Here is a 57,671-nt window from a genome sequence, read left to right as displayed (position 1 = left end):
AATTGCGGATGCAGCCCTCGCGCCTTCTGATACCATTGAGCTATGCGGCAACGCTTGGCGGTATGTGTACGCTGATAGGAAACTCGTCGAACCTGGTGATTTCCGGACTTTATGCAGACTATACGGGCAAGTCAATGTCGCTTTTCGCTCCTTTGATTCCAGGACTGTTCTGCACGGCTATCGGAATCCTGTTGGTATTGCTTTTCCGGAAGATGATACCGAATCGCCCTTCGCCCGAGACGTCGTTTGAGTCAACAAGCGACTATACGGTCGAACTGCTCGTGCCGACGGAGAACGATGCTGTCGGGCTGACTGTCGATGAGGCTGGCTTGCGCAATGTTCCTGGCGGTTCGTTGATAGAGATTGTGCGGTTTGACAAAGAGATTATCACACCAGTTCCCAAGGATGAGTTCATCATCGGTGGCGACCGGCTCATATACTCAGGACAGATAGGCGAGCTGCTTGAACTCAAACGCACACACGGACTTGTGGCAGCCGACCATCACGTCTATAGTGTCAGTGAAATAGATGATCGGCGTACGCTGCGTACTGCTTATGTCGGTTTTGGCAGTGACTTGATAGGTACGCGGATGAGTGAGAATAGTTTTGAGCATCGCACGGATTTGGTGCTCGTTGCCGTTGCCCGTCAGGGAAAACGTGTTGACCAGCAGCCCCGTGAGGTGAAGTTGGAAGCCGGCGATACCTTGCTGTTTGAATGTCCGCCGAAGGACGACCGTGAGATAGAGGTTCTGACAAAGGGGAGCCTTACCTTCTTCGATTCGCACTTCGTGCCGCAGTTGGGGCGTAAGACGGTCATTGCGTCGCTGATAGCCTTGGGCATGTTCCTTCTATCATGGTTCCACGTGCTGCCGCTCATGGCGACAACGATGCTTGCTGCCGGTGCCATGCTGATATTCAAGTGTTGTCGCATGCAGAAAGTCATTCAATATGTGGAATGGAACTTGCTGCTTGTCTTAGGTACGACGGTGGTGCTGAGTGCTGCCATCGTGAAGACGGGCGTTGCAGAGACCCTTGCCAACAGCCTGTTGGAAATCAGCGGCCATAACCCTTATGTCATCATGGCACTGATGTGTATCTTGGCTTCTGTCGTGAGTGAATTTGTGAGCGATGTGGGTGCCTGCGGTATCTTTTTCCCGATAGTCTATCAGCAGGCAACTATATTGGGTTGCAACCCCATGCCGTTTGTCATCTCGCTGATGATAGCTGTCACCACGGCTTTCGCGTCGCCTATCGGTTCAGCCACTCACATGTTGATATACGGCCCTGGAGGCTTCCGGTTCCATGACTTCACGAAGATAGGTCTGTGGATACACCTGGTGCTCCTCGTTGCCAATTTGTTTATTGTTAATATGATTTTCCCTCTTTACGAATAGAAAGTATAATAATAAAAAATAGAAAAAGATTATGACGATTGAAATTAAAGAACAAGACGGTGGCATCATTGCTGTTTTTGACGGACGTTTCGACACTCCTGCAGCTGTTCAGGCACAGCAAGATATGGCACCATTGATGGAAAATGCCGACAAGGAAATAACCCTTGATTGCACGAAGTTGGAATATGTCAGCAGCTCGGGTTTGCGTTTGTTCCTCACGTTGCGGAAAGAAACCTCCGCAAAGGGTGGAAAAGTGGTGATAAAGAATATCAATGAGGAAATCAAGAAGGTCTTCATGATGACTGGTTTCTTCAACCTTTTCGATATCAGATAGCATCAGATGCTCTGCCGTGAGCAGGCGCTCCTTTTTTGAAAGAACGAGGTAGGAGAAGTTATCTTCTGCTTTTGACGTGGTGGATGTCTCCCATGGTGTCTTGCACGACAAACGTGTGTTCACGGTCTTCAACAAAAGGGAATCTCAGGAACTGCTCAAAAGTGTTGATGGCGATGCCGTCGATGCTGATGACGATGTCGCCTTGACGGAAGCCGTTCCGATAATGTTCGCTACCTTCCCGGATGAGTCCCACGACTGCGCGGTTGTTCTTCGGAACGAAAGCAATGTCGGTCTGGCTGTTGCTTACCATCATTTTGTCGCCATCGGAGTAGGGGATAAAGCGAATCTCCTTTTTCCGTGGGAGAATGATGATGGTGCCATAGTTGAGCAGCTCAGCCCCGATGCGCGAATTGCCTTCTGTGGTCAGCGTGTGGTAGTCAAGAAACGAGAACCCGCCCATATTGACAGCATCCAACCAAAGAAACGACATCTCGCTCAATTGTTCGGTTCCGAAATAGCCTATCGCACGGCTTCCATGCCCGACTCCCTCAATCTGACTGCTGAAATCCGGGAACTTCCTGGAAAACACTTGTAGGCTTCTGCGTGCCATGACGTAGAGCCGACGGCTGCCCGTGTCAAACCGCGCCTCGTCCGTGCAGTTCGGATACGGACTCAGTTTGACGTTCGGCACGAATCGGAGGAGGCGGTATTTTAAGGAATATCCGCGTTCGTTGAGAAACAGGTCGCGGCGGTCGGTCAGAATCATCACTCCCTCGCGGGCATCAATCTTTGCAGACAGTCCTTTGTTGAAAAGGTCGAAGCCAATCACTCCGTCGAATTTTGTTCCGACAAGTCGCTCCAGCAGTGAGCCGACATAGCCCCGGAGTGTCAGGTTTCCTAACCGGATGTCAGGAAACTGAACCGCCTTGACCGTGTCGCTCTGCCCGTTGGCATCGTAAGCCACCTGATTGCCCATGATTCGTATGTAGGGGATTGTCCCGTTTCTGTGGAGTATGCCTTGGCTGGAGCCTGTGTCGAGACAAAACCGGCGCTCCTTGCCATCCACCAGCGCGCGGATGTATATCTGATTGTCCTCAAACTCGATGGGGATGGTATCCACAAAGTTGTGCGCCGACACACTGAACCTCGTGTTGTATCGGTACATCTGTGCATGTGTCATCATGCCCGCACACACAAAAAGCAAGATGAAGACAAAGCGCCTCATGGCGACAAAGATAGTGAAAAATCTGCTGAAGCGAGTAAAAAGGCGGGCATTTTTCTTTCGCTGCCGACATGGTGTTGATTAAAGAAGAAGCCCGAAATCCGTTGCGGATTTCGGGCTTCTTGCGTATCTGTGAGTGCTCTTTATGATTATCCGAGCAGTTTTTTCGTCAGTTTGTCGAGCATGTCAACGGTCATGGTGCTGAGGTCATATTGCGGTTTCCAGTCCCACTCGTTGCGTGCGCATGAGTCGTCCATGCAGTCGGGCCAGCTGTCGGCAATGCCCTGTTTGAGCGGATCGACGTCATACACCATCTTGAAGTCGGGTTTGTGCTTCTTGATTTCCGCATAGATGGTCTCAGGGTCAAAGCTCATGGCTGCCACGTTGAAGCCGTTGCGGTGGATGAGACGCGTCGGGTCAGCCTCCATCAGTGTGATGGCAGCGTTGAGAGCGTCGGGCATGTACATCATGTCCATCAGCGTGCCTTGCTTGATGGGGCAGGTGAACTGCTCACCGAGCACGGCGTAATAGTAGATGTCCACGGCATAGTCGGTCGTTCCGCCGCCCGGAGGAGTGATGTAGGAGATGATGCCCGGGAAGCGCACCGAGCGTGTATCCACGCCATATTTCTTGAAATAGTAGTCGCTCAGCAACTCAGTTGTCACCTTGCTCACGCCATAAATCGTTCCGGGGCGCTGCACCGTGTCTTGCGGGGTCATGGTGTGCGGTGTGGAGAGTCCGAACGAACCGATGCTACTTGGTGTGAACACGGCGCACTTGTTTTCGCGAGCCACCTCGAGAATGTTCCACAAGCCGTCGATTCCGATTTTCCATGCAAGGCGAGGCTTACCTTCTGCCACGACTGAAAGCAGTGCGGCGAGGTTGTAGATGGTGTCGATGTTGTATTCCTTCACTACCTTGGCAATGCCTTCCGGGTCGGTCACGTCGGCAATAGCCGAAGGACCGCTCTCGAGCAGCTCACCCTTAGGCTCTGCACCGATGATGTATCCAGCCACAACGTGTTCGTTACCATAACGTTTTCTGAGTTCCATAGTCAGCTCCGAACCAATCTGTCCGGTTGAGCCGATGACCAAAATGTTTTTCATTATCTGTGTGTTTTTAGGTTTCTGCCTGCAAAGTTAGTGCAAGTTGAGCGAAGAACAAAATAAATTCTTTATTTTTTCTTCCGAGACGCTGCCTGACTTGGGTTGACTTGGATATGGTCTGTTGTGTAGCTCGCAGATTTTATTCCGTAGCCATATTTGGAATCTGTCATTTCTCCCTTCGTGCGCTATACATTATTATATATATGCGGGCGGATACATCGATCCGTCCCTACAATGCGCCGTGTTTGAATTATGATAAGGGTTGTCTGCCTCCCGTAGGGGCGGATCGATGTATCCGCCCGAAAAGTTTCTCTAACCAAATTCACTGAATTTGGTGATCAATTCAAGTTGATTTGGTGACCAAATCAACTTGAATTGATTTTTGAGAGTTGAACTTCATTCATTTTACAAACTAAGTTTCGTTCCCAGTATTCCCACTGCTCTGAGCCTCTTCCGTTCTGCTGTTGGATTGCAAATCCAGGCGAATGAAGGGCAGAGCGAGGGTGGGGCGGACGCAAAAGCCTCCCCCAGTGGGGAGGAGGTTTGGAGGGCGCTCTTCCGTTTTTTTATTTAAAAAAGAGCAGAAAAAGTGTAAAGAAAGTATAAAAGTGTAAAGTTTTTAGTTAATAACCCAAAAATTTTACAAATGCAACACTTGTGTTTCGGGAATAATTATATTTTTGTGCCGCAAACAGTGACATCACTTGGCGGCGCTGACGTGTCTGGAAGGTCGGGGAGTGTGTTCTTGTTTGTCAGGATTTGCGATTCGCTTGTTTCCCTTTCGGATTATAAGTCCTGATCGTTTTTTACTGCCGGGTGACATGTCCGACAGGACAAAGGTAAAAGAAACTGATGAAATAAAAGAAACAAATAAGGTAAAAGATAACAAAAATATTAAAAGATTAAAAGTAAAAGTGTTTAGCATTAAGGGTATTATGTTTCGAGTGTCGCACTTTATTGTGCGACATGTTGCAAGGTGTTGGCGGCTTCTTTTCTCGAGAAGCCACCCGCTTTGTGCTTGCAGGGCGCAACGGCTTGGCTGTCGGCATTCGTCTGACGGTGCCGTGCGCGTAGCGTTGTTACCCCCCCCCCCATTCATGTAAGCAGCAGATTATCAAAGACATATAGAGATGTGCTTGACTTCCGCAGGGAGGTCTTGTGCATCTCTTTTTGTATTTGTTCGTTCCATGCAATATGGATGAGTTAAATTGATTGTACATTATTAAAATATAAAAAGGATTATAAAATGAAAGTAAAAATGAAAAAATTAGTGTGTTCAGCAGTAGCGTGTACCTGTGCCTTTCTGCTGTTCCCGATGTTTGCATCGGCGCAGTCGCAGGGTGGCTTGCAGACAGATACTTACGGTTCAATTACAGGAACCGCAGGAACAAAGTATCTTTGGGTGAATGCAGCGAACTTCCCCGATGACGATTTTCGAAGTTATTTGCTATCCGCACATGCATCAACAGCAGCCGGCGGAAGTTATGTCATACCTGAAAGCATAACCAATGTGGATATAAAAAACTGTTGTGGATACTCCGTGGGAAAAACTCTGAGAAGCACTTGGAATTATATTAACGTATCCGACTTATCTCCAGAAGACCAAACCACTGTAAATGCCTTCTTTAATGACCAAACAATTCGAGACGGTCTCTGGCAACAGGCTGCTGACGACGGATATGGTCCTGGTGATGGTGAATTCTCTTTCACAACCGGAGTGAGGAAAATTGAAAAAGACATTGTCTCATCCGTGGATGTAGTAAACGGTGAGCATCATATCTACAGGACACAAACAGTAGAGTATGAAGCAATCCTTACGCTTGATATGGATGAAGCTGAGGCCTGGAGTGAAATCCTTACATTTGGTGGGGCGGGAAATGAAGAGTTATACGCATCCCACCATATATTTACTAAGGGCAATGTTTCCGACCTGACGGGCATTAGTTATTTTACTAATCTGCGTCGTCTGAAATGCAGCATGGAAAAACTGAGCGGAGAGTTGGACTTGACGGGATTAACGAAGCTTGACAGTCTGGATTGTAGCTACAACCGGCTGACCGACTTGAAGGTAAATCTCGTTGCCCACGCTTGGTGGGATAAAATACAAGGAAGTTATGATCAGAGTAAGGACATCGCTCATCAGCGCGTTTTCTTGGATTGCAGCAACAATTTCCTGTCCAACCTGAACAATGTTGTTGTGACACCTTCGGCAGTTGGGCAAATGGTCAATATTGAAGGGAGCTATGCAAATAATCGTATTTTGGCTTTTCCGCTGGGACATCATCCATATTACGATACGGGTAATGGCATATTTGCCTTCTATAAGTACCCTGGTAATGGTATTTATCTTTTTAGCCGCTTTTACGTGAATTCAGACGTGCAAATGACAGACACTCAAAGGACAATGTTTGAAGGACTTAGTGCACTTGACAATATGAATAATCTTTATTTCCATAGATACCCCAAAAACATAAATCTGGCATATGATTATCAGCTGAGAGAGAATGGGCTGCCCGTGATGTATTCAAATTCTCTTCAGAAAATTGATGTCAATTTGTCTGTAATAGACAAGATGCGAAGCAGAGTGGGAGTTGCTGTGCCAGACAATTTATATGATGAAGAAAATCGTTTTGAGGACGTGGTACTATTAGATAACGCCTATCCGGAAAAAGTTAAGCAAGGGGAAAACAGCTATTACGTTTACAGCGAAAGCAGTTCTTCGGCTGACCTTGACTATTGTCACGCAAAAGCATCAGTCTCGTATCGTCTTTTCAATGGCTATGCGTCGTGGATAGGGATAGCAGATCTTGATGGTAATTGGGCAGGTCACCCTTCAGAACCCAGAGTATCATCCGATTTTAATCTTTCGGAATTGAACATCAACAAGTATGCTGATTGGTTTGATTCTAATGTCAATACATATTTTGATAGCAGCCAGCATGGTTTTCCTTACCTGTATTTAGGATACCCAGCTTGCGACCTTACTCAGGTGGGCGATTCTTATGACCACAATGTCACCCTTACCGCCGACCACTATGTGATGTATGTCAATCCGTTGAGCGAAGATACAGAAGGCAAGTGCAACGGCACAGCCGTTTTCGACTACGATGCCATCATTCCCGAAGGCTTGGAGGCGTTTATCGTCACGGGCTACACCGATGGTGGAGAGAGCAGCCGCTTCAAGACCGGTCAGCTACAACTGGTGAAAGTGGGCGACGGCGACGGAGCCGACGGCTACAAACGCGTGATACCTGCGAACAATCCCGTCTGCCTGCGCACGAAGCAGACCGTGAGCGAAGGACAGGCTGCCGACAAGATGTCAACAACAGGACTCTATCCCTTCCTCAACAACAACGAACGGACCAACTATCCCTGCCCCGACCCCAATGATGCGCAGTACGAACCGTTGGAGACGATACCCGCATCGCTGTTTGCGGATAATATCCTGCGCGGCATGCTCGACACCTCCGGACAGAGCTATACAGCTGGCACCGTGCTCACACTGGGACGCTATATGGATAACGGAGAGAAGAAAATAGGCTTCTGGACTTACAACGGCGCAAAACTCAACATGCACCGTGTATATATTCTGAAAAGTGACCTGAATATGTCGTCGGATGCGAAAGGTTGTACGCTGGGTTATGATGACGGTGCGGTGATAACAGCTATCGGAGGCGTGAACAAGGATCATGAAACCTACGACAATACATGGTACACCCTGCAGGGCATACGTCTGTCAGGAAAGCCGACGCAAAGCGGTGTCTATATACACAACGGACAAAAAGTTGTCGTGAAAAATGGTGAAACGATTATGCCATCTGCATTACTGAACACGCCGGCTGCTGTTTATACGGACAATTTCTAACCAAAAAAATATATAACTATGGAGCAAGATAAAAAGACATATGTAACACCCGATATTGAAGTCGTCTGCGTGGAAATATTTCATCCGATTACTGCCAGTGAAGAGTGGACGGGAGATCAGTTCGGCAAAAGTACGGATTTCGAAGATATAGAGGATGAGGGTTTCAGCCGCATGGATGTGTGGAGCGGCTTCGACGATGACTTTGATAAAGATATATTGTAGTCTCCGCCAACAGACGGGAATGCCTGTCGGAATCGGAAATCGTCTTAATGGATAAATGAAGCATTAGTGATGTATAAGAAATGGGAACGGAGTAGGGGAGAAATCCTCTATGCCTTCCCCTTCAAATACGAGATAAAACCGGTATAAATGTTTTTTCATTACTCTCTCTATATACTCATGTTTTTTGAGATGATTGTGGCAGGACGGCTGTCGTGAGGCAGCCTCTCACAAAAGGTTTAATTAAGCAAACGGTAAAGAGGGTGCTTTTTCGCTACCTGTTGTGAAACGGTGGAGGTTTTTTAAACAAAGAAATCTCCCAACCCAACGGAAGGCGAGGGAATGAACATAGAGTATCAAACAGCGTTTGAGAACTCAGTGTAAATATTTTAGTTTAAACATCAGCTAAATAAAACAAAGAAAGGAAAAGTTTATGGATATAAAGACAGAGAAATTGATGAACGTTTCTTTGTTCGAGGGGTATGGGCGTGAGGAAATCGCCCAACTGCTACAACAAATGCCTTACAGGCTTCGTAAGAAAAGTAAAGGTGAGCACATCGCATATGAGGATGATGAACTTACCGATCTGCTGGTACTTGTGGAAGGGAAGGTGCACACAACCATGGTACATAATGACGGCAGTGAGGTGGTCGTTGACGTGATTGACTGTCCGTTCATTCTGGCACCCGCCAGCGTGTATGCTTCCGATCATCATTATCCGGTGAACATCATTGCCGAAACCGATTGCCTGCTGATGTATATCAATGGCACGGAATTTTCGGATATGATGCACACTCACAAGCAAATCATGATGAACTTCATCATCATACAGAGTGAACGCATACATTTTCTTAGCAAACGCTTGAGAGAATTTGCATTGCTGTCGCTCAAGGAACGGGTACTCTATCACATGCTAAAAGATGATGAACCGATAAAGAATGTTGAACTCTTGGCGCGCCGACTGAGCGTGTCGCGTTCGTCACTCTCCCGTGTCCTCTCCGAACTGAAAGATGAAGGGATTGTCGAAAGAACCTTGAATGGGATAGAGCTGCGGAAGGAGGAATGAGCCTAAAGCCCTATTCCCCTTCCGTTGTTGGGGATTTGCAATCCCCAACAGAACGAGGAACGGGAACGGTCAGAACAGGTACTTTTGTCTGGTGCAAGGGAAAGGGTAAGAAAAGATGTTAAAGGATTTAGATTTGATAAACAAACTCATGTCTGTTCCTGTCTTCGAGGGCGGAATTCATGTGACGCTATGTGCCCGTGGATTCCCCGCACTCCCCACAAGATAAGTATATTTTCATTGCTTTATAATATTTCTGTGGGCAAAAGAGATGCCGTGAGGCATTTCGCCCACTCATAAAACTCTGGAGGGAGAAAAACTTTTTCGCCGTCTGTTGTGAAACAGACATCTTCTCCCGCAAGATAACTTTATTTACATCATTTTATTATTATCTAGTTTTTTACGAGTCTCCGGCGTTGCGAAACGCTGGAGATTTTTTGTTTTTAATATGAATCAGGGGGTATACGTATTATTATATACGCGGGCGGATACATTGATCCGCCCCTACGCCATGAGGTTCGGATGGCACTTTGTAGGGGCGGATTGATGTATCCGCCGAACGGCTTATTCATTCACTTGCGTAAATTCTTTCCCATATTGAACGATGGCATTAGCTGTGAACTGGAGGTCTTCCGTGGACTCATCCTCCCACGTCACTTTGATTTTCGAGCCCTTCACCTTATAGGTCCCTTTCTTCGAATAAGACGATTCCCTGGCGGGAATGACGTCAACGGTGCCGTCGCTGTTTCGGTACATTGCCGGATGGGCTGGGAGGTAGGAATGGAAAGTGAATGTCACGTCCTTTTTCGTCGTAAATTCAAAGGTCATCGTGATGGTTTGAGTGCCGGCATCAGCCACAAACATCTCCGTCTTATGTTCCCATTTGGTGTTTTTTAGCTTAGGTCTTTTCCCGTCAGTCATCGCGAAAGAGAGACAGGCAATCGCCATGACAGCTAAAGCGACAGTCGCAAAAAGAATTTTCTTTTTCATAGTCAAAAATGGTGTTGTTGTGCATCACAAAGATAAGAAAAAGAATCTAATCACCCAAATTTGTGAGGAAGGAATATGTGGAAGAAAGTTTTTTTGCGAGCGTAAAGGTTGCTTATATATAATAATGTGTACCGGGAAATCAACTTTTTCACAATAACATTTCTTTAATATGATATTTTTTGTACCTTTGCATCAATGATGGAAGCCATCTGTCTTTATCGGAAAAGATGATGAGAAACCTTAAAATCAATCATAAATCAATTTAAGTTATGTACGGAAAAATGAAAGAACATCTCGCACAGACCTTGCAGGAAATCAAGGATGCGGGACTTTACAAGGAAGAACGCCTGATTGAAAGTCAGCAGCAGGCTGCCATTCAGGTAAAAGGTAAGGAGGTCTTGAACTTTTGTGCGAACAACTATCTCGGGCTTTCCAATCATCCGCGCCTCATTGAGGGAGCGAAGAAGATGATGGATCGTCGCGGATATGGTATGTCGTCTGTCCGTTTCATCTGCGGAACACAGGATATTCACAAGGAGCTCGAAGCGGCTATCAGTGATTATTTCAAGACGGAAGACACGATTCTCTATGCTGCATGTTTCGATGCCAACGGTGGTGTGTTTGAACCGTTGTTCACGGAAGAGGATGCCATCATCAGCGACGCGCTGAATCATGCGTCTATCATTGACGGTGTGCGCCTGTGTAAGGCAAAGCGTTACCGTTATGCAAATGCCGATATGGGCGAACTGGAGAAATGTCTGCAGGAGGCTCAGGCACAGCGTTTCCGCATCATCGTGACCGACGGCGTGTTCTCGATGGACGGCAATGTGGCACCGATGGATAAGATTTGCGACCTGGCAGAGAAGTACGATGCCCTCGTGATGGTGGACGAAAGCCACTCGGCAGGTGTTGTCGGTGCGACGGGTCACGGTGTGAGTGAGTTCTACAACACTTACGGACGCGTGGATATCTATACCGGTACGCTCGGAAAGTCGTTCGGCGGTGCCCTCGGCGGATTCACTACCGGTCGCAAGGAGATTATCGACCTGCTGCGTCAGCGCTCCCGTCCCTATCTCTTCTCCAACTCTCTGGCTCCCGCCATTATCGGTGCCAGCCTCGAGGTGTTCAAGATGCTGAAAGAGAGCAATGAGATTCACGACCGCTTGGTGGAGAACGTGAACTATTTCCGCGACAAGATGATGGCTGCAGGCTTCGATATCAAGCCGACGCAGAGTGCCATCTGTGCCGTGATGCTCTACGATGCCAAGCTTTCTCAGGTGTATGCTGCGAAGATGCAGGAAGAGGGAATCTACGTGACGGGCTTCTACTACCCCGTGGTTCCGAAAGACCAGGCGCGTATCCGTGTGCAGATCAGTGCCGGACACAATCGCGAACAGCTTGACCGTTGCATCAATGCCTTTATCAAAGTGGGTAAAGAACTCGGTGTACTGAAATAGTTTTTGAGAAACTTCATGTTGGCGGGTTGGCAAGTCGGGGCTGCAGAAGTCCTCTTTGTTGACTCGCCAATTTTATAAAAAGGAAAGAAACTGCCGGATGAAATACGTCGAAGTCATTCTCCCCCTTCCACTCGAAGGCGTTTTTACGTACATCGTTCCGCCGATGTTGGCAGAACGGTTGCTGCCAGGTATGCGCGTGCTGGTTCCACTCGGTCGCAGCAAACATTATACTGGTGTGGCGGTGCGGATGCATGAGGAGGCTCCCGGTTTCGACTGTAAAGAGATAGAGAGTGTGCTTGACGAGCAGCCAGTCCTGTTGCCCGAGCAGTTGAAGCTTTGGGAGTGGGTGGCTGATTATTATCTCTCTCCGCTCGGCGATGTGTATAAAGCCGCCCTTCCTGCAGGCTTGAAGGCAGAGGACGGCTATCGACCGAAAACGGAGACGAGAGTGCGCTTGTCACCGGATGTCTACACAGCATCAGCCGTCAGCCAGATAACGGAATCGCTGAAACAAACGCCCGCACAACTGAAACTGTTCCAAAGTTTTCTCAACATGGCACGACAGCGTTGCTCCAGCGAAGATTTCCATGCTTGGCTGCCCTCTTTCTCGCTGACCCGTGAGGAGCTTTTGAACGAGAGTCGGAGCACGATGGCCACCTATAGAAACCTCGTCAAGCGAAAACTCCTGCAACCTTTTGAGCATGAGGTGGGAAGACTCAACAAAGGAGGAGAACCGCATTTCAATCAGATTAAGTCTCTGAGCGAGGCACAGCAGCAGGCGTATGACGAAATTGTTTCGCTGCATCGGAAGAAGAATGTGGTGCTTTTGCATGGCGTGACATCATCGGGAAAGACGGAAATCTACATCCATCTCATTCGGAAAGCCATTGATGAGGGTCGGCAAGTGCTCTATCTCTTGCCGGAAATAGCCCTGACCGTGCAGATGATGGCGCGTCTTCGCAAGGTGTTTGGCAACCGGCTTGGCATCTATCACTCCAAATACAGCGATGCCGAGCGTGTGGAAATATGGCAGAAACAGCTTTCCGACGATCCTTATGACGTGATTCTTGGTGCCCGTTCGGCTGTTTTCCTGCCGTTCCGGAAACTTGGACTCGTGATTGTTGACGAGGAACACGAGACCTCTTTCAAGCAACAGGACCCGGCACCGCGCTACCATGCCCGTTCGGCTGCCATCGTCCTTGCCGCCATGTATCAGAAGGCAAAGGTGGTCTTGGGAACGGCGACGCCATCGCTTGAAAGCTTTTATAATGCCCAATCGGGGAAATATGGAATGGTAACGCTCACTACGCGCTATCAGGACATACGGTTGCCGGAGATACATGTGGTGGACATGAAAGACCGCTATCACCGCAAGTTGACGGTGGGAGCGTTCTCGAACGACTTGCTGGAGGCTGTTCGCGAGGCATTGTCGGCAGGCGAACAGGTCATTTTGTTTCAGAACCGGCGTGGTTTTGCGCCGATGGTCACCTGCAAGGATTGCGGATGGGTACCAAAATGTCAGAATTGCGATGTGTCGCTGACCTATCATAAGCGCCTGAATGCACTCACGTGCCACTATTGCGGGCACACCTATTTTGTACCGGAGAAGTGTCCTTCATGCGGCAGTCAGGAAATTCGGCAGCGCGGAATCGGTACCGAGAAGATTGAAGAACAAATCGGTCAGCTCTTTCCTGAGGCACGCATAGCCCGAATGGATTTGGATACGACCCGCACACGTAGTGCCTATGAGCGTATCATCAGCGACTTTTCCGCAGGGAAGACCAATCTGTTGATAGGTACTCAGATGATTTCGAAGGGCTTGGATTTCGACCACGTGTCGGTTGTAGGTATCATGAATGCAGACAGTATGCTCAATTATCCTGACTTCCGGGCATACGAATATGCGTTTATGATGATGACGCAGGTAAGCGGACGGGCAGGACGGAAAGGACGGCGTGGGCGTGTGATTCTGCAGACACAGCAAAAAGAACTTCCCGTCGTCAGCCATATTGTCAACAACGATTATCTGTCGTGCTATAAAGAAATATTGGAAGAACGGAAAATGTTTCGCTACCCACCGTTCTTCCGTTTGATTTATGCTTTCGTGCGGCATCGCCACGAGAGTGTGGTAGAGCGGGCAGCGCAGACGCTTGCCGAACAGCTTCGCTCGTGGTTCGGAAATCGTGTGTTAGGTCCCGACAAGCCTTCGGTTGCGAAAGTGAAGACCATGCATATCCGAAAGATTGTGCTTAAAATCGAAAATGGTTTTGACCTCGCTGTCGCTCGTCGCTGTCTCTGGCAGGCACAGGCTGCGTTGGAAGGCGACAAGCGTTGGAGCACAGTGCAGATTTATTTCGATGTAGATCCGCAATAATCCCAAAACATGATTGGTTAGAAATAAACCCAAATCGGTCATTAGAACGCAATAAGATATTTTAGTGCTGATGTCCTGCTCTTCGTGTCATAGTATCATTTGCTTCGGCATCTGCCTCCAACCTTCCTCTCACCGTAGCCTGCTACGCCATCGAGAAAGATTGAAGACATCTGCACAAAGCAAACAATACTCTGAATGCAAAGTCTAATGACCGATTTGGGATAAAAAGAGCGAAGAAAAACTTCTCCGCTCTCCGTTTTGTTCTTGTTTTCAATATATCAGAAGTCAATATCAAGTCCTATTCCAAACACCTTGTTGGTTCTTGTGAACTCGTCGGTGCAGGTCGTTGCGATACTGTTTCCTGCCAGTTCGAAAGTCTTTTCCTCCGTTTTCTTGAAGTGGTCGTATGTCGTCCAGAAGTAGGCAATGTTGAGCTGCATGTTCTTTGCCACCTTGATGCCGGCACCAAATCCGATGGAATAGCTGCTGGTGACAAAACTCATGTCGCTGAGGTAGCCTCCATTGCCCAGTCCGTAGTTTGTCTTCTGTCCGCCGATACTCACTTGTATGACATCGTTGATGTCGTATTCCACTCCCGCCAGATATTCTTGCGTGTTGCCTGAGAGGAGGCGTTGCTTGTCGTTTGCCATACGCGCATCTTTGTCGAAGAAGTAGTGATAACCGATACTTGCGCGCAGTTGTGGGAGAAATTCGTATTGTGCACCGATGGTGAACAGTCCCGGCAGGTCGCTCGGTGTGTTCACGCCGTGGGCGAAAAGTCCGGTGTCGTCGCGCTTGGTATCGTTTTGGATATGGAATTTCGTCGTGAACTCATAGCGCGCTCCGATGTTCAGTTTGTTCCATTTCTAGTCAATACCGATGACAGGTGCGATGCACCATCCCGTCTGTGTACATTCCAGATACTTGTCAGCCATCATGGTGCGTGCTCCCGAGACGGTTTGTCCCATTTGTGTGTATTGTGCAATCTGCTGTTCGTATCTCGCCTTCACAGCAGGGTCGGTAGCAGCAGCTGCCGCCTGCCTGAGAAGGGCGATACCTTCGGCAATCTCCGTTTCCTTGATACCGAGGTAGTCATACATGTTTTCGTGATTGTTTCCGATATTCGCAGAGATGTTGGTGATGTTTCCTTCGTATTTGTTGAGTACGTAGTTGAAACGCAATCCTCCATAGACAGCGAGGTTGGAATTGATTTTATAGGTAGCACCCAGCTGGAATCCGAAAATATATTGCTGCCCGTGCAGATAGCTGCTTACCGAGTAGGCTGGAGTTTCGGCGGACATGCCCAATTGATGGAGTGCCATAGGGATGAGTGCTATTGTGCGTTCGAACGAGCCGAGACCGTCGTTGAAGGTTGCCTTTCCTCCTCCTCCAACCATGGCAAAACTTGCCTGGAAGCCCCACTTGTTGGTGTTGTATGCAGCCTGGACGGATGGGATAATCGGTGCAGAAGCCTCTCCTTTGAATTTCTTGATGCCCTTCTCGTCGCCGCCATTCAGCATGAATGGCTTGTGGAAAGGTGTTCCCTCCAATCCGTGTACCTCCATTCCGCTCCAAATGGTACGTGTCTGGAATGCACTCTGGTTGTTGAGCGAGAGGTGGAATCCGTTGCTCAGGAAAGCAACGCCTGCCGGGTTACTGTAAACACCGTCTATGCCTATCGTTCCTTCACGGGCAAACATACGGTTAAAGTGAATACTCTGGTTCGTGTTTGTAAGAAGACCACCTGCAAACAACGTGGTCGATGTCATGAAAAATAAAGCTATACAGCTTAGGGTAACTCGATTCATTCTATAATGATATTTTAAAAATTGTTTGCAAAGTTAATCTTTGTTGGTTGTAATCTCTTACAAATGCTTACATTTTTAAGGATTATTAATAAATCGGCATCAACCTTCCGAAAGATTGATGCCGATTATATCGGGGGTTATTCTTCTTTTCTCTCTGGATAGCGAATGCGTGTGTGGTAGATAGATTTCAGGCGTTCAATCAGTATTTGCTTGGCAGTGTTGATGTCGTGGAACGTGATGGGGCAATCTGTGAAGAATCCATCCTTCACTTGTCCGTCGATAATCTTGTTGACGAGCGTCGCAATATTTTCTTCTGAATACTCTTCCAGTGAGCGTGAGGCAGCCTCTACGGCATCAGCCATCATCAGGATGGCTTGTTCGCGAGTGGAGGGGTTGGGTCCGGGATAGTTGAAATCTTGCAGGTCAACCTCTTCATCGGGGTGCGCTTGCTGGTATTTGATATAGAAGTATTTCGTTTGTCCAGCCCCATGGTGGGTCAGGATAAAATCCTTAATCACCCGGGGAAGGTGATACTGTTCAGCCAGTTTGATTCCCTCCGTCACGTGGTCGATGATGATGCGCGCACTTTCTTTCTCCGATAAGCCCTCGTGTGGATTCAGTCCTGCCTGATTTTCCGTGAAGAATACGGGATTTTCCATCTTTCCGATGTCGTGATAAAGGGCTCCTGTACGCACAAGCAGACTCTTTGCTCCAATCTTATTGGCAATTTCTGCGGCAAGATTTCCCACCATGATGGCGTGCTGGAACGTGCCGGGTGCCACCTCGCTCAACCGACGTAGAAGGTCTTTGTTCGTGTCACTCAGTTCGAAGAGGGTCACACTCGATGTGAAACCAAACAGTTTCTCAATCAACAACATCAGCGGGTAGGCAATCAGAAGCGTGATGCCGCTGAATACGAAATGCAGATAGATGTTTCTGTCTTCGGGGATGAGCTGATTGGTTTGAATCAGTTGCAGCGCATAATAGGTCAACATCTCCGCCAGTGTAACGAAGAGCACCGTGTACATAAGCTGTGAACGGCGTGACAGCTCGCGCAGCGTGAAGATGGCTACTAGTCCGGCTACCAGTTCTACGATGATAAACTCATACTGGTATTTCACTGCTACGGCACACAGCAATACCATGACTGTGTGTGCCATGAATGCCGTTCGCGAGTCCAGAAAGATGCGGATAAAGATAGGAAGCAACGCAAGTGGCAAGATATATACGCTGAAGAAGATGTATCGCATCAGCAGCGAGACGATGACGGGAAACAGTGTGATGAGCGTATATACCATCAACAGACTGCCAGTCTTCTCAAAATAGTCCTTCCTGAAGAGTGAGAGGTAGGTCGTAAACAGGGTCAATAGGATGATGACGATGAGCGACTGTCCCCACAACCGGTTGTCAGACTCGCCCGTGCTTGCCTTTCTGTTCACCATCTCGCGCTCCAATGATGTCAAGACGCGTGCAATCTCCGGGGTGACAATCTCTCCTTTGTCGATGATTTTCTGTCCAGCCATGACCATGTCGTCTGTCTCAATGATGCTGTTGAGCAGTTCGTCGCGCTCGGCATCGTTGCGCCGCTTGTCATAAACAAGGTTGGGCTTGATGAAATTGTTCAGGTCGTAGCCTTGGACCACCTGTCGCTGTCCTGCAATCAGTTGGTTTCTGAAAAGCCGTTCATAAGCCGTTTTTGTACTGAATACAGCGGTGATAGGTACGACGCTGACATCTTTCCCGTCAATCAGGCGAATTGTGTTTGCCGTGTCAGCAGCCAGTCGGGCATATTCCGTTTGTCCCATGACACCCGCCTCGTATATCTTGTGAAGCTCTTGTATGATGACATATTTGAATCCTCCCTCCAGCAGCGATGAACTCTCGGTGCCAAACATTGACGCAAAATCGTCTAACGAACGTTTCTCGATGCTTGTGTCGATGCGGTAATACGGAGAAAAATTGTTGACAATGCTATCTCGCTCAGCAGCGATGGCTTCGTCTGACTTGTAAACGGGGAACTGGAATTTGGCGATTACGGCACTCTGCATCCACGGCTTGCCGACATCGAAATGAATCTGCGACCGCTCATTCCGTGGCAGTACGCTGATGATGACTGTTGCGGCAATGATGACCAGCAATGCCCTCGTTGCCATATCCCTCCAAAAAAAACTTCTTTTACGAGTAAATCCTAACATTTTTAGATATAAATCTGAATTACTTTGCGAAAGTACAAAAAAAATACGGCAAACTGCGAAAAAAATCGTAATTTTGCAGCAAAATTTTGAAAAAATGGCAGAAAGAAGAGTGAGGGTGCGCTTTGCACCGAGTCCCACGGGACCTTTACATATCGGCGGTGTGCGCACGGCTTTGTACAATTATCTGTTTGCCCGTCAGCATGGTGGTGACTTCATTTTGCGAATTGAAGACACCGACAGCAGTCGTTTTGTGCCTGGTGCCGAGGAGTATATTCTTGAGTCGTTGCGATGGCTGGGTTTAAAATTCGATGAGGGGGTGTCGTTCGGCGGCAATTTCGGTCCTTATCGTCAGAGCGAGCGCAGGGAAATCTATAAAACATACGTGGACCAGTTGCTGGCAGAAGGGAAAGCCTATATTGCTTTCGACACACCGGAAGAACTGGAGCAAAAGCGTAGCGAGATAGAAAACTTCCAGTATGATGCAAAGACTCGTGGCAGCATGCGTAACTCGCTGACATTGAGCCAGCCACAAGTGGACGGTCTGATAGCCGACGGTCAGCAGTATGTGGTGCGTTTCAAGGTAGAACCTGGCGTGCCGGTCGTGGTCAACGACCTGATTCGTGGTGAAGTCCGTGTGATGAGTGATATCATAGACGACAAGGTGTTGTGGAAAAGCGCTGACGAGCTGCCTACATATCATCTGGCAAATATAGTGGACGACCACCTGATGGAAATCTCTCACGTCATTCGTGGCGAAGAGTGGTTGCCGAGTGCTCCGCTGCATGTGTTGCTCTATCGTGCTTTCGGTTGGGAAGACACGATGCCGGCGTTTGCCCATCTGTCGCTTCTGCTGAAGCCGGAAGGGAAGGGCAAGTTGTCGAAACGTGACGGCGACCGCCTGGGCTTCCCGGTTTTCCCGCTGGAGTGGACAGACCCGAAGACCGACGAGGTGTCGAGTGGCTTCCGTGAGAGCGGTTACTTCCCTGAAGCAGTCGTCAATTTCCTTGCTCTGTTGGGGTGGAATCCCGGTGGAGAGCAAGAAATCTTCTCGCTGGAAGAACTCGTGAAACTGTTCGATGTCACCAAGTGTCAGAAGTCTGGTGCCCGTTTTGATTATCAGAAAGGCATCTGGTTCAACCACGAGTATATCCTGCGCAAGAGCAATGAGGAGATTGCCGACCTGTTTGCACCGATTGTTGCAGGCAATGGCGTTGACGAGCCGTTGAGCCGCGTCAGGGTAGTGGTCGCGATGATGAAAGACCGGGTCAACTTTGTGAAAGAGCTGTGGCCCTTGTGTTCATTCTTCTTCATTCCCCCTGCGGTTTATGACGAAAAGACGGTCAGGAAACGTTGGAAGGAGGATTCTGCGAAGGTCATGGGCGAATTGGCTGAAGTGCTGGAAGGTATAGACGACTTTTCCATCGAAGGACAGGAGCCTGTCGTGATGAAGTGGGTGGAAGAGAAAGGCTATAAGCTCGGTGATGTGATGAATGCTTTCCGCCTGACACTTGTGGGAGAAGGCAAGGGGCCGGGCATGTTTGATATTTCCGCTTTCCTCGGAAAAGAAGAGACGATAAGGCGGATGAAACGGGCAATTGACATCTTACAATAAGCGCGCCATGTATAACATCGTCATGTATCTTTATATGCTGGGCGTTGCGGTCTGCAGTCTTTTCAGCGAGAAAGTGAGAAAGATGTGGAAAGGCGAGCGTGCGGCTTTCGGCGAACTTCGCCGGAAAGTGGACCCCAACGCTAGATATGTGTGGTTCCATGCAGCGTCACTGGGAGAGTTCGAACAGGGTCGTCCGCTGATGGAGCAGATGCGAGCCATGCATCCGGAATACAAGATTCTGCTGACCTTCTTCTCACCGTCGGGATATGAAGTGCGGAAGAACTATGAGGGGGCTGACATTATATGCTATCTGCCGTTGGACACCGTGCTGAACGCCCGCCGCTTCCTGCGAATCATCCGTCCCGAAATGGCGTTTTTTATCAAGTACGAGTTCTGGTATAACTACCTGCACATCCTGAAACATCGCAACGTGCCCGTTTATAGCGTGAGCAGCATCTTCCGTGAAGGTCAGGTGTTCTTCAAATGGTACGGGCGGCAATACGGCAGGGTGCTCAATTGTTTCACTCATTTCTTCGTGCAGAACGAAAAGAGCAAGGAACTGCTCCGGCAAATCAAAATACACAACGTCACGGTCGTTGGAGACACCCGTTTCGACCGCGTGCTGCAAATCAAGGAGGCGGCAGAGAGTCTAAAAAACGTGGAGTACTTCTGCCAATACAACATTAGTAACGACCCCAATCCGGATGACGATGAAGTGGTTACGGCATGCGCAGGTTTTGTGCGCCCGGCTGGCGTCTTCGTCGCCGGCTCGTCGTGGCAGCCCGACGAGGATATCATCATCCGGTATTTCCGCGACAAACAGCTTTTCGGCTATAGGAAGTGGAAACTGATTATCGCTCCGCACGTCATTGACGAAAGCCACCTGCAGCAGATAGAGCAGAAGCTCGACGGCTACAAGGTGGTTCGCTACACGAAATACGACTGCTATCAGTTCGAATCGGCAGACGTGCTGATTGTTGATTGCTACGGATTGCTCTCCAGCATCTATCGCTATGGGGACATTACCTATGTCGGTGGAGGCTTCGGAGTGGGCATCCACAATGTGCTCGAAGCCGCCGTTTGGGGAAAGCCGGTCATCTTTGGTCCCAACAACCAACGCTTCCAGGAAGCACAGGGGCTGAAAGGCGTGCGGGGAGGCTTCGAGATAGCTTCCTACGAGGACTTCCAGGCAGTCATGGATGCCTTCCTCAGCGGACAGGCGTCAAGGGAAGAGGCTGGGACGACTGCAGGAGAATATGTGAAAAGTTTGGGCGGAGCGACGGAAAAAATACTGTCCGGCATCGGAATGTAAGTTCGCCTTGAAACGACCGAAACGTTTTGCGGAACTCACGTCAAGCGAGCGTAAGTTCGAAGGAAATAACCACTACACACACCCTGTATAAACATACGGAAAAGGACGTATAAATATACGGTTGAACTTTCGTTTTCCAAAAGTTGAACTTTTGCGCTCTAAAAGTTCAACTTTCACCTCCTAAAAGTTCAACTTTTGCAAGCTAAAAGTTGAACTTTTGGAAAGCCACACCTAACGCGTTGATTTTTAGTCGTTTGCAAATGGCAACTCCAAACTTCTGCCTGTGCATAAATATACAAGGCGTGGTAAAGGAATACACCTATACATTATATAATATATAGGAGCCCCTCCCTAACCCTCCCCCAAATGGGGAGGGAACGCCTGACGGGAGAAGACGCTGCGCTAATTGATAATTCTTTTAGTCGCTACGCTTGGTAAAAGCGTCAAAGACGATTAGATAATGGACAATGGATAAATATGATTAGGTGTTTCTAATCTGCTGTTACATGTGGGCGGATTGCAAATCCACCCGAACGAAAGAAGATACACGAAGCATGGGAACCCCATCCCTGCCCCTCCCCTAAAAAGGGAGGGGAACGCCTGACGGAGGAAAAACTCTAACTTCACTCCCCTCCCTTTTTAGGGGAGGGGCAGGGGTGGGGTAACAGAATAGTGGGCAGATACATCGACCCGTTGAAAATAATCTGCGTAATCTGCGGTTAATAAGTTTGCGGGCGGATACACAAAAAGGGCAAAAAGTATCAAAAAAGTAAAAAAACGGAAAGAATGGTTCTTAAATTAAAAATTATTTGTACCTTTGCAGCCCGATATGTGTGCTTCAGACAATTATCAGATAGACTTGTCAGTATTGGAAGACGGTGTCCATCACCGTGAGTTTCATCTGGACGATGCCTATTTCGACCGCATCGGCAGCGACATGCTGAAGGGCGGTTCGGTGGATGTGGCGCTTGATGTCTATCGCACGGGCAAGACTTTTAAGTTGGATTTCCATTCCAATGGCGAGGTGACGATGACGTGTGACATTTGTCTGGACGACATGCAGCAGCCGATTGATACGGACGGCAGCGTGATAGTGAGGTTCGGTCAGGAGGCGGCAACGGCGGACGATGACAGCATCGTGATGGGCGAGGGTGATACCTCACTCGACCTGTCGTGGCTCATGTATGAGCAGATAGCGCTCGCCGTTCCCATACGCCACGTCCATGCGCCCGGAGCATGCAATGCGGCAATGGCGCAGAAGCTCGAGGAGCTGACCACGCCGTCGGCACGCGGTGGTGAAGCGACTGGCGAAGCGGCGGTCGATCCGCGATGGGAGAAGCTGAAAGGGCTTAAGATAAAAGATTAAACAATTAAAATATTAAAGAATTATGGCACATCCTAAAAGAAGACAGTCAAAGACTCGTACACGTAAAAGAAGAACCCATGACGGTGCTGTAGCACCCACATTGGCAGTATGTCCTAACTGTGGTGCATACTATGTTTACCATACGGTTTGTCCTACCTGTGGCTACTACAGAGGTAAGGTTGCGATTGTTAAGGACGTAGAATAATGGGAAAAATCAAGGCGGTAATCACCGGCATCGGCGGCTATCTGCCCGACTATATCCTTGACAACGAGGAGTTGTCGCGCATGGTGGACACCAATGACGAGTGGATTACGACGCGTGTAGGCATTAAGGAGCGCCACATCCTGACGGAAGAGGGGCTTGGCACTTCGTATATGGCGCGCAAAGCCGCCCGGCAGTTGATAGAGAAGACAGGTGTGGACATCGACACGGTTGATGCCCTCATCGTTGCCACGACGACTGCCGACTACCGTTTTCCGTCCACGGCATCCATCGTACTCGGCAGGCTCGGCTTGAAAAATGCCTTTGCTTTCGACATCTCGTGCGCTTGTTGCGGGTTTATCTATACCCTCGACTTGGTGGCAAACATGATTGAGAGCGGCAGATACAAGAAAGTCATCCTCATCGGTGCAGAGAAAATGTCGTCCATGACCGACTATAAAGACCGCGCCACGTGCCCGCTGTTCGGCGACGGAGCCGCAGCCGTGCTCGTAGAAGCCAAGGAAGACGTGGAAGAAGGATACATCGACTCCTATTTCCGCACCGATGGCAAGGGACTTCCCTTCCTGCACATGAAGGCAGGAGGATCGGTCTGTCCCGCTTCCCATTTCACGGTTGACCACCGTCTGCATTACATCTATCAGGAAGGGCGCACCGTCTATCGTTTTGCCGTGCAGAACATGAGCGACGACTGCCTGCTGATAGCAGAACGCAACGGACTGACGAAGGACAATCTCGACTGGGTCGTTCCCCATCAGGCGAACCTGCGCATCATCGAAGCCGTGGCAAAGCGTCTGGAACTGCCCGACGAGAAAGTGATTGTCAACATTGAGCGCATCGGCAACTCGAGTGCCGCATCCATCCCGCTGGCACTGTGGGAGAACGAGAAACGCTTCAAGAAGGGCGACAACATGATACTGACAGCCTTCGGAGCCGGCTTCGTGCATGGAGCATCCTACATCAAGTGGGGCTACGATGGCGATAAGTAGAGTAGGCTATTGAAAACAGAGAACGAATGCATAAAGCAGGATTCGTAAATATTGTCGGCAATCCAAATGTAGGAAAAAGTACGCTCATGAACCAATTGGTTGGTGAGCGTATTTCTATTGCTACGTTCAAGGCGCAGACCACGCGCCACCGCATCATGGGCATCGTGAACACCGACGACGCGCAAATCGTCTTCAGCGACACGCCCGGAGTGCTCAAACCCAACTATAAGCTGCAGGAATCGATGCTCGCTTTCTCGGAGAGTGCGCTGAAAGATGCCGACGTGTTGCTCTATGTGACAGACGTCGTAGAGAACCCCGAGAAGAACATGGAGTTCCTGGAGAAAGTGCAGAAGATGACCATCCCCGTGTTGCTGCTCATCAACAAGATAGATGAGCTGTCCGACAAGTCGGATGCGTCAGGTCAGTCAGACGCGAGGCTCGGCAACCTTGTAGAGCGTTGGCATCAACTGCTGCCCAACGCCGAGATACTGCCCATCTCAGCCCTCAACAAGTTCGGAACGGACATGCTGCTCAAGCGCATCAAGGAACTGCTGCCCGACTCGCCGCCCTATTTCGACAAAGACCAATGGACGGACAAGCCCGCCCGTTTCTTCGTCAGCGAGATTATCCGCGAGAAGATACTCCTCTACTACAACAAGGAAATCCCTTATTCCGTTGAAGTGAGGGTGGAAAGCTTCAAGGAGACGGAGAAAAACATCCACATCCGAGCCATCATCTATGTGGAGCGCGACTCGCAGAAAGGCATCATCATCGGGCATCAGGGCGTGGCATTGAAGAAAGTGTCTACCGAAGCCCGCAAGTCGCTGGAGCGCTTCTTCGGGAAGAGCATCTACCTGGAGACCTACGTGAAGGTGGATAAAGACTGGCGTTCATCGCAGCGGGAGCTCAACAGCTTCGGCTATAATCCAGAGTAACTTTTCCGTTCGCACCTTCCGTCCGCAACCGTTCGGATCATTCAACGGCTTGCGACTCCTTCTGGTCGTCTGTTGCTGCTCTTTCCTTTTTGTTCCTTTTCCATCAGTTCCCAGATGGTTTCGTACCCACCATTTCCTCCCCATCCGAATCTGTCAAGAAACGACCAAGGGAAATGGAGTGGAGGGCGTGTGCGAATACTTCCGCATTTGGGGCAGGGCAGAGGACAGGTAAAGACAGTTGCCCTCCATTCTGCGTCCCACCCCTCAAACGTCTCACCACATTGCGTACACTTGAATGCCGTTATTCCTCTAATCATAAAGTATTTTGTTTAATGATTGGATAATAAATGCTTGTGTAATACTAAAAACACTGCCAACAGCTGTTGGCAGTGCAAATATAGTTTGTCTTCCGGAATCCTTCTTTTCTAATATATATAGATGTCAGAAGCGGGAACAGTTTGCAGAATCCATAGATGATAGTGAGGCTATGGATTTTTAATAACCTGAGTATATTTCTTACCATCTATTATTGTGGTTGTTTTAATAGCATAAGGTCGTTTAGAGTCACCTTTATACAATGGTTCTCTTTTTGAAAATACCGTTTTTCCCTCTTTTAATGCTTTTTCTTCCATTTCTTCCATTTTTCTCCACTTACCCTGTCTATTTATATCTCTATTCATTGGCACTAAATTTATTTTTTCATTAGCACCACCAGTAGCACGAGATATTAGATGTCCAGCTTCGTCCTCTTCTACCCCTTCTTTACGAACACGTTCTTGGGTTTTATCATAAGGCTTTCCATGGTTAATTATGATATTTTTATTTCTATCGCTTATTACCAAAACAACCCGACTTAAACTGTCTGTAATATATTTAGTGTATCCATCTACAATATATGTTTTATTTGGAAGAAGGTCATTTAAAAACTCATTTTGGTCTCCGACCTTTCCTAGCAGAGAACCTGCATCCGCTGTTATTACACCATCTTTTATAATACATTTACTTTTAGACCATTCCTTATGACTGATTACAAGACCATCTTTTGTTTCTTCAATAACAAATTTATTAATATCAGAGATTGTGTCTGGGTTTTTAGCAATTCTTTCTATTTGCTCGGCAATTTCAGGAAATTTCTCTTTAATTCTTTCCAAGTTTGTTAATTCTTTCATAAACGTTTGGGGATTAATTTAACAATAATATTATTGAACTCACTTTAGAATAAAAGTTTTTAATATCTAATATCATTTAATGATTACCTTCTTTCCATTAACAATGTAGATACCAGCTTTTGTCGGTTTGCCGTTGAGCCGAATGCCGTTGAGCGTAAACCAAACATCATTGCCTGTCGTTGATGGTGAATTATCAATTGAAACGATGCCCGTAGCATCAAACTCAACGATATTCAGGAACTCTCGCCAAAAATTCGAAAATTTATTATAGTAACTTAAGTATATGTACTCGCTTTTGTATCGGTTCTTGCTTCCGACAGGCACATGAAGCGTGCAGGTGTTTTTAGGAACATTATAAAATTGACTCGATTCTATTATCAACGGGTTTTTAATGTGGCAATAAATATCTGTCAGACCGCTGCAACCTGAGAACGCATGACTTGCTATGCTCGTCACGGAGTTACCGATGGTAACGGATGTCAGACCTGTGCAACCTTCGTATTTGTAAGTCGTTTTATATCAACGACTTGTGTGTTAAACGGTAGAAAAGTGTCGACGTGGATTCTGTGAAGGACAAAAAGAATGAAGATTTAATGTATTTAACTTTTGTAAACCACAAAAAGAGGGGTTTTGTGCAAGTTTTCTCATAACCATATCAGCATCTGCCTTCATCGATATATTACCCCCAGACTTCACTTTTTTAGCTCTATTTTGCCCCATACAAAATTACCATTTTTTATGGAATAACACGAAAATATACTCCAAAAAGCTTGTTTTCCCTCATTTTTTGCTCATATTCCGCTCTCGCACACGGTGTAGACATATCCCGATGCCATATTCTCACGGGTAATGAAATGGTGGGGGATGCTCGTGTCAAGGATAGAGGGCAGCCGCCCTGCCACCAATCCCTCTCCCAAAAACTTCAACAGGCTTTCCTTCATCGTCCAGAAACGGATGAATGCCACGGCGGGAAAAGGGGCTTGGGCAATGGTTTCTTGCTCCTTTCCGCTCATGGTGACGGCAACAAGGGCGGGATCATACGCATCGACACTCTCAATATCAATGCCCACAGGGCGGCTATCGACGGCACAAACGGCAGCCTGGCAGCAATGGCTGAGGCTAAAATGAATATCAGGGTGATCCCTCAACAGGGGCTTCCCTTGTGGCGTAAAAGAGAAGAGGGGCGGCTCGAAGATGCCATATTCTTGTCGCAAGGCCTTCTGCAAGAGTAGGTAAGCCGACAGCGATAGCCGCCTATCATGCTCCCTCAGATAGCGCAATGAATGGTCGCGCCGTTGCTGGCTGACGACAGAAAGAGCCTCTGCCACGTCGATTTCCTGTGGATTATCGTCAATATAGACCATCCCTCCTTATAATGAATTTGTGAGATTATAAGTTTATGAGTTTGTGAGTTTGTGAGAACTCAATAACTAATCAACTAATTTCAATTCCACATGTGTTGCCTTGTGAAGAATGACGATGGCTATCGCCTCCAACACGTATGCCACAAGGTAACTATACCACAAGCCAGAGGGCAGGTAATGCGCCATCAGCCACATAACGGGGATTACCGTAAGCGACAGAGCCAACGAGATAAACAACGCCATTCGATGCTGCTTATACAGCTTATACACTATCATCAGCACGTAGATGTAACAGAACGGAATGAAACTCAGGGCAAAGATACGCAATGCATGACTGCACTCCGCTATCACCACCTCCTCCGTGGCACCGAACAGACGGGCTATCGTACCGGGGAAGACCCACACCAACAAACACGTCACCACCATGGAAACGGTGATAAAACGGAAGGCACGGCGCAACACGGCACGGAATCCATCACTGTCGTTCTTACCAATCGTGATGGCACCGAGCGATTGTAACGTTTGGCAGGTACCCGAAATGAAAAGGTTGTAGACCTGCAATAGGTTCATGCAAACGGCAAAGACGAATATTCCCACGCTGCCCGCCGTGGAGAGGACAATGGTATTGGCTGAGAGCAGGAGCAGCGTCAAGCAGACAGAAGCCAACGCCAAAGGTGCGCCCTGTCCGACGATACGTCGCCACGATGCCACCAAGCTCTTCGTTTCGATGATGGGTAAAAGCCTACGATGCCTCCGCCAATGGGTCAGCAAGATAGCTATTCCCACAAGATGACCCACGATGGTAGCCGCCGAAGACCCCGTGATACCCCACCCGAATAGTTGGATGAAAACGATGTCGAGGCAAAGATTGACGGCATTGTCCACGATAACCGCAACGGAGACAAGCTGCGGGCTGCCATCAACACCCACCATTGTAGAGAGTCCCCACATCAAGATATAAGCGGGCGAACCTATGAGCAATACTTGCATATATTGGAATGCCAAGGGACGAATCACGTCATCGCTGCACAGCAACCGCGATATATCCGCAGGGAAGACGATGCCACCAAGGAGCGTGATGACAAGCCCCAACCCCACGCTGAGTGCCAACGAGCGGGAAAAAAATCTACGCGCCTCCCCAACATCGTTCCTCCCCAACGCGTATCCCACAAGCATTCCGGCACCCGCATTGATGAGCAAATGGAGCGTAAAGATAAACTGGACGATGGGTTTGGAGAGATTAATGGCACTGACACCATCCTTGTCGATGAGGTTGCCTACGATGATGCCATCGACCACATTCCCTAAACAACCCGAGAGGGCAACGAGGATATAGGCCCAAAGAAACCTGTAAAACAGGGATGACTCTTCATTTTTCATTTCGCAAGTTTGTGAGAACTTAAGAACTAATATATCGGTTGATGCCCGTCCAAAGGCTTTGGACGAGTCGTCCAAGCCTTTTGGACAACTCGTCCAAGCGGCTTTGACTATCCTCAAATGATGAGTTGGCATCAACTATCACCATAAATAATTACCCTACTAAAATCAATCGAAGAAGCCAAACCCACCGATGGCGGTGAGCATACGCTCGACATAATCCCATGACGTGGGCGACCAGGAGAAGCCCAAGCGATAGAGTACCTGCGTGGTATAGTCGTTGTCGCGGCGCACATCGGTGGTCTTCTGCCCGTGTGCCATGTCTTGATAAGCCAACAGGCTTGCCATTTGGCGGGCTTTCTGCGGGTCGTCCTTGGCTTGTTGCATGGCGGCATCAAAGTCGTCTTGCTCCACGAAACGCACGCCATCGCCCACTGTCGTCAGCCCCATCAACACATCGCCAAGGAACTGGCCATGGATGTTATAAGGATGGAACACGGTGCATTCCCTCGGCGTGGTCGCCAATAACACGATGGCATGAGCCACCTCGTTGATGGGCGAGAACTCCACGCTCTTGTTTCTCATCCCGTATGGACAGCAGCCAAGCATGTTATACACCTTGATACGACCCATGAAGGAGTTGGTGGAGAAATTGGCCTGGAACTCGCCGTCGGTACTCCGGGCGGCAAGGTTTCCCACACGCATGATCTTCGCATGTAGCCCATGCTGGGCAACGGCATCGAGGATAAGGCGTTCAGCCATAAACTTAGAGTAGATATACTTGTTGCCAAGATATTGCCCCATGTAGAGTCGTTGCTCGGTAAAGATGTCATCCTTCACCTCTCCAGCCCACAATCCGCGCGTACTTGCCGTGGAGACATGGATGAGCCGTGCGCCCTTCTTGATGCAGAAGTCCACACACCGCTGCGCCCCTCCGATGTTCACGTCCTCTATCTCCGTACCCTCGGAGAAATGCTTGACGATGGCAGCGCAATTGAAAACCGTGTCGATAGGCAGGCTCTCGTCAATATTTCCAGTCACATCGCCCAACACTACATGGAGGCGAGTGCCTATGAGACCCTTGAAGGAGTCGGAGAAATAATAGTAGAGAAGCGTCCGTAGACGGCTCTCCGCCGCCTCTTGGTTCTTGCCTCTCACCAAGCAATAGATGTTCGAGGCATCGGAATCGATGAGTTCACGAAGAATATGGATGCCGAGATAGCCCGTTGCTCCTGTCAGCAAGACATTACCAATGGGCTGCCGCTGCCCCTTACGGAACATCGTCAGATTGTTTTGCTGCAAGAGATGATTGATGGCCGAATAGTCGTAATCAGCTATTTCGGAGTCGCCCAGGGATTTCTTTTCATCCGCCGATTCAAACTGGCTTGCCAATTGCCTTGGCGTGGGATGGGCGAACACGTCCCCATAAGCCACATGCAACCCTGCCTTGTCTGCCTCGATGATGACACGTGTAACGACCAATGATGTCCCTCCCAACTCAAAGAAATTGTCTGTGGCTCCCACCTTATCCATCTGTAAGATGGTGGCGAAGATATTACAGAACGTCCGCTCTGTGTCAGTGGCGGGTGCCTCATAGTCGCCACTAATGGCCAGTTGCGGCTCGGGCAGTGCCTTGATGTCAGTCTTACCGTTGGGTGTCATCGGCATTTCCTTCAGTTGGAGGTAGGCCGTAGGCACCATATATTGTGTCAGACTCTTGGAAATCTCGGCTTTCAGTTCGTTGGGAACTATCTCATGTTCTGCGGTATAGTAGGCGCAGAGGTGTTCTTTGTCGTTGAGTTTGCGAATGACGATGACCACCTTCTTCATGCCTTCCACCCTTAACATTACATTCTCTATCTCGCCGAGTTCGATGCGCAAGCCGCGCAACTTAATCTGATGGTCGGTACGTCCGAGAATCATGACATTTCCATCAGGCAACCACTTAGCATAGTCGCCCGACTTATAGATGCGCTCGCCGTGGTATTCCACGAAACGCTCGCGGGTCATATCGTCAAGGTTGTTATAGCCGCGAGCCACACCACGACCGCCGATATAAAGCTCGCCAACGACACCCACTGGCAGTTCGTTGCCGTCTGTATCGACGATAAACTCCTTCACGTTCAACTGTGGCTTCCCGACGGTGGCGGTCTTGGCATTGGTCAGTTCGGCATTGTTCGACGCCACGGTAATCTCCGTGGGACCATAGCAATTGAAGATACGTGCCTTGGTGATGCCGTGCATCTGTTGCAACAATTGGTCGGAGAATTTCTCACCACCCGCACGGCAGATCTTCACTTGGCTGATGGCATCGCAGAAGTCCTCGCTGGTAAGCCAGGTCTGCCAACGCGAAGGCGTACCACTCACCATGTTAATATGCTGTGTCTTGATGAGTTGAGCCAAGTCGAGTGGGTTGTTGGCTTGTTCCTCTGTGGCAACAATGAGCGTCTTACCATTATAGTAGGCCATACCGATATCTTGCAGGGCGGCATCAAACGAGATGGTGGTGACGCTGAGGATGCGTGTGGTATCTGTCAGCACGGCATTGGCAAAGACATTTGCCGGATGTCCATAGAGGTAGTTGCAGATACCCGCATGGCGCAACATCACTCCCTTGGGGCGACCCGTGGAGCCACTGGTATAAATAAGGTATGCAAGATCTTCAGGGGTGACATCTGTCTGCGGCTGCGAGGCATCATCCGTCTGCAACAACTCTTCTGCTAATTCAGGTGTGATAATCAGTTTTGCCTCGCTATCCTCAAGAATCAGTTTCACGCGATCCTCTGGATAGTCAGGGTCGCAGGGGATATAGGCGGCACCAACTTTCAACACGCCGAAGAGCGAGATAATCAGCCGACTGGTACGTGGCAGCAACAGGGCGATACGGTCGCCAGTCTTGACACCACGCTTGTGCAAGCCATTGGCGATGCGATTCGTCAGTTCGTCCATTTCCTTATAACTATATGTGGCGTCGCAAGCAACCAATGCCTCCTGTCCCGGTGACTGATGGGCATAGTAGCTGATACACTCATGGAACAACTTAAATGGAGCCTCACCCGTAGCCACCTGACGCAGATGGCCTAACTCCTCTTCTTGGTTTTCGCTGATGATAGAGAGCTGGCGTACTTTCGCTTGTGGTTGGGCTATCATGCGCTCGGCAACAGCCACGATGCTCTCGGCTATGGCATTGCCCAAACGGACGGAATAGAGGGCATCATCATATTGCACCACCACCCCACGCGACTCTATCTTGATATTCAACTTAAACTTCGGCACATTCAACTCCAACAGCTCCTGTCCGACAGGTTGCCCATGAACTGTATATTTCGACAACACACCCACTTGGTAAGCGTAGGCAATGGCGGGATGGAAACCGTAGTCGGCAGCAATACGGGCGAAAGGATAGTCCTCGTGGCGTAGCGTCTCGTCAAAGGTGTTGCTGACTTGATGCAGATAGTCGGCCACCGTCACATCGTCAATCTTCAGACTGAGGGCAAGGGTATTGACAAACATACCCACCGTATCGGCAATCTTCAGGTTAGAGCGTCCGCTGCTGACAGTGCTGAGGTAAACGTCGCGACTGTTGATGTAACGTGATACAACATAGCTGACGGCAGCAAGATAAAGATGTGCCGGCGTAATCTCCTGCTGGCGACAGAAAGCTATGGCCTTGTCATGGTCTACCAGACAGACAGCCTCGCCGATGAATCCCTGCTGGTCGGTCTTTGGTAAGTCGGCAGGAATTTCACTTGCACCCTCACATGATTGCAATCTATCGGCAAAGAACTGGCGAGAAGCGGCAAACGTTTCGCCATCTGCGGCGGCTTGCTGGTCTACCACGAAATTGAAATAACTATAATCTTCTTTATCTATGCTGTTACCCTCAACCACAGAACAAAGTTGACGAATGAATAAGTCAGCCGACCCACCATCAAACAACAGATGATGCACATCCATCAGCAGATGGACGGCAGTGGGTGTTTCCACCACTTCAAAACGATAGAGCGGGGCTTTCTGTAAATTGAACGGACGGACGAACTCCGACTTGTATTTTTCCAATTCCCCATCACTCATCTGGGTAGTCACGACTTCCACGGGAACACTATCTTCCAAAGTCTGCACTATTTGTTCCCCTTGGGTAGAGAAGTGGACACCCAGTTCGGGATGACATTCGACAACTTGCTTCACGGCATTGCTTAATGCCGTGGCATTGGTCCCTGCCGGAAACGTGAGGAGATAAGGTATATTATATAAGGTGGAGGTGGGATTTCTCAAACAATCGAAATACACTCCCGTTTGGGCGTATGAAAGGGGAACAGTAGACTCATTTGTCGTACTATTGTCAGAACTCTTTGACTCTTGAACACCTCCTTGACTCAATAGTTCTTTCAAGATGTCATTTTCTATCGTTTGCAGAGAGCCGCTCTTCACCAACGACTTGGAGTCGAGTGCCACATGATAACGCTTATTCACCTGCACCGCCAATTTAATGGCAGAGATAGAGGTAAGCCCCGCATATCCCAAAGGAGTGGTCACGCCGAAGTCACCATTGCCCACGATAGCGGCAACCATCCCGTGAAGTTCCTCTTCCAAAACATTCATAGGGATATTCACGGCTTCTATATCCATCGACTTTTTCTCAGGTTTTGGCAAAGCCCGCTTATTCACCTTCTGGTTTTGGTTGAGCGGGATGGCGTCGATTTGCATCGTCACGGCGGGTACCATGTAAGGAGGCTTCTCGTCAAGGATAAACTGGTTGAGGGATTCAATGTCTATCTGCTGGTCACTGACGATATAGGCAGCTATGAATTTCCCGCCGCCATCCTCGTCAAAGGCCTGCACCGTGGCATCCTTGATGTTGGGGAATTGGCGGATGATGCCTTCCACCTCTTTCAGCTCAATGCGGAATCCGCGTATCTTCACCTGCCCATCCCGACGACCGACAAACTGGATGTCACCGCTTGGCAAGTATCGCACGATGTCGCCCGTACGATAGACACGCCGATATTTCCTTTCATCCGTAAAGGGATTGTCAATATATACCTCCGCCGTCTTATCTGGCCGATTCAGATAGCCACGGCTTACCTGTGGTCCCGATACCCACAACTCACCCGCAGCACCTACTGGCAGGCGATGTCCTTGTTGGTCTACAATATAGAGACGCATGTTTTCGAGTGGCTTGCCAATGGGTATTTCCTTCATCTGTTCACGAAGATGGTAAGCCGTCGTGAAGATGGTACACTCCGTAGGGCCATAAACATTGTAAAACTTGTAGCCTGTGGGCGGTGCCATCGGTGCTAATTTCTCTCCTCCCGTGGAAAGATAGAGCAGCGAATGGTTGTCTATGCTGGTTGCAAACTGATACCCCACTTGCGTTGTCATGAAGGAATGGGTGATGCTATTTTGTTCAAAGTAGTCATTCAATGCCATCAAGTCAAGACGCAACTCTTCCGGGATAATATGCACACAAGCCCCACTTGTAAGCGCTGGATACATATCCATCATCGAAGCATCGAACCCATAACTGGCGTAAGCCGCCACACAATGCCCCGGTTTCAACTCATAGAAGCGTTGATACCAATGGCAAAAAGCGACAAGGTTGCCGTGTGTCAACTGACAACCCTTGGGAATACCCGTAGAGCCAGATGTATATAGCATGATGAAAAGATTGTCAGGAGTGATTTCCGATGCAAGATGACAGTGTACGACATCTCCTTCCATCTTCATCTTTCCATCTTCGATCAGTAATACATCTCCTTGATATTCATCGACGATGGGACGCAATTCCCCATCGGCAATGAGCAACTTGGCGTTGGCATCTTGCATCATGAAGTTTAACCGCTCTTTCGGATAGGTGGGGTCTAAAGGCTGATAACCACAACCAGCCTTCAATACACCCAATGATGCGATGACCATCCACTCTGAACGTGGAATAAGGATTGACACCACATCTTCTGTTCCCAAGCCCATCGATGCTATCCGACAGGCAATGCGGTCACTCATGTCATTGACATCGGCGTATGTAAATCTCTTGCCCTTATACACCACTGCCGTTGCCTGCGGCGTTTTCTCTGCTTGTCTACGGAACAACGACACGATGGTCTGCGTATCGTCATAGTCCACGTCTTGACGATTAAAACTATCTAACAACTCTACTTGTTTATCCGTGGAAATGTCAATGTCGCTCAAATATCCTGCCGATAAGAAACCATTAACGACAGCCTCATAGCTCTGGAGGAATTGGCTGATGAGTTCCTGCGAATACTCATTGGCATTATATTCGGCTTTCACTTGGTAATGTCCGCCCAAGACGAAGGCTTTTAGATAAAGCGAGGCATCAAGGGTACTGTTGCCAAGGCGTTCCGCCTTCATTGGCTTCCCCATCAATTGCTCATCGGAAAACAACATTCCGTGCCAGGCAAACATGGAATTGCTTTGCAACTTCAAGTCAGCCATCACGTCGCCAAACGAATAAATATCGTACTGTCGGCAACCGCGCATTTGCTCCTGCCCTGCCCTCAAGAATTCAATTACCGTAGTGTCTTTATCATACTTCGCATAAACGGGCAATGTCTTCACAAACATTCCCACGGTATGGTTCATCCGCTTGTCACGACGGCCATTGTAAACAGTAGTGAATAATGACTCTTGCTCGTTATTGAATTTGCAAAGCAAGAATGAATAGGCAGATGTAAACAAGGTACTCTTGAAAATGCCATTCTCTTGGCAAAAAGCCGCCACACGATTTGGGTCGATGGCGAGAGTCAACAACATGCTATCCTCTTGGTGGCGTGAATTCTCAAGGTCGGGCATCAATTGCGTGAATGTGTCACTACAATCAAAATTCTTCGCATACCATTGTTTAGCCTCTTCAAAGATAGGTTTCTCGCGTTCCTCAAACTCCTCAAAGGCGATTTCCTCCAAAGTGACTCCTTCCTTCTCGATGTCTTCACCTTGGTAAGCCCTTTCGATGTCATGCAGCATGATGCTCATTGACGTGCCATCGACTATGATATGGTGATAGTCGATGAACAAATAGAACTGTTCTGCGTCTTGGAACAGGCGGATGTGAAACAGCCTTCCACCCAAGATATCGTATGGTTGGATGAGTTGGTTCTTGACCTGGTTGATGTCTTCCACTTTTTCAATGGAAAGCGTCCACTCCTCATTTTCCATGTCTATGGTCTGTTTTGGTTCGCCGTCTTCATCCTGTATGATACGGGTGAAGAGCGTTGGGTGTGCCTTGACAGCCGTTTCCACGGCTTGGCAAAGGCGCATTCCATCAAGGCTCTTATCCAATATATATAAATAAGGTAGATTGTAGTAAGGTTCATCGAGATGGTTCATACACTCGATATATATACCTAACTGTGATTTGGTTAATGGTGTAAATCGTTTCATGGTTTCGTAATTTTATTTACCATTTTGTCGTGAAAATTCTTGGATTGACGGAAAGCATCAACCATCCCCATTGTAAATGGTTCTTCCCTTCGACGCGCTGGAGACGCTCCAAGGTGCTTGTTCCGTGCATATAAGAATAGCCCATGCTGACACGAGCCTCCTTCATAATTGCGTATGATGCTGACAATTCTATCTCATGGCCAAGCGACCTCTTGGCTTCTGGTATCTTGCTTGTCACTGACAGATAATGATAGTTGGCTGTCAGCGATAAGTTTTTCACCGGAGAGTAGTTGCCACCGACAAAGAGATTCTGAAGTCCTGGCGTATAACCACCATAATAAGCACTGACATAGAAGAAGTCCATAGCCCCATAGAATTGGTGATGAGAGCCATAGACGGTGCTAAAGCCTTTCACCGTCTTATGCTGTACCAATCCAATGCTGCCTTTTTGGGGAACAATGGGATTATCATCACCACTCAAGTAGTCATAGCCCGCAAATAAAGAATAGTTGGTCGAAGGTCGATAAGTGGCTTTCAAGCTTCCCATAAAGGCGCGGATGGGAATGCTGAACTCGTCATGGCCCGTCTGATAATAGAAAGAGCCTTCAACATTCCATTGGCGTGGACTGAAAGTGACATACCCGCCAAATAGTTGCTGGAACTCGGTCTTGGGTTCAAGGGCTTCGCTTTCTTCCATCCCGATGTTCATGAAAAGCAACGACACGCCCAATGGCATTCGTGGCACATCATAATGATACCATACGGTCTGCATAGTCTTGTAAGGCTGCGCCCCATCGTCAGAACGATAGACGGTTCCACCTTTAATATTTTCTGCCCTTTGGTTATATGCCAAGATGGCATGTGCCTTATGCCCATAACCCTCATAGCCAAGTTTTAAGACATCATGCGACAATGCCGCCATTGCCCAGTCGTTACGGCCCAAGATGCGCTCATCATCGTAATTCAATTCCTGACGACCTATTTTTGCAAACATACCACTCTTGGTCTTCAGCTTCACCCAAGCCTCATAAATATTAAGACTACCGCTGCCCTTTTGTCCCCATACACTGGAATGCTGGGCTGTGAGGTTCGTCTCAAGCCACGTTTTCTCAAAGTCTATTGACAGGCGCGACCGCTCAAATATGAAATTAGCCCTATCCTCTATGTTGCCATTCACTTCTGGCAGTCCTCCTTTTCTGATTTCGCCACGTGTCATGAGTTGCGCATTGACAACCAATTGATTTTCATGGGTCAGTGTATCTCGTAGCGCATTGTCACCATACACATGACCCATCGACATCCAAGCAAATGATGTCAAGACGAATATCCTACACTTTTCACTCAAACTTGAAAAGTTTGACAAATCCCGTAAGGTTAAATACATTCTTGATGTCATCATTCACGTTTCTAAGGGTTATAGAGCCGCCAGTCGCCATGACGTTTTTCAATATGCTGAGCAATATACGCAATCCACTGGATGCAATGTATTCCAATCCCTTACATTCAATGATAATCTCTTCGCCTTGTGATTCCATAAGTGGTTTCAAGGCGTTTTCCACCTCATTGGCAGCCATTGTGTCAAGTTCTCCCTCAAGTGTGACAATGGTCTTGCCATCTTTTTTCTCAATGTTTGTTTTCATTTGTGTGATAAGTTTATACGTTTGTGAGTTCGTGAGAACTCAATAACTAATTAACTAACTTCTTCAAGGTAAGCACATTCTTGTCGTCAATGCGCTCATAATTCACCGTGTCCATTAACTCACGCACCAATAAGATGCCCAGTCCGCCGATGGGACGGTCTTTGGCGGAGAGTGTCGTATCGACCTCTGCCGCTTGCGTGGGGTCGAATGCCACGCCTTCGTCGGTAATGACAAACCTAATCGCCTTGCCATCATATTTCATATTGATTAGAATATCACCTTTCTTGTCATTAGGGTAGGCATAGTTCATGATGTTCACAATTGTCTCCTCCAAGGCAAGTCTTAGTTGTGACACCATCGTTTGTGATACATCTATTTTCTCAAAAGAAGAAAGGAGAAAAGACTTGAGCTGCTTCAACTCCTGAATGTCATTTGACACGACAAGGCTCTCGTCTAATATCTGGTCGCTATTTTGTTCACCTTTGTAACGAATGGCAAACAGGGTAAGGTCGTCCCTTTGCTCCGCCCCATCCATATATTCGACGACAATATCCGTCATCTTGTCAAGCAATTGGTTGACGGTAGGTGTTGTGCGCAATTCATGGAACGTTGTCACAACACGCCCTATGCCAAACTGCTCCCGCTTCATATTGATGGTCTCTGTCAATCCATCCGTGTAAAGAAACAATATGGTATTTGGCGACAGGCGTTCTTCCTGCATCTCATATTTGGTGTCACTGAATACCCCCACGGGCAAATTGGCATGGGCATTCAATTTGCTTACCTCTTGATTGATGATTAAAGGTAGGTCGTGTCCTGCGTTGCAATAGCGCAAATGACCCGTCGGGAGGTCGAGAACGCCAATGAAAAGCGTGGCAAACATATTTGACTTATTGTTCCGGCAAGCCATGCCATTGATGTCTTCCATGATGCGGGCGGGGTTGTTCTCACGAATGGATATTACACGGAAGATAGCCTGGGTCATCGCCATGATAAGCGCGGATGGGATGCCTTTGCCCGAAACGTCGCCAATGCAGAAAAACAGCTTTTCATTGCGGACTAAAAACTCATACAAGTCGCCACCCACTTGCTTGGCAGGGATGAGTTTACCAGCCACCTCAACATGCTCGTCTACCAATTCTTTTTCCGGTAACATGGCCGTTTGTATCTTATTCGCAATATGCAAATCATTGTTGATACGGCTTTGTTCCAATGTTGTCTTTTGCAACTTCAGCACATTGAGGGCATAACGTTCCACCATGAATAACAAGACACCAAAACCCAATAGGTTGAGCAATAGGAAACGCAACCGCAGTTTATAAAGTTGTGCATACACTTCGCGGTCATAGCAGACCACCGCAAGTTGCCAATGTGGCTTCCCTCTCATGTTGGCATAGAACACACATCCGTCGTCTCCTACCTCATCGGAACTGAAACGGATGATTTTTGTCCTGCCACTCTTGCTGTTCGTTCTCACCACACTACTGTCGTTAATAAACGTGGTAAGTTTTTGGCTAATCTCACTTTTATCTCCCTCGGACGGCTGTGGCATGATGATTTTGCCTTCCTCCGTCAAAAGCATAATGAACGAAGATGGGAAAATGTGCCTGACGTTCAACGTGTCGTTCAACCATTTCAATGAGAGATCCGCACCAAACACACATATCAAACTGTCACGACCATCACGGATAGCCTTAGAACAAGTCGTAACGATAATTTCATCGAAATAGGGGTCTGTCCAGTGATAATCACTGCTCTCAGCAGCCTCACGGTAATGTTCCATAAGCGTATAGTCATGTTTCTCTCCGCCAACTTGGTCTGTCTTGATTATCTCTCCCTGGCGTTTTGCACATGGCTCAAACAAGCGTCCTTTCTGCGAATAATAATAAGGAGTGAATGCTATCCAGCAATTGACTATTTCAGGATTGGTCGATAGGAGCGACTTGGCAACAAGGTCTATGGAGTCAGGCTTACCAAATCTTTGACGTAAATCCCAAACATAATCCTCCAAGGCGTTCTCTGTTTGGTTAAGCATGTTCTTAATCAAGATAGCCTTCAGTGTCAACTCGCTCTCGGCGCGTTTCTCCAACTGTTCGCTCATCATGTCATGCATACTATAATATTGTATGCCTAACATGACCTCAAGCAAGACCGCCGCTAAGATGATAATGAGAATACCTTTGACTTTTTTCATGCTTTTTTTGCGTGCAAAGATACATATTTCTAATGAGAAAGTAATACTTCATAACATTATTTTTGTATTTTTGCAAACAAAATAGGTTATCTTTTTATCATTGAATACAATTAACAAATAAACTTATGAATTTTTTAGGTTCTATCATCGTTGGCATCACGGCAGGATTCATCGCCAGCAAACTGACCTCTGGTTCGGGCAAGGGCTGTTGGATTAATCTCTTCCTCGGCATTGTGGGTGGTGTCGTGGGCAGTTGGCTGCTCCAGTTATTAGGCATTACTTGGGAGCCGGGATGGCTCAGTGAGATAGGCACTGCCACCATAGGCGCAGTCATCGTGTTATGGCTATGGGCTAAAATCAAGCGATGAACGTACTGCGCCTCCAGACAAAAGCCCTTCCCATGGTGAACATTGGCATCGTGGGTTTGGGTGAACGTGGTCTCCAAGCCGTCAAGAGGTTAAGCCACGTGAAAGGGGCATGTATCTCCGCATTATGTGACATCCATATCCATCATGATGACATAAGACAGTTTATCGACAATTGGGTGGCGCAACATGACCTTCAATCTTCAATCCCCAATCTTCAATCTGACTATCGCCTCTTATGCAAGGATGAACATATAGACCTTATCTATATCTGTACCGATTGGCTTTCACATACATCCATCATTCTTGAGGCATTGCAGCACGGCAAACATGTTGCCGTGGAAGTACCCGCCGCCACGACGCTTGACGATATCCATGCCATCGTGGACGCTGCCGAACAGACACAAAGACATTGCATGATGTTAGAGAACTGCGTGTACGACTATTTTGAGATGGCAGTGCGCAATATGGTTAGCCAGGGACTCTTCGGCGAGGTGGTACATGTGGAAGGGGGTTACGCGCACCCTCTTGGCGACAAGTGGCCTTCTTGGCGGTTAGCATATAACCAGACTACGCGCGGCGATGTATACCCCACCCATGGCATGGGTCCTGCCTGTCAGATATTAGAAATCCATCGAAATGACCGATTGGAGTCGCTTGTCAGTATGGACACCGCCTCATTCATGGGAAAGGAAGTAGTAAAGGAACATTGTGACAAAGACACCGACAATTTCCAAAACGGCGACCAAACCACAACCATCATCCGTACAATGAAGGGAAAGACCATTCTCCTCCAACACAACGTGATGACTCCCCGCCCCTATTCACGAATGTTCCAAGTGGTGGGAACAAAAGGTTATGCGGAAAAATACCCACAACCTTATATCCAAATCGGGGAAGAGGTGTTGGACATCGAGGGATGGAAAAACCAACGCAAACTCCACTTTTCCATCTTCAACCATGAAAACGACTCTAAATATCTTCGTCTATTTTCTCATTAATAGCCTTCAAATACGCATTGATATCTATTGCTGCGACAGTACCAATGGACTTCAAGTAGCTCACAAGCTGGAGAAAGAAAGTAAACAGCGACACGTCTTTATCACTGAACTTGATTTTATTAACCTCACGGCTTTCATAGACATGCTCGATATATTTACGGTTCTCCTCGATATCTTTAGTCGGCTCTATATCAGCAGGGGGCGTTTCTTTGTAGTCCACATAGAAGCTACCCGTGTCACATATACAGCCTAAATCCAAGGTCTGGTATCCTTTCAGTTTTTCCAGCTGGTTCTGTACCGTTTTGATGCTACTATACGAGCTAGTAGTGGTTAAAAAACCGCCTATAATTTTTGTTAATGGTCTGGCCGGAGTTCGTCTCCCAGAAGCCACCATCTCTATACTGGTTCGTTTCAGCCGTCGAACACTCTCCACCTTCTTGGCAGCGTAGTCAATATTTCCTTTCACGTCCTGTTTTACCTCAAACACAGCATAGACGCTCTCCGCAGGTATGTACATAAATCCATCTTGTTTGAATATAAAGAGCGTGTATATGGCATCATAGATTACAATATCCATCTGCTCACTCACATTGCCAGTAGAATCTATCACAATAGCCTTATCCACCTTATACCTGTCCGGCAAATAGGTTCTAAGAAAATCTATCCAACGTTGCTCCGTCGCATCCCCTTTACTACCGGGATGTCCTATATATTCTCTGTCAACATTGAGGCTTGCAAGCATTTGCTTCTGTAAGCCATTAAAAAGTTCCTTTAAATCTATCATCTTTTTATATTCAAATAGCTTATTGTCCTTATAGCAATAAAACGTATGTGCACTGAGTCCACAGTTCCTCACTCCCGCAATCAGCAGAATCGGATTCTCAATAGCAATCTCCTTTTCAATATCTATCATAGCCGACAAGTCTGTACCGCTGTACTGGGTAGAACCGTTAGGATGGCTATGCCACTCGCCCACGTAGCGCAACCCTTCTTTGGCTAATTGTTTCCAGATCTTTTCTAATCCATTGGTATTGCGCATAAACGTTGTTCTGCCGGTCAGCTTCTCTACGGGCACAACAACCTTTTCTATATATACCGTATGTCTGTCGGCAGAATAACGGCCAGCCAACATCCCGCCGTTCTCGTTGGGATACTCGCCCTCAGCTTGCAGCTTTATCTGGTTGAACACCGAGGCTTTTATCTCTATATACAAATCATCACTTGGTAGATAATATCTCATAATCGATGTATGTTTAAATCCATTTCATCTTCGGTTATATAGAAGTTGCTCTTTGGCTCCACGCCGCTTAGCATCCTAATGATATGCTTCATCGCATACTGGGCTTTGCTTGATATGTCATTATATGATGCTTTAAAGGTCGGATTCCAACAACCTGTAGGGTTGTACATATTGGCATCCACATCTCGTTTCAATAAGCCATAGACCAACAGCACGGTTTCTGTCACATTAGGTGAGAAAGCACATATCAAGTCCTGCGCATTGTTGGTTATAGACAAGTTCACAACCTGGGCTTTCGTCTCTATGGCATCCATTACCCGCATCAACTGGTTATCAGTTGTACAGTCAAATATCACATCAAACTCATCAAACAACCCAGCAAGGGCAGTAACATCCTTGCTTGTTGCTGCATACCCCTTTATCGCCAAGTCAAACTCCGATTTCAAACTGGCACACTCCACGTGTGGCGAGATTTGCTTCAGTAAAAGTTCCAAGTCCAAGGTTTTTTCGTTTATACTCGTATAAAAGGGATATGCTGACCGGCAAACATTACCAGGCTCTTTAATGTCTATGTCATGTAGTGTGAGATTTTTAGCCCCACATCTCGTTAGGGTCTCAGCAATAATACTCCCTATTGCTCCGACTCCCATAATCAGCACTTTCTTGTTGGCAAGATCCTCGGGCATCGATCCGCGTCCAAAGAAATACTTATAGGAAATATCTTCGGTTTCCGCCCATTGAATTGCACCTTGTTTAAAATCGGTAAACCACAGTCTGTTCTTACCTGTACCCACTCGAATAGGAACAATAGGTAGGTCTTCCATGAAAATCATCATAGCTTGCCAGTGAACACCACCTCCGGGTATCCTATATCCACAGAACAACGGGAAGAAATCATACTTTCCCTTGTGCGCTTCTACAAAACTGTGGATATAGTTCTTCTGGCTCTGCGAAAACAACCCTTTGATAGCATCGTAGTCCTCAACAATAAACTTGTTATGCACCGATGGCACGTTATTAAGAAGACAGTAAACACCGTCAAACGACCGTAGTTTACGATAGAACAGGCTAATCCTACAGGGCATCTCTTTTTTCTTCACCTGCTTGTACGATACAAACTGTTGTACAATATAGTTTCTAACTGGTGAGTCGTTCTTTTGCCCGTTCTTAAGCACCGCGTAATGCACTATTCCAAAGTCCCCGTCAACAATATCTCCTTCGGTCTCTGCAAAGCAATAAGTATAATACGCATCGCGTATCAGGTAATGGTTCACCACAATATGCTCATAATGAGCATCCTTTTCCCCTCTAACATAGTATCTGTCCACCCATTCCTTCAGCTGTTTCAAGTCATTTATAAACTGACTCTCTGCATCTTCAAATTCAGCTGGGTGCATACAGAGATTGCCTCTCTGCATGATGTGAGGATAGTCTAGCAGACTTTTATTAAAGAACTGGATAGGCTCCTGACCCATAGCCTTAAACGGATATGTCGGGCTAATTATTACCTCCCAAACCAACCCGTCGCTGCCCACACCAGTAGCTACAGCAATCCGACCTGTCAACGAACCAGCCTTGTCGATGCTAAATTCACCAACAAGGCTTACTCCGTCAACAATTGTTATCAGCCCCTTTATTTTGTCTGCAGTCATCATATCTTATCCAAAACGTTTGGGACTGGTGGGAAACGCAGCCCCTGATTCTTTTTCCTTATACCCGCTGAACTTATCGTTCACCTTAAAGTAGTAAGGAAGGTAGAAATCTGGATTGCTGTCTATGTTGTTCAGCATTGATTCCATATCCGACTTAAACGACTGCCTGTCATAATCCGCCATTGCTGCCATCACATCGTTGTTCGAGTTGCCTGGGTCGTAAAGGTGAAAACTGCTGTCCGCTATATTGTCGCGCAGATACTCCATAACGTATTTCAATCTTGGCCAGAGTCCCATCTCACCTTTATAACCGTCCAAAGCTCTGATGACGGCCAGCTCAATAACGAACGATTTATACTTCTTGCCCTTCTGCTTTTTCCAGATTTTCAGGAGGCGTATTATCTGGCGTTCGCTTGTTTTACCTTCTATATGCGAAATCTGCTTCTGGATATTGGTTTTCTGGTAAGTGCCTTTCTTGAAGCCCCAATGGTCCTCATTGAAACACAGATTCAAATCGTGCGAGTTGGGATAGTCATCATCCTTTAACTCGCGCCCAGGCACAACGTCCAGTTCCACGGGTTTGTCGTCTCCTTCCTCAATCGGAAAGCTTACGCCAATGGAAACCTTCTGTTTGTGGATAGTGACGCCTGTATCTTTGTATTCCTCAGCCAGAAAATCGTGAACGCTGTCAAACATATCTTGCAAAGTACCGAAGGCGCTATGTTTGAAAGGCTCTACCAAGTCAAGGTCAAACTTCACATTAGTAGCGGTATGTTTGGCAAAGCTGCCAGAGCCAAACGATGAATATTTGTCGCTACCGTATTGGTCGTGCATCTTGACCTTTATCTCTTCTCTACGATTCTTGACCTTATCCACGAATTCTTGTACGTGATGCATCTTGTGTGTGTCTAGCACCTCTCTCAAATGTTTATTTTTATCAAAACTCATATTTTAAAATTTTATATTTTGTTATCGGCTGCAAATATACTATATTTTATATAATTCAACAAATAAAAACACAACAAAATGTGAAATAATCTCATTTTACTACCTTTAATTAAATTATTTATCCAAGATCTCTTGCCTGAATGAGAAATAATCGCTAACTTTGTGCCCGAATAAATAAGAACAAAGGTGGCGGCAACACCATTTAACATGCGGCACATATGTTACAGCAATTTACAGTAGAGAATTTTCTCTCTTTTAGAGACAGAGAAGTTTTCAAACTTCAGCCAGGCAAGGGATCGAGGAATAAGGAGCATAAAGTAGAGCCAGTAAAAAGATATTGGATTTTAAAATCTGCTGCGCTGTTTGGTCCGAATGCCGGAGGTAAGAGTAATTTCGTAGAAGCACTTGAGCTTGGAAAAAGACTCGTACTATTCGGTACCCATGCAGATACGTTGATAGAGTATCATCCTTTTCGTTTAAGTTCTGAAAGCAAAAAGAAAGATACGACTTTCATCTACCAGATATTATGTAATAACAAAAAGTATGAGTATGGTTTTAGTTATAATGCAGAAAGAATTTCAAAAGAATGGCTGAAGCAAATTACTCGAAAAACGGAATACTTTATTTTTGAAAGGGATATTACGTCAAAAGAGCCTTTCAATATTTCATATCTAATAAAGCTTAATCCAAAAGAGGAAGAAAGACAGTTTCTGAACTTTTTTGCTAAAGCAACCCCCCAACACCAACTGTTTCTTCATGAAGTAATTAGTCGTAATCTCCGTGATAACGTCTCAAACATTGAAGACCTTTGGGAAGTTATAAAATGGTTCGTTGATACCTTAAAAGTTCTTTTCCCAGATACTCCATATAAACAAGGTGGTATGTTGAAAGCAGTTAATGATGACCAGCTGAAAGAAGGCTTCGGTGAGTTGCTGCGGTATTTTGACACAGGTATTCTGGCTATTGACTTAATTGATGTCGATTTTGAAAAACTCGGTATAGCCCAAGAAATGAAGCAATTCATCAAAACAGATTTGTCGAAATCGAGCAATGCCGAAGCTTTCGGTTCACTTAGATTCGAAAATAATTTATACCTCATTACTTTTGTAGATGGTGCAATTAAAGCGAAAAAACTTCAAACCATTCATAATATAATTGACAATGATGAAAAAGAGTATTTTTCACTAGGTGATGAAAGTGATGGAACACAACGTATATTTGATTATATACCACTAATCTTAGATCTGATTCAGGGAGAGAAGGTTTTTGTGATTGATGAAATGGAACGCAGTCTTCATCCCGCATTAATGAGAAAATTGATAGAACTATTCTTCAAATATTCCAATAACATTTCTACACAACTTATTTTTACCACTCATGAAAGTACTTTAATGGATCAAGACCTACTACGAAGGGATGAAATATGGCTGATCGAAAAAAATAAAGAAGGTGTGAGCTCACTAAATCGCTTAGATGAGAAGTTTAACTTACGCTTCGACAAAGAACTTGAAAGAAGTTATCTTAAAGGACTCTTTGGAGCTTCTCCGGATTTTGGTTCAGATAATACAATATTAAAATTAAAGGCACTTTTGGATACCTAATGTCGCGATTGGCATCATTCAATAAACTCAAAATAGAAGTGATTAGAAAAATGGTAGTCCTCGTTAAGTGTTTGCCTTTTTGCGCTCAATGCTCTTCATAAGCGATTTCTTAATCAAAACTTCACTGGAGAAAAAGCCATCAATGGTTCCTGGCTTCAAACACTCTTTTGCTTCTGCCAGTTCTTCTTCTGTCAAATCTTCGACGGTAAGCACTCAGGGCTTTAGTTTTTTGTTTATTCTTTCGTTGATGGTCAGACTATTTTTTAATCCGTATAGAATTACCTTGTTTGATTAGCTCCTTCGCATCTTTCAAGTGCGGTTCAAGCTCTTCCGAAGGAACAAAATAGACACCAGGTTTTGTAGCTTTGGGAAAGCGATTGAAATATGGGTCGGTAGAAACCACCCATTTCAGTTCTGCCATTTTGGGAAAGTTAGGCATTGCATCCCATAATTCAAATAGTTTGGACTTTGTAGCAACAGTAACGCAGCGTTTGCCCGTTTTCAAACGTGATACACAAATGATGTGTTGCTGAATTCTCTTATCACTATCCTGTTCCTCTTTAGTTGTACGGTGAGTGACAGAAAGATTACGGTTAAACTTTCGGTTTATCTCCTGCATCTTTGCGATGAAGAGTTTGCCATGTGGTGCCGTGTCCTGCATCTGGTTACTCATGATGTAGTAGTGTATCATCTCGTGGATGATCGTGTCTTCCACTACATCTTCTGGTAAATCTATCACAGTGCTAATCTTGAACACAAAGCCATAGTAATGCTAGGTGTCATCTGGATTTTTCTCTCGTTGGAAGAATACTGCACCGAGAAATGACTTGGCATTACTGAGTTTGAAGGGGAGTGGTTTCAACTTCCCCTCAAACATCAGATTGTTGTATTCGTCAAACTTTTGTTTGATATATTCAAGCGTTGCTCTCATTTTCTTATTCCTGTTCTATACTGGCCAAATACTCTACATAGTTCTGTAGTTGCTCTGTGTCATCAGGAGTAAGTTTCTTTTCCAGAACCTTATCAAGATGATATACAATGCTCCAGTTTCCAGCAGACTGATCTGTCACATCTTGCCCTTCATTGAACTCAGTATATACCACGTCCTGCTGTTCAAACGGACGACATACCATTTCATATGGGTCATCCTCCTTCAACTTAATAATGGCTTGGCTTCCACTCATGTCCATAGAAGTACGCAGATGTAAATACTTATAGCCTCTTACTTCAAATGGGAAGATGTTATCATTGACAGTTGTCAGGTCATAGTATTTTTCTGGGTCTGTTCCTTCAACCAGAATAAACTTTCCCATCAAGTCCTTCTCTAAGAACATATTGGCCGTTGTCGGTTTAATATCACGACTTTCTTCTTTCTTGTAGTCAAGAATGATGTCGAAGAAGTGCTCCTTCTTGATAGTCAATGACAAAACTTCTACCTTTGGATAATTGCCCAATGTTTCAAGAGTTATCTGCTTCTTTGCCTTACGGTATTTCTTATTGCCATTGATGGTAAAGATACCGGCGTTCATATTCTGAGGTGTGGTGAGCACAGGCCAGAAGAATGCTGTTCCTCGCCACCCTAAATCCTTTAAGCCATTTTGTTTGAGCAGAACCAACACAGGACGGTCGATGGCATTCGTCTTGTCTATGTTGATTTCACCACCAGCCTCAGGAGCATCAATGAATCGACCTCGTTTGTCAAAGATGTTTTCACGCTCACGGCTCAAATTACGGTCACCCCTCACAGTGACAAGAACCATACCGTCTGTGTCATAGGTAAGATGTTCAAGTGGTGTCACCATATCATTGATGTCCCATTCTAACCCCACATTATTATACTCTATGGCATAGGTATATGATTCGCGGATAAGCGAAAGGATTTCCACAACGTCGTTGTAATGAACAAGATAGAACCCATCTTCGTTTGCCTCTTTTCCTTCTACGGCATGTTGAAGAACTTCCTCTATCTTCTTCGTCAACTTGTTATTCTCTGATGGCTCTATAGTTTGGAAGCCTACTGGATAAGTGCGTTGGTATGGCTTTAGGACCTTGGTATTTGCCGGAGTGTATTTATTCTGGGCACTTGGACTGATACGACTGTCATATCCGATGACCATACTCGTAAACTCATCCGTCTGAACCGTATCGCGATGGGCCTTCAAATACTGGTAGAGATAATCGTCAAATACATTCATCGTCTTCAGCACATCATAGATGTCTGGAGTCGTGAAGAAACGGGTACAAGCCATGTCTTCCTTATCGCGGGCACCATACATTCTAGCATGCTGGAGTACAGTGTCCATCTGGAATTTCTTCGGATCACGTCCATAGAAGAAGCAGAGCATGTTGTCTATTGTGATGCCTCGGTCAAGAATAGAACCACCAATGAAGAAATTCAAGGCCTGTTCCAAACGGAGTTGTCCTTTGTCGTTAAGCATGGTTGCAACCTTGCCCGGTTCTTCGGAGTTCACCACATTGATAGTGTAATCGTTATATTCCAGAATACGCTTCACCTCTGCTTCTACCTCAGCAAATGATGGGAATTTCTCATTGATGAGTCCTTGTCTGTTCCCCAATTCATTGCTGAGTTTAAGGCTCTCGTAGGCATCTGATTCAAGGTCGAGGATGTGAAGGTCGGAGTTTGCCTTATGCAAAAATGCTTGCTTAATATCCTCAATGATTTCTGTAATCAATTCTTCTTGCCAAGCGTGTTTGTGCTTGTTGATTTCGCAGTGAATCAAACAACTGGAATAATACTTCTTGTTACTTTTCTTCTTTGTCTGAATGCTGCGGACTGCTGTGGCAAACAAATAACTTACTACGGCAAAGTTCAGCGAATCAAGATTCTCCGAGTGTGCACGGGATTCTAGATAGAACTCGTTACGTGCCGACAAGATGTCGATACAGATTTGGTCAACAGGCTGATACAAACAACCATACATGTTAGCTGGATGGAAAATTCCCTCATCGTCAATTTCACCCTCTTGGCTATCTACATAGTATTGTTTTCCACCAATGTACTTATCGTGGATGGGAACCAAGCCTGTATAACGAGGTAGCCAAGGCGATGCTTCCTGGCCGTCACGTAGCTGTACTGTTCCATCGGGTTGCAAATAAAGTGAGTATGGCGTGGCGGTAATCTGCAAGTAGCGGCAGAAAACTGGCAGAGTAAAAAACTTTTCTATATGCTCAGCAATTCGTAGAAGCGACAGTTCTCCCTTACGCTGATAGTATGCACGACTGGCAAAGTCCGCCTCGTCATCACATACCAAGACCTTTTTCCTGCGAAGTATCTCATTGTTTTCAAACAGTTCTATAAGGTCTTTCAAGTTCGTATTTTCTTTCTTGCAGACAATGATGAACTTGTTGGCAGGGTCATTGAGCTGATAATCGCTAAGTCCGCCTCGTTTGTAGAGATCAAGTATGTCATAGATGTATATGACAACCTTCTGACCGTAGGTGCCATCATCCTTGAAGAAGCGGAATTCCTTATTCAGACGTTCAATAGTCTGCTTTGTTAGCGTATTGGTTCCCTTAGTCATCACCACTGCAACATCAATGCCTCGATCAAAGCACAGTCCCATGATGCTAAGGAAAGTGTCAGTCTTACCACACTGCACCTTTCCAAGCAACAGGCATGGTTGGGTGGCATTTTCACCTTCCATCATCAGTTGGTCGGTCATTTCACGCACGACCTTTTCCTTTTCAGGTGTCATGAACTTATTGTGTGCTGCCATTGTACCAAAGACATATTCGTCTTCGTTCACGTTTTGAGCGGCTTCCAGCCTGGCTTTCTCTGCCAGCATATCTGCATTAGGCTCTTGTCCGAAACTCCTTAATTGAGTTTCAAAGGCAAGATATGCGTCAAGAATGTCAAAATGCATAGTCGTAAGTTATTTGTTAATAATTTTTGGTTACAAATTCAAAGAATGGGTTGCTGTCAATGTCATCGTTCTCCGTGTATGTGGGATTGTTGATAACAAATGCCTTGCGATAAAGAGAAAGAGTAAATTCGCTATATCGTTCCTGCCGAATAACTTCATAGATGCCAGCCACAGGACGATTCAGCAGACCTGCCTCTATGAACATCGGCAGGACACAATAGAGGGCATTCGGCAAAGAACGGTTGGAACCATACTTGCTTGCCATTCGCTGTGTTATCAATGTGGTGTTCACTTGCTGTTGCACATGGAAATACTTACCCATGATGCTTAGAGTATCGAATCCAAAGGGATAAGCTGCACATATAACAGCTCCAAACAACAGCGGTCTGTCATGTTTGTTCTTCATTGCAGCCAATACTGCATCGGTATGTTCATGAAGATAGCCAAAGATTGGATTGCGAATGGTGAGTTTGTTGATTACCGACACCGCTTTCTTGATGCGGTTTTCTCCTTTGTATTCTGTTGCAGCCAGTTCACTGAAATATTCAGGTGAGGCATCATCCTGAAGAGCTGCGCATAAGGCAAGTTCCAGAATGTGTATCGGAATACGCTGATTGATACCTATAGTAATATTCTCCATATTTCTTCTTTTATAGTTGTACGAAAGGCACCACAACTTCTGTATAGCTGCTGCCTCCATGAGTGATGAGTGACACACCAGAACGCTCAAATGCTCCGAAATCGCGAACAGCCAACCAATTATCACGTGATAGCAACTTCATGTTTTCTGATGCGCTGTCATAGAGTTTGCGCTGTTCGCTAGTATGGTCACTATTATATATCAGGTGACGTTTACCACGACTGCCATCTTTGTAGAGGAACACTTTTTCCACCTGTGTCAACGGACGTTGACCTGTAGCAGCAGAACTGCCGTGGTCGGATGTGAGATAGATGGTGTAGCCCATATCTTTCAGCACCCTTAGTTGCTCACAAAATCGCGGTGCCCATACATCCGTCAGCACGGCGAGGTCGCGCATATCTCGTGAGGCGTGCATCTTATGGTCCATTTCCACGGTGACGTATGCCAGACGGTTGACTCCTTCATTGATTGCAAACTCTTCGTTATCATAGAGGTATTGCAGTTCATAGGATAACATACCCACCTGTTGCCAGAAATCCTTCCACAACCGACGTTCTGCCTCTGGTGATTGCTTGTAGTCCATCTGTGGACGGTCACCACGGAAGATAGCCTGGCGTGAGAGCATTGTGATGGTGGGTAGCCATGCTGTAGTAAAGTCTTCTTTGATTGTAAAGTGATTCTTCTGCAAATATCTTGCAAGAATACGCCACTGCCAGAATGCAAGGCCGTCAACAACAACTAAAGCAATTTTGTCGCCACTGCCAAACTTGTCTGCAAGATGTGGCAGCACACTATTTACACAAGCAGGTCGCAACAAAGGATTGCTGTTTTGCAAGGCGAAATAGTTACTATCCAGCCAGCCTTGAAAGCTCTCGTTGACATGAGTCCATTCTTCTGTTAGTTGGTCAAACACCCCAGCCAGGGCTGCATCTGCAATAACATCACTTATCGCCTTTACCGTCTGGCCCATCATCCTCCATTCAAGCGCAACTGATTGTAGTTTCTGGCGATAATGTTCAGCAGAATGTTTCCGCTTTTCATTCTCTTCGTTACGGATGTCCTCTACCATACGCTTACCCTCTGCCATGTTGATGCGACGTGTCCCCATCTTATGGCTGAGTATAATCAGTTCTTCAAAACTGAGTTGCTGCAATAGGTTCTTGTCGGCAAACAAAGGGAACAACTGCCCGATGCTGAAATCCGTTACTCTTGCTTCCTGCACCATATCTGGCAATAGAGTGTCTGTATTTGGACAAACATAAACGAAACGGTCATTCTCTGAAGCCTTGTAGATTAGCTCATAGTGGATGCGCAACTGGAGTTGTGAGCCAACTACGACATTCAATCCGCATTCCGAAAGGAGATGAGACTGTACGACAGGATTGGTGAGCACCCCGTCTGGGTTACTCACTATCGACAGACGGGTATATTCCGCTGTGATGCGTTCTGCAATCTTTTGTATCAGTCTTTGCATCTGAATTATAGTTTGCTCTGGGCGATGTCGTAAAATTGCAGCAGTACCTCATCTTCGGTCAGCAGGTTCTGAGGAATCTTGTTGCCTACTGTCACGATAGTCTGGAAATCCTTATCGACATAACACTGCTTAAAACCAGCACGAAGGGCTTCCACACGGGCTTCCTTTATTTTTGCCTTTGGCTTCTGTGCGACATCTACGTATATCTTGAACTCTTTGAGCAAAGCTTTTGTACGAAGAGCATTTACGTCCTTGTCGTCCTGAATGTTAGGCAGTCGCCATTTACCATTGGATTCCTCGATGAAGTTCTCTTCAAGAATCTGCTTTAACTCTGGTAGAATATCATTCTTCCTGAGACCGTTGATGGCTTGCATCCATTCTGGCTGTATATCCTGATAGGTCTTGCCACCATCACGTAGGAGGTTCTTCAACCACTGTATGCCATTGGCTTCGTCGCTCACGATGATACCCATAGGAGCAAAGTCTGGAACAGCCTTTCTTTTTGCTTCATATTCGACAACCTGACTTGCAGTAAAAAACATTTCATCGCGTTCAACATAGCGTTCTCTAAGACCCGACTGGAATTGCTGCGCATCTAATGGAACAGCAAGTCCACGCTCAATGTATGATGAGATTAACCGATCATAAAGAATTTTAGGACTTCTCTCAATAATTGATGTTAGCTTATTGCCAACCTCATTTACGATTGGGAGATGCTCTAAATGTTCATCTATAAAATCCCACACACTATTAGGCAATTCTTGGGTAAGACTATTACGTACACGCTCTGTACTTTTATAACAAGATATTACCAAATCTTGTTTTACCGCTGTAGATGTTGTTTGTGCGTTATAACTGCCTTGTTTCTTGTCCAGACCTCGTACAACAGAAACTATAAAGCCGGCTTTTGTTAATGCGCGTTGTATTGAATTCCAAACAGCAGCGGAAGTGTTTGAAAACTCAACCGTCATCCAACAGCCAGGCTTTAGAATCCTATAGTATTCGATGAAAGCGGCAGTCATCAAATCAGTATAATCCTGAACAGTTTTGTTTTGAGCGGAGTTTTCAATGGCTTCTTCCTTATTGTCTGTGAACACATTTAGCCACGCTTCATGAATGAAGTTTAGTTCAGAGTACATCAAATTATGTCCAAACGGTGGGTCGGTAAAAATATAATCCACGGATTCAGAATTGATGTTTTGTAAATCTGTAGCAGATGATATTTGGTTTACGCAGCGATGTAACGCCTCTGGATTCATCCGAAGGATATCGTCTAACTTACTTAAAAATAACTCAATTATATTTCTTTCAGCTAAAGCACTTGGCACAAAGAGCGCATTAGGAAGTGCCCCTGCTAAATTGATTTTTCCATTCTTAAGTCCAATATTGTGCAATAAAGACCCCGTTTTAACTAAAATGGAAGTTAATACAAAACGAAGAATAGGAAGGTCTTGCATTAGAGACCAAAGAGCAGAGAAGATAAGAAGATTACGCCTTGTATATAGAAGTGAAACATCCGTATAGCCAGCCCTTTTGAGTTCTGCTGTTTTTACTCCATCAGGAATAGTACCTTTTGGGAAAAAGCCATCAGGTGAAAGAGATTCTATTTCTTGTATAAGCTGAAAATCATAGTCGTCAGGTACTTTGGTATAACGCTTTCCATTGTATTTATAACAAATAAGGACAGGACGCTTCTTTGGAACAATAGCGACATCACCATTGATAGACACAACCGTTTCTTTTGCAATGGTATTCTGAGTCTTGTTAATAATAGAGCCACAATGAGGACAAATAATGCAATCCTTAATGTTGTTATCTTTGTCTAATGATTCCGTCCAATAAGACAACTCGCGTCCACAATTATCACAGATTAATTCGTCACTCCATATAACATATGATATTACTCCATATCCAAGGTTTTTGTGCTTGGTCTTATATAGATACCCGTATTTTTCATTAACTTGCTCAGCTACTTGTTTAGCTTTCGCAAGAAAAAAGTTATTGCTTACGGGCTTGTTAAAGTTGTATGTAATGAAGGAAGCTATCGGTGATAAATCACCTAAAATACAATGTCTGATTCCTGTATCACCCTGAATACTATATTGTTGTATCTCCGATACATCAGAGCATTTGCCAGCAGCGACTCCTGTCATGCCAGTTCCCGCAAATCCATCAAAAATAATATCTCCTGGTTGTGTGTAATGAAGAATATAACGCATGATGGCTGGGTGTGGAACTTTTGTATGATAAGAATGCGCCATATATATAGCATTACTCTTTCCTTCACTAACATCACTGGCATACGGTTCCTTCACCTCAAAATCTGCTTTGCGCTTTCCCTCACGCTCCAACTGTTTCTTTTCTTCTTCCCACTGCGCAATGAAATCATTAAGCCAAGGGTTGGGACAAGCAGTGTAATACGGAGGGTCGGATAATCGGATGATGTCCTCGTCCTTTCCGATGGGGAATCCCTCAATCTGTCGTAGCTCTGGCAACTTCTTTCGCAATTCATCACGGAAGTATTTACGACGGGCATCGTCGTTTGGAAACTCCATACCTAAACAGGTGACGGGCTTATTCTTCTCTTCCCAGATGTCACCGGGTGTGATGCGTCCCATTTCCTCTGCATCGAAGAGGACTGGCTGCGGTATATTTTGGTCTTTCTTGCTCATACTAAAGTTACTTCAATATTACTCTTACATTTTCGTTTTCGTAGCCATTGGTCATCAAGTCGATGTACTTGCCAAAGGCTTTCTTTGCCTCCTGCGGAGTCATCGGATGGTTGAGCGCACGGCGAATATCGTCCATCGTAATATCTACCTTTTGAATGTCGCGGTGCAACTTGTCGATGATGACCATCAGACGGGCTGCGTCCTCTGCAGATGGCTTCTCATTGCGGTTGTCGTGGAACTGCTTAAATAGGCGCTGCTCGCTTTGGTCAAGCACCGAAGTGGCATTACCAGCCAATTGTGGGTCTTCAGCCATTTCATGAAGCGACTTGATGATATTCTCATGAATCTGCTCCAGTTCATCACGCATGTCTGCAATCTGAGGTAGTGACTTGCCTTGGAATTGCTTGGGATTGAATCCATGATAAGGCACGTTGAGAATGGCTTCGCGTGTAACAGAAGTACTGGCTACCTGCAACTGGCTCATGCGACGGTTCCAGTCCTGATACTGGGGAACAATCGTGATATAACCGCCACGGTCGTTGCCACAAATGGCATCGCATACTTGTTTCTCCGTGCTGCGCATGATACGGAGCTTTTCCTGCTCCTGCATTCCCGTAATGTGTAAGCGGTTGTATTCTGCCAGATACCAGTCAGCATATTTGCCCATCAAGGAGTCAAGTTGACTCTTATAAGCAGAGAGGGCATCTTCGTCATTGACCATCGACGGAACCTCCTTCACACGTTCAAGTGCCGCATTTACATCTGCCTCCATCTGCTGGTCGGTCATATACTGCTTTGCCTGTACAAGGTAAGATATTCGAGTCCGCAATTCATCTACCACTTGAAGCATATTGTCGAGCTGATTCATCAGTGGAATTGCCTCAAAGACATGACCAAGTTGTTCCAGAGTCCAAGGCAGATTGCCCATTTTAGCCTTTGTGCCATAGTTCTGTAACTTGTCACAGAATGAAGCCAAAACCTGAAGGCGGTTGGCATGGCTGCTACCATCGAATGGGGCAAGCACTTCCTCATTTTCAAGGAAGATACCTCCACGTACCTTCTGTGCCAATGTAACGGAATGCCCAGCTTTCTTCTGTGCTGCCACAAGGAGTTTGGTGAAGGTGTCATCCTTGTCAAGTTGGCGCGTCAGGTCATGGCCTTCTATCTTTACGAATATCTCGCGTACAAGCGGCAGATTCATTCCCTTCGGACGGCGAACATGTGAGAAGTTGTAGGCCATATCCTCTGGCAATGATGTAATATCAGCAATATTGGCAGCATTGATGGACTTATTTCCAGGCAAGCTGATTTCAATTTCGCCAAGACTTACCATCGTACACAACACCAGAAATTCCAGGTCTGCATCAATCTCAAAGTCTTTGGTGCGCCATGTCTGCTCGTAGTACTGGTAGAGGATTTCATCCCGATTGAGTACCTGTCCTTCACCTTTATCCTCTAGTTTCTGCTTAACGCTCTGCGCATACTGCGATGCCTCAATACTCAATGTTCCGTCTGCAAATAGGCCAAGTGCAGCAAGGATGGCTTCACTATCGCGGTTGGCTTGTGAAGGATTTGCTATCCTCTTCTTGGCTCCTGCTATCATGGTGGCGCGGTTGCTCGATGTGATAGGTAGTCTGAGAAGAGAGAACTTCGGATAGTTGGGAAGATGCTGGCAGAAGTATTCTTCGAGAATGTTGGATGCAATTTCACTAATAATCTGTTCCTTTGCCATACCTGCTGCTCCTGTCAGATTGACGGTTTGCAGCTCTCCTTGATAGTACACCTCAGTACATTGGATGAAATCACGCTGGAACACAGGGCGCAGTTTGTCCTCATAGGTTTTCCTGTATTGCTCATAGAATCGTTTCTGCGATGTATCGACACTCTTGATTAACGCCTCAGATGCTGCATAGAGTGAGATGAGTTGACGCATTTCGTCACTTACTTTATCCATACGAATATAGACGCTGTCCGGCTCGGTGCCAACCTGTATCTTCTCTTTATTGAAGATTGGCATGAAATAGATGTAGAAGTATTGCTCTGGCTGAGTGGTGCTGCGTTCGTCTGGATTGCCCATGAAGATGTAGCCATCGAGAGAAACCTTATGACTCTTCCACTCTACAGAATGAGGATAGATCGGGAACTCCCTTCGATATTTCTCAACCTCAATAGGCAGGTTCTCCACCAAATAGCTGAAGAAATAGCTGTCAAGGGCATCAGGAGCCATTGTCAAAACATAGTCCTTGATTTTCTGCTCATAGTTCACGCCTCCTTCGATACGAAGGTGGTATTCCTGATTCTGGGCGTTCTTCTCGAAATATTGTCCGACGGTAGCCGATACGATTTGTGATGCGGTGGTGTTGATGACTTCGCCCAACATTTCACGGTCGAGAATGGTGGGGTTGAGGTAGCATAGTCCATCAATCAGATTTTCTGCTGTCACTCCATTGGTATGTTCCAATGTGTCTTGGAGAATCTTCACGGCACAGGCATTGGCAATGCGATGAGCCAAAACGGCTTTGTTGGCTCTTGCACCAGTAAAGTTTTCCGTAATCTTCTGGTGGACGGTCTGCATGATGGCTGTTACA

Annotated in this window: 39 protein-coding genes and 2 pseudogenes (2 of these 41 running past the window's edge); 16 read left to right on the top strand and 25 right to left on the bottom strand. The window is 46.6% G+C overall.

The genetic code is table 11. The annotated features are described in order from the left end of the window. Together GRF55_RS10085 and GRF55_RS10080 are read left to right on the top strand one after the other, a co-directional pair. Positions 1–1,394: the 3' portion of an SLC13 family permease gene (locus tag GRF55_RS10085; protein ID WP_220368281.1), read on the top strand. Its footprint begins 406 nt before the window's first position; 1,394 of the gene's 1,800 nt are visible here — the last part of the coding sequence; its start codon lies beyond the left edge, outside the window; its stop codon occupies positions 1,392–1,394. Positions 1,395–1,425: 31 nt separating this feature from the next. Continuing rightward, positions 1,426–1,728: an STAS domain-containing protein gene (locus tag GRF55_RS10080; RefSeq protein ID WP_220368280.1), complete on the top strand. Its 303-nt coding sequence runs from the start codon at positions 1,426–1,428 to the stop codon at positions 1,726–1,728. A 58-nt stretch (positions 1,729–1,786) separates the two neighbouring features. On the opposite strand, the gene GRF55_RS10075 is transcribed toward GRF55_RS10080, so the two are convergent. Both GRF55_RS10075 and GRF55_RS10070 read right to left on the bottom strand, forming a co-directional pair. After that, on the bottom strand, positions 1,787–2,911 hold the full coding sequence (locus GRF55_RS10075; protein ID WP_220368279.1) for an aspartyl protease family protein: 1,125 nt from the start codon (positions 2,909–2,911) through the stop codon (positions 1,787–1,789). Between the two features lie 188 nt (positions 2,912–3,099). Then, positions 3,100–4,056, bottom strand: a complete 957-nt coding sequence (locus tag GRF55_RS10070; protein WP_220368278.1) for an NAD-dependent epimerase/dehydratase family protein — start codon at positions 4,054–4,056, stop codon at positions 3,100–3,102. Between the two features lie 1,258 nt (positions 4,057–5,314). Here GRF55_RS10070 and GRF55_RS10065 point away from each other — a divergent pair. The 3 genes from GRF55_RS10065 to GRF55_RS10055 all read left to right on the top strand — a co-directional run bounded on the left by GRF55_RS10065 (position 5,315) and on the right by GRF55_RS10055 (position 9,206). Continuing rightward, a complete protein-coding gene (locus GRF55_RS10065) occupies positions 5,315–7,921 on the top strand; it encodes a hypothetical protein (protein ID WP_220368277.1) in 2,607 nt (868 codons plus the stop codon). Positions 7,922–7,939: 18 nt separating this feature from the next. Beyond that, positions 7,940–8,143 (top strand): hypothetical protein, encoded by a 204-nt coding sequence (locus tag GRF55_RS10060; protein WP_220368276.1) that lies wholly within the window; start codon positions 7,940–7,942, stop codon positions 8,141–8,143. 430 nt (positions 8,144–8,573) lie between these two features. After that, a complete protein-coding gene (locus GRF55_RS10055; RefSeq protein ID WP_220368275.1) occupies positions 8,574–9,206 on the top strand; it encodes a Crp/Fnr family transcriptional regulator in 633 nt (210 codons plus the stop codon). A gap of 561 nt (positions 9,207–9,767) precedes the next feature. On the opposite strand, the gene GRF55_RS10050 is transcribed toward GRF55_RS10055, so the two are convergent. Beyond that, on the bottom strand, positions 9,768–10,193 hold the full coding sequence (locus GRF55_RS10050; RefSeq protein ID WP_220368274.1) for a hypothetical protein: 426 nt from the start codon (positions 10,191–10,193) through the stop codon (positions 9,768–9,770). Between the two features lie 269 nt (positions 10,194–10,462). On the opposite strand from GRF55_RS10050, the gene kbl reads away from it, so the two are divergent. Continuing rightward, entirely contained in the window at positions 10,463–11,650 is a 1,188-nt protein-coding gene (kbl, locus tag GRF55_RS10045; protein WP_220368273.1) for a glycine C-acetyltransferase, read from the top strand. 97 nt (positions 11,651–11,747) lie between these two features. Beyond that, the gene (gene priA, locus GRF55_RS10040) at positions 11,748–14,024 is read left to right on the top strand and encodes a primosomal protein N' (RefSeq protein WP_220368272.1); all 2,277 of its coding nucleotides are present in this window, start codon (positions 11,748–11,750) and stop codon (positions 14,022–14,024) included. 278 nt (positions 14,025–14,302) lie between these two features. Here the strand turns inward: priA and GRF55_RS10035 are convergent. Both GRF55_RS10035 and GRF55_RS10030 read right to left on the bottom strand, forming a co-directional pair. After that, a pseudogene (locus tag GRF55_RS10035) lies at positions 14,303–15,832 on the bottom strand (hypothetical protein). A gap of 137 nt (positions 15,833–15,969) precedes the next feature. Next, entirely contained in the window at positions 15,970–18,027 is a 2,058-nt protein-coding gene (locus GRF55_RS10030; protein WP_220368271.1) for an HD family phosphohydrolase, read from the bottom strand. A 94-nt stretch (positions 18,028–18,121) separates the two neighbouring features. On the opposite strand from GRF55_RS10030, the gene gltX reads away from it, so the two are divergent. The 6 genes from gltX (at position 18,122) to era (ending at position 24,461) form a co-directional block, all read left to right on the top strand. Beyond that, positions 18,122–19,639, top strand: a complete 1,518-nt coding sequence (gltX, locus tag GRF55_RS10025) for a glutamate--tRNA ligase (protein WP_220368270.1) — start codon at positions 18,122–18,124, stop codon at positions 19,637–19,639. Positions 19,640–19,646: 7 nt separating this feature from the next. Further along, entirely contained in the window at positions 19,647–20,951 is a 1,305-nt protein-coding gene (locus tag GRF55_RS10020; RefSeq protein WP_220368269.1) for a 3-deoxy-D-manno-octulosonic acid transferase, read from the top strand. A gap of 817 nt (positions 20,952–21,768) precedes the next feature. Further along, positions 21,769–22,317: a DUF177 domain-containing protein gene (locus GRF55_RS10015; protein ID WP_255563788.1), complete on the top strand. Its 549-nt coding sequence runs from the start codon at positions 21,769–21,771 to the stop codon at positions 22,315–22,317. A 22-nt stretch (positions 22,318–22,339) separates the two neighbouring features. After that, entirely contained in the window at positions 22,340–22,522 is a 183-nt protein-coding gene (rpmF, locus tag GRF55_RS10010; protein WP_220368268.1) for a 50S ribosomal protein L32, read from the top strand. Beyond that, positions 22,522–23,526, top strand: coding sequence for a beta-ketoacyl-ACP synthase III (locus tag GRF55_RS10005; protein WP_220368267.1), 1,005 nt, complete (start codon positions 22,522–22,524; stop codon positions 23,524–23,526). The genes rpmF and GRF55_RS10005 overlap by 1 nt, the downstream gene beginning before the upstream one ends. Positions 23,527–23,552: 26 nt before the next feature. Next, on the top strand, positions 23,553–24,461 hold the full coding sequence (gene era, locus GRF55_RS10000; RefSeq protein ID WP_220368266.1) for a GTPase Era: 909 nt from the start codon (positions 23,553–23,555) through the stop codon (positions 24,459–24,461). Positions 24,462–24,502: 41 nt separating this feature from the next. Here era and GRF55_RS09995 read toward each other — a convergent pair whose 3' ends face one another. The 9 genes and pseudogenes from GRF55_RS09995 to GRF55_RS09955 form a co-directional block, all read right to left on the bottom strand. Then, positions 24,503–24,778, bottom strand: coding sequence for a zinc ribbon domain-containing protein (locus GRF55_RS09995; protein WP_220368265.1), 276 nt, complete (start codon positions 24,776–24,778; stop codon positions 24,503–24,505). Between the two features lie 168 nt (positions 24,779–24,946). After that, positions 24,947–25,630, bottom strand: coding sequence for a DNA/RNA non-specific endonuclease (locus GRF55_RS09990; protein WP_220368264.1), 684 nt, complete (start codon positions 25,628–25,630; stop codon positions 24,947–24,949). 72 nt (positions 25,631–25,702) lie between these two features. Beyond that, positions 25,703–26,125 (bottom strand): annotated as a pseudogene (locus GRF55_RS09985) (leucine-rich repeat protein); the annotation flags it as partial. A gap of 296 nt (positions 26,126–26,421) precedes the next feature. Further along, positions 26,422–26,994, bottom strand: a complete 573-nt coding sequence (locus tag GRF55_RS09980) for a 4'-phosphopantetheinyl transferase superfamily protein (protein WP_220368263.1) — start codon at positions 26,992–26,994, stop codon at positions 26,422–26,424. A gap of 66 nt (positions 26,995–27,060) precedes the next feature. Then, positions 27,061–28,374, bottom strand: coding sequence for an MATE family efflux transporter (locus GRF55_RS09975; RefSeq protein ID WP_220368262.1), 1,314 nt, complete (start codon positions 28,372–28,374; stop codon positions 27,061–27,063). Between the two features lie 165 nt (positions 28,375–28,539). Further along, the gene (locus tag GRF55_RS09970; protein ID WP_220368261.1) at positions 28,540–35,772 is read right to left on the bottom strand and encodes a non-ribosomal peptide synthetase; all 7,233 of its coding nucleotides are present in this window, start codon (positions 35,770–35,772) and stop codon (positions 28,540–28,542) included. A 16-nt stretch (positions 35,773–35,788) separates the two neighbouring features. After that, the gene (locus GRF55_RS09965; RefSeq protein WP_220368260.1) at positions 35,789–37,090 is read right to left on the bottom strand and encodes an alginate export family protein; all 1,302 of its coding nucleotides are present in this window, start codon (positions 37,088–37,090) and stop codon (positions 35,789–35,791) included. Positions 37,091–37,109: 19 nt separating this feature from the next. Continuing rightward, the gene (locus GRF55_RS09960) at positions 37,110–37,412 is read right to left on the bottom strand and encodes an STAS domain-containing protein (RefSeq protein WP_220368259.1); all 303 of its coding nucleotides are present in this window, start codon (positions 37,410–37,412) and stop codon (positions 37,110–37,112) included. Positions 37,413–37,458: 46 nt separating this feature from the next. Further along, positions 37,459–39,606, bottom strand: coding sequence for a SpoIIE family protein phosphatase (locus GRF55_RS09955; protein WP_220368258.1), 2,148 nt, complete (start codon positions 39,604–39,606; stop codon positions 37,459–37,461). Positions 39,607–39,731: 125 nt separating this feature from the next. Between GRF55_RS09955 and GRF55_RS09950 the strand changes: the two genes are divergently transcribed. Together GRF55_RS09950 and GRF55_RS09945 are read left to right on the top strand one after the other, a co-directional pair. Then, the gene (locus GRF55_RS09950) at positions 39,732–39,974 is read left to right on the top strand and encodes a GlsB/YeaQ/YmgE family stress response membrane protein (protein WP_220368257.1); all 243 of its coding nucleotides are present in this window, start codon (positions 39,732–39,734) and stop codon (positions 39,972–39,974) included. After that, positions 39,971–40,972, top strand: coding sequence for a Gfo/Idh/MocA family protein (locus tag GRF55_RS09945; protein ID WP_220368256.1), 1,002 nt, complete (start codon positions 39,971–39,973; stop codon positions 40,970–40,972). Before GRF55_RS09950 ends, GRF55_RS09945 begins: the two co-directional genes overlap by 4 nt. Here GRF55_RS09945 and GRF55_RS09940 read toward each other — a convergent pair. The 3 genes from GRF55_RS09940 to GRF55_RS09930 are packed head-to-tail and all read right to left on the bottom strand — an operon-like array spanning position 40,944 to position 44,812. Continuing rightward, on the bottom strand, positions 40,944–42,212 hold the full coding sequence (locus GRF55_RS09940; RefSeq protein WP_220368255.1) for a DUF6602 domain-containing protein: 1,269 nt from the start codon (positions 42,210–42,212) through the stop codon (positions 40,944–40,946). The genes GRF55_RS09945 and GRF55_RS09940 overlap by 29 nt on opposite strands. Continuing rightward, positions 42,209–43,867, bottom strand: a complete 1,659-nt coding sequence (locus tag GRF55_RS09935) for a ThiF family adenylyltransferase (protein ID WP_255563787.1) — start codon at positions 43,865–43,867, stop codon at positions 42,209–42,211. The genes GRF55_RS09940 and GRF55_RS09935 overlap by 4 nt, the downstream gene beginning before the upstream one ends. Before the next feature lie 3 nt (positions 43,868–43,870). Beyond that, complete coding sequence (locus tag GRF55_RS09930; protein WP_220368254.1) at positions 43,871–44,812, bottom strand: hypothetical protein; 942 nt, start codon at positions 44,810–44,812, stop codon at positions 43,871–43,873. A gap of 218 nt (positions 44,813–45,030) precedes the next feature. Between GRF55_RS09930 and GRF55_RS09925 the strand changes: the two genes are divergently transcribed. Continuing rightward, the gene (locus GRF55_RS09925) at positions 45,031–46,413 is read left to right on the top strand and encodes an ATP/GTP-binding protein (protein ID WP_220368253.1); all 1,383 of its coding nucleotides are present in this window, start codon (positions 45,031–45,033) and stop codon (positions 46,411–46,413) included. A 63-nt stretch (positions 46,414–46,476) separates the two neighbouring features. Here the strand turns inward: GRF55_RS09925 and GRF55_RS11750 are convergent, their stop codons facing one another. The 8 genes from GRF55_RS11750 to GRF55_RS09890 form a co-directional block, all read right to left on the bottom strand. Beyond that, a complete protein-coding gene (locus tag GRF55_RS11750) occupies positions 46,477–46,608 on the bottom strand; it encodes a hypothetical protein (RefSeq protein ID WP_255563785.1) in 132 nt (43 codons plus the stop codon). Positions 46,609–46,669: 61 nt separating this feature from the next. Then, positions 46,670–47,152, bottom strand: coding sequence for a SprT-like domain-containing protein (locus GRF55_RS09920; protein ID WP_220368252.1), 483 nt, complete (start codon positions 47,150–47,152; stop codon positions 46,670–46,672). A gap of 33 nt (positions 47,153–47,185) precedes the next feature. Next, positions 47,186–47,344: a hypothetical protein gene (locus GRF55_RS09915; protein ID WP_220368251.1), complete on the bottom strand. Its 159-nt coding sequence runs from the start codon at positions 47,342–47,344 to the stop codon at positions 47,186–47,188. A 4-nt stretch (positions 47,345–47,348) separates the two neighbouring features. Next, positions 47,349–50,297, bottom strand: a complete 2,949-nt coding sequence (locus tag GRF55_RS09910) for a Z1 domain-containing protein (RefSeq protein ID WP_220368250.1) — start codon at positions 50,295–50,297, stop codon at positions 47,349–47,351. A gap of 16 nt (positions 50,298–50,313) precedes the next feature. Next, positions 50,314–50,937, bottom strand: a complete 624-nt coding sequence (locus GRF55_RS09905; protein ID WP_220368249.1) for a hypothetical protein — start codon at positions 50,935–50,937, stop codon at positions 50,314–50,316. Between the two features lie 10 nt (positions 50,938–50,947). After that, positions 50,948–52,411 (bottom strand): PglZ domain-containing protein, encoded by a 1,464-nt coding sequence (locus GRF55_RS09900; protein ID WP_220368248.1) that lies wholly within the window; start codon positions 52,409–52,411, stop codon positions 50,948–50,950. A gap of 5 nt (positions 52,412–52,416) precedes the next feature. Next, positions 52,417–55,083: a DNA methyltransferase gene (locus GRF55_RS09895; RefSeq protein WP_220368247.1), complete on the bottom strand. Its 2,667-nt coding sequence runs from the start codon at positions 55,081–55,083 to the stop codon at positions 52,417–52,419. Positions 55,084–55,090: 7 nt separating this feature from the next. Beyond that, positions 55,091–57,671, bottom strand: partial view of a DUF6079 family protein gene (locus GRF55_RS09890; protein WP_220368246.1) — the 3' portion only. It continues 1,088 nt past the right edge of the window; the window shows 2,581 of its 3,669 coding nt (coding positions 1,089–3,669); its start codon lies off the right edge, out of view — the gene reads right to left on this strand; it ends in the stop codon at positions 55,091–55,093.

The organism is Prevotella sp. Rep29 (assembly GCF_019551475.1).
GTDB lineage: Bacteria > Bacteroidota > Bacteroidia > Bacteroidales > Bacteroidaceae > Prevotella.
This window is presented reverse-complemented; position numbering and strand designations above follow the sequence as displayed.

What these genes read in the sequence shown, in the direction of transcription:
- GRF55_RS09900 (WP_220368248.1), bottom strand. Translation starts at nt 52,411, where the DNA reads ATGCAAAGACTGATACAAAAGATTGCAGAACGCATCACAGCGGAATAT.
- kbl (WP_220368273.1), top strand. Translation starts at nt 10,463, where the DNA reads ATGTACGGAAAAATGAAAGAACATCTCGCACAGACCTTGCAGGAAATC.
- GRF55_RS09980 (WP_220368263.1), bottom strand. Translation starts at nt 26,994, where the DNA reads ATGGTCTATATTGACGATAATCCACAGGAAATCGACGTGGCAGAGGCT.
- GRF55_RS09945 (WP_220368256.1), top strand. Translation starts at nt 39,971, where the DNA reads ATGAACGTACTGCGCCTCCAGACAAAAGCCCTTCCCATGGTGAACATT.
- GRF55_RS09895 (WP_220368247.1), bottom strand. Translation starts at nt 55,083, where the DNA reads ATGAGCAAGAAAGACCAAAATATACCGCAGCCAGTCCTCTTCGATGCA.
- GRF55_RS09905 (WP_220368249.1), bottom strand. Translation starts at nt 50,937, where the DNA reads ATGGAGAATATTACTATAGGTATCAATCAGCGTATTCCGATACACATT.
- GRF55_RS09910 (WP_220368250.1), bottom strand. Translation starts at nt 50,297, where the DNA reads ATGCATTTTGACATTCTTGACGCATATCTTGCCTTTGAAACTCAATTA.
- GRF55_RS09915 (WP_220368251.1), bottom strand. Translation starts at nt 47,344, where the DNA reads ATGAGAGCAACGCTTGAATATATCAAACAAAAGTTTGACGAATACAAC.
- GRF55_RS09955 (WP_220368258.1), bottom strand. Translation starts at nt 39,606, where the DNA reads ATGAAAAAAGTCAAAGGTATTCTCATTATCATCTTAGCGGCGGTCTTG.
- GRF55_RS10050 (WP_220368274.1), bottom strand. Translation starts at nt 10,193, where the DNA reads ATGAAAAAGAAAATTCTTTTTGCGACTGTCGCTTTAGCTGTCATGGCG.
- GRF55_RS09960 (WP_220368259.1), bottom strand. Translation starts at nt 37,412, where the DNA reads ATGAAAACAAACATTGAGAAAAAAGATGGCAAGACCATTGTCACACTT.
- GRF55_RS09935 (WP_255563787.1), bottom strand. Translation starts at nt 43,867, where the DNA reads ATGATGACTGCAGACAAAATAAAGGGGCTGATAACAATTGTTGACGGA.
- GRF55_RS10030 (WP_220368271.1), bottom strand. Translation starts at nt 18,027, where the DNA reads ATGTTAGGATTTACTCGTAAAAGAAGTTTTTTTTGGAGGGATATGGCA.
- rpmF (WP_220368268.1), top strand. Translation starts at nt 22,340, where the DNA reads ATGGCACATCCTAAAAGAAGACAGTCAAAGACTCGTACACGTAAAAGA.
- GRF55_RS10070 (WP_220368278.1), bottom strand. Translation starts at nt 4,056, where the DNA reads ATGAAAAACATTTTGGTCATCGGCTCAACCGGACAGATTGGTTCGGAG.
- gltX (WP_220368270.1), top strand. Translation starts at nt 18,122, where the DNA reads ATGGCAGAAAGAAGAGTGAGGGTGCGCTTTGCACCGAGTCCCACGGGA.
- GRF55_RS10060 (WP_220368276.1), top strand. Translation starts at nt 7,940, where the DNA reads ATGGAGCAAGATAAAAAGACATATGTAACACCCGATATTGAAGTCGTC.
- GRF55_RS09930 (WP_220368254.1), bottom strand. Translation starts at nt 44,812, where the DNA reads ATGAGTTTTGATAAAAATAAACATTTGAGAGAGGTGCTAGACACACAC.
- priA (WP_220368272.1), top strand. Translation starts at nt 11,748, where the DNA reads ATGAAATACGTCGAAGTCATTCTCCCCCTTCCACTCGAAGGCGTTTTT.
- GRF55_RS10075 (WP_220368279.1), bottom strand. Translation starts at nt 2,911, where the DNA reads ATGATGACACATGCACAGATGTACCGATACAACACGAGGTTCAGTGTG.
- GRF55_RS09925 (WP_220368253.1), top strand. Translation starts at nt 45,031, where the DNA reads ATGTTACAGCAATTTACAGTAGAGAATTTTCTCTCTTTTAGAGACAGA.
- GRF55_RS10080 (WP_220368280.1), top strand. Translation starts at nt 1,426, where the DNA reads ATGACGATTGAAATTAAAGAACAAGACGGTGGCATCATTGCTGTTTTT.
- GRF55_RS10055 (WP_220368275.1), top strand. Translation starts at nt 8,574, where the DNA reads ATGGATATAAAGACAGAGAAATTGATGAACGTTTCTTTGTTCGAGGGG.
- GRF55_RS10065 (WP_220368277.1), top strand. Translation starts at nt 5,315, where the DNA reads ATGAAAAAATTAGTGTGTTCAGCAGTAGCGTGTACCTGTGCCTTTCTG.
- GRF55_RS09940 (WP_220368255.1), bottom strand. Translation starts at nt 42,212, where the DNA reads ATGAGATATTATCTACCAAGTGATGATTTGTATATAGAGATAAAAGCC.
- GRF55_RS10020 (WP_220368269.1), top strand. Translation starts at nt 19,647, where the DNA reads ATGTATAACATCGTCATGTATCTTTATATGCTGGGCGTTGCGGTCTGC.
- era (WP_220368266.1), top strand. Translation starts at nt 23,553, where the DNA reads ATGCATAAAGCAGGATTCGTAAATATTGTCGGCAATCCAAATGTAGGA.
- GRF55_RS09950 (WP_220368257.1), top strand. Translation starts at nt 39,732, where the DNA reads ATGAATTTTTTAGGTTCTATCATCGTTGGCATCACGGCAGGATTCATC.
- GRF55_RS09995 (WP_220368265.1), bottom strand. Translation starts at nt 24,778, where the DNA reads ATGATTAGAGGAATAACGGCATTCAAGTGTACGCAATGTGGTGAGACG.
- GRF55_RS10005 (WP_220368267.1), top strand. Translation starts at nt 22,522, where the DNA reads ATGGGAAAAATCAAGGCGGTAATCACCGGCATCGGCGGCTATCTGCCC.
- GRF55_RS09970 (WP_220368261.1), bottom strand. Translation starts at nt 35,772, where the DNA reads ATGAAACGATTTACACCATTAACCAAATCACAGTTAGGTATATATATC.
- GRF55_RS09975 (WP_220368262.1), bottom strand. Translation starts at nt 28,374, where the DNA reads ATGAAAAATGAAGAGTCATCCCTGTTTTACAGGTTTCTTTGGGCCTAT.
- GRF55_RS09990 (WP_220368264.1), bottom strand. Translation starts at nt 25,630, where the DNA reads ATGAAAGAATTAACAAACTTGGAAAGAATTAAAGAGAAATTTCCTGAA.